Here is a 55,328-nt window from a genome sequence, read left to right as displayed (position 1 = left end):
GCTCGGGCGTCTTCGCCCGGGCGGCGGCCGCGGAGACGCCCGGCGTGGCGCGCTCGCCCCTCGATCTGGCCCAGGCCGTCGAGCGGCGTGCGGGCGCGACCGACTTCAAGGCCCTCGAGGTCTTTGGCTGGGAGGCGATGCGGCGCAACGACCGCGAGGGTCTCCAGCGCCTCTATCACGTCGCCTGGATATTCCTGAACCAGGGCGAGTTCGAAACGGCCAAGACCTGGAATGACCGCCTGATGGAGGGCGCGCGCCGACAGGGCGACCGTCGCTATGTGCAGATCGCTCGGCTGAACGCCCTGACCCTGCGCTACGACCAGGGCGAGACGGCCGCCGCCGACGAAATGCGCGCGCGCGCGGCCATGGAGCCCGACTGGTTCGCCAGGATCCACGCCATCCGCAACTGGGCCCTGGTCCTGATGGATCGGGATCAGATCGGAGAAGGTCTGAAACTGCTCGCCGACGCCGACGCCCTCATTCCGGGCGACGCCCCCTATGCGAAGATCGCACGGGCCGGCCTGTGGGAGATGACCGGCATCGGCCTGATGAAGCTGAACGACATCGACGGGGCCACGGCCGCCTTCGGCCGGTTCGAGATCGACCTCGCCAATCCCGCCTATCCCCGGCCCGACTTCGACGCCATCTACAATCTGTCTCGGCTTTCGACCCAGTTGGGCGACGTCGAACAGGCGAAGCGGCTTTACCAGACCCATCACAGGCTGGCGGTGCGCGCGAACCTGCCCAGTCTCGCCGTCTACGACGCCCGCCTGTGCGCCATGGTGGCCGATGCGGCCGATGCGCCGCGCGATGTGCTTGAGTGTCTGGAGCCGTTCGGTGAAGACTTGGGCGAGGCCTCGTTCCTGGCGGCGCAATTGCTGCCGGCCCGCGCCCTCGCCCGCGCCCGGACCGGGCAGATCGCCGCGGCCCAGCGCGACCTGGCGCAGATCCGCCGCCACGCCGCCGCCGACCGCTTCCGGGAGGAGGGACCGTCGGAGATCGTCCAGGTCGAGGCCGAGATCCTGTTCGCCGAGGGCCGGGCCTCGGAGGCCTATGCGAAGCTTCGCGAGTACAGTCGTGCGGAGACCGTCGCCGACGCCCGCCGCTTCAGCGCCGGCATCCGCCAGGTCACCGGCGACATGCAGCAGAAACTCGCGGAACGCCGTCTGCAGCTCGATACCGCCCGGTCGAACACCAAACTCCAGGGCGTGATCCTGACCATCGCGGTCATCTTCGTCCTGTCGGCCGTCGCCGCCCTGGTGTGGATGTGGAGCCAGGCCCGGAGTTTGCGCGCCGCGCGTCAGCGCGCCGAGGAGGCCAGCCGGTCCAAGTCAGAATTCCTCGCCAACATGAGCCACGAGATCCGCACGCCCCTGAATGGGGTCGTCGCCATGGCCGACGCCCTGTCCCGCGCCAGCCTGGCGGCGCGCGAGCGTGAGATGGTCGAGGTGATCCGGTCCTCGGCGGTGACCCTGGAACGGCTGCTGTCCGACATCCTGGATACGGCCAAGATCGAGGCGGGCCAGATCGTTCTGGAGCGCTCTGTCTTTGACCTGGGCGACACGGTGCGCGGCGCGGCGGCCCTGTACCGGCCGCGCGCCGACGAAAAAGGCCTGGCGCTTCGGGTCCAGGTCGACCCCGACTTGAGCGACGCCGTCGAGGGCGACGTGGTGCGGGTGCGTCAGGTCCTGTCGAACCTGATCTCGAACGCGCTGAAGTTCACCGACGCCGGCGCGGTCACGGTCGCCGTCGACACGGTCGGCGAGGATCGGGTGCGGTTCACCGTCAGCGACACCGGATGCGGCTTCGACGACGAACAGAAGTCGCGCATCTTCACCCGTTTCCAGCAGGCGGACGGCTCCATCACCCGTCGTTTCGGCGGCACGGGACTGGGTCTGGCCATTTCCCAGGATCTGGTCGCCCTGATGGGCGGCGTGCTGGACTGTGACGGCCGGCCGGGCGAGGGGGCCGACTTCTGGTTCGAAATCCCCCTGATCCGGGCCGCAAACCCCGCGCCTGTTCTTGGAGAAGACGCCGATGTCGAGGCGGAGGGGCCGGCCTTCCCCGCGCGCATCCTGCTGGCGGACGACCATCCGGCGAACCGCAAGGTCATCGAGATCATGCTGGCCGGCCTGACCGAACTAGTCGTAGTCGAGGACGGTCTTCAGGCGCTGGCGGCGTACCGCCAAGGCGGCTTCGACCTGGTGCTGATGGACATGCAGATGCCGGTCATGGACGGCCTGACCGCCACCGCCGCCATCCGCGCCCTGGAAGAGGAGGAGCACCGCGAACGCACTCCGCTCATCATGCTGACCGCCAACGCCCTGCCTGAACATGTCGAGGCCGGGCGAGCCGCGGGCGCGGACGGCCATCTGTCCAAGCCGATCACCCTGGCGGGATTGTTCGCCAGCGTGGCGGAGGCCGTGGCCACGGTCGAGCGGGCGAAGAGACCCGTCGCCGCCTGACGATCAGGCACGGAAGTCGGCTGGTCTCAGCCCGTGGCGCTGGAGCTTGTCGTAGAGGGTCTTGCGCGGAATCCGCATCTCTTCCAGCACGGCGACGATGTCGCCACGATGGGTCTGGAGGGCGCCGCGCAGCAGTTCGCCCTCGAAGCGGTGAAGCCGGTCGGGCAGGCTGAGATCGGCGGGGTCTGCGGCGTTCCCTTCCTCCAGGCCCAGCACGACCCGTTCGGCGAAATGGGCCAGTTCGCGGATATTGCCGGGCCAGTTCTCCTCCAGCAGGCGACGCCGGATCCCGTCATCGATCGACGGCGGCTCGACCCCGTGGCGGTCGGCGGCGCGGCGCAGGAAATGGGCGAACAGCAGCGGGACGTCCTCACGCCGTTCGCGCAGCGGCGGCACGCGCAGCCGCACCACGTTCAGCCGATAGAATAGGTCCTCGCGGAAATCGCCGCGCCGGGCCGCCTCGCCCAGATCGAGCTTGGCCGAGGCCAGGATGCGCAGGTCCAGCACGCGGGGCTCGTTGGCGCCGATCGGGTGGATCTCGCGCTCCTCAAGCACCCGCAACATCTTGACCTGCACGGCCAGGGGCATGCTCTCGACCTCGTCGAGGAACAGCGAGCCGTTGTGGGCGCGCTCCACATGCCCCACCCGCCGTCGCATGGCCCCGGCGAAGGCGCCCAGTTCGTGGCCGAACAGTTCGCTCTCGATCAGGCCGTCGGGCAGGGCGCCGCAGTTGACGGCGACGAAGGGCGCCAGCCGCCGACGGCCGCCGTTGTGCAGGGCGCGGGCGACGGCCTCCTTGCCGACCCCGGTCTCGCCTTCGATCAGCACGTCCATCCTTGCGTCGGCGATCTGGGCGATCGTCGCCCGAAGCGCCGTGATCGCGCGGGACGACCCCGCCAGAGGCAGTTCGTGTCCGCCCTCGGCGGCCAGAGCGCTCAGACGGCGGTTCTCCAGCACCAGGCCGCGCTTCTCCAGCGCCCGGTTCAGACTGTCCTGCAGCCGTTCGAACGGAAAGGGTTTGGCGACGAAATCATAGGCGCCGTCGTGCATGGCGGCGACGGCGTCGGCGATGTCGCCATGCCCCGTGATCATGATGACCGGCAGGCTGGGGTCTAGGGCCTGCAGCCGCGTCAGCAGTTGTCGCCCGTCCATCCCCGGCATCCGCAGATCGGTGACGACCACCCCGGCGAAGTCGGCGTCGAGCGCCTTCAGCGCCGGCTCGGCCGCCGTGAAGGCGCGGACCTCCAGGCCTTCGAGCGTCAATCGCTCCACCAGGGCCTGACGGAAGTCGGCGTCGTCCTCGACCAGGGCGACGGTCTGGGGCAGCGGCAGGGGCGTCATGCGGTCCTCAACGTGGCGACGAAGGTCGCGCCCTCGTCGCTGGCGACCAGATCCAGTTCGCCCCCGAAGCCGGCGACGATGTCGCGGCAGATGACCAGGCCCAGTCCCAGGCCGTTGGCCCGCGTGGTGACGAACGGGGTGAACAGCTGACGCGCCACCTCCGGCGCGACGCCCGGCCCGTTGTCGGCGAAAATCAGGCGGACGCGGTCGCCCTCGCGCGCCACGGTCAGGATCAGCCGGGCGTCGTCCTGATCCTCCATGGCCTCGGCGGCGTTCTTGATCAGATTGACGATCACCTGTTCCAGTCGGAACTGGTCGGCGCGGACCCGCACCTCGCCGTCGCCGCGTCGCTCCAGATCGACGCCGCGTTCTTCCAGCCGGCCGCGCGTCAGCTGCAGCGCGCCCTGGATGGCGTCCTCCAGCTGGATTTCGTCGATAACCGGCGGCGCCTTGCGCGAGAACAGGCGCAGGTCCTGGGTGATGGCGCCGATGCGGCCGGTCAGCTCGCCGATCCGGCGCAGCACCCCCTGGGCCTTGTCCGTCTGTCCCCGCTCCAGCAGCACGCCCGCCGTCTCGGCCTGGGTCTGGATGGCGGCGACCGGCTGATTGATCTCGTGAGCCACGCTGGCGACGATCTGGCCCAGGGCCGCCAGCTTGCTGGCCTGAACCAACTCGTCGCGCAGCAGTTCGCGCGCGGCCTCGGCGCGACGGCGTTCCTCGATCTGCCGGTTCAGGGCCAGATTGGCTTCGCGCAGCGCACGGGTGCGTTCGTCGATGCGGCGCTCCAGCTCGACCCGGCCCTCTTCCTCCGCACGGGCGCGGGCGCGGGCCTGACGACGTCGGCGCATCAGCAGGGCGGCGGCCAGGGCCAGCAGGCTGACGGCCAACAGGGTCAGACCCCGCGCGCCGTTGACGGCCGCCCCGACCACCCCTCTTTCCGGCGTCAGCAGATGCAGGGTCCAGCCGGGCGTGGCCGTGTCCGTCTCTGAATGCATCCAGGTCTGCGGACGGCCGTCGCCGACGGCGGTCCGCACCAGGCGCGGACGGTCGCCGTCCGGCGTCTGGAAGGGGAGGGGCGAAAGGGCGCCGGGGCTCAGGGTCAGGTCGGTCAGGCTCAGGCGACGCCGCCGGTCGTCCATCGGCGCGACGGCCCGGAACCGCCATTCCGGTACGCTGGTGACCAGGACGACGCCGCCGGGATCGGTCACCCAGGCGGGTTCGCCGGATGCCCGCCATTCGGCCTCCAGCGCGTCGAACTCGACCTTCAGCACCACCACGCCCAAGGGTTCGCCCCCGGAGGAATCCACCCGTCGCGACAGATAGAGACCCGGGCGGCCGCTGCGGGTGCCCAGGGCGTAGAACTCCCCCTCGGCGTCCCGCATCGCATTGCTGAAATAGGGCCGGAAGCCATAGCGGGCGCCGACGAAACTGGTCGAGGCCCGCCAGTTGCTGGACGCCAGCGTCAGACCCTCGGCGTCGAGGATGTAGATGACGGCCGCCCGGGTCTGGGTCGCCAGCCGCTCCAGCTTGCGATCCACGCGGTCGACCGCCGCTGCATCCGGCGCCGCCAGAAGCTCCGACACGTCGGGATCGCCGGCCAGAACGATGGGGATGGCGCGTTGCTTGTCCAGTTCGCTGCGCAGCACCGCCGCATGCAGGGCGGCGCCGGCGCGGGCCTGTCTTTCCAACTCGCCGACCGCGTCGCGTCGCGCGAACTCGCCCGCGATCCAGGCCAGGGCGACGCCGGCGATCAGCCAGCCCAACAGCAGGATCCATGGACCGCGAGTCAGACTCGACGATCTTTCGATAAATTTTCCGAGCGCGGCTCTGATCATGAACCCATTTGTGCGACATTTCGCACAGATAGGCCATGCCTGTGTGCGTTCTTCCGCACAAACTGCATCGTGTCTAACAGGAGTGGAAAGGCATTATCTTGTAAAAACAAGAGATTAAAATGTCCTTCGATGGAGTTTGGATGCGTTCGGAGACGGGCGGACATTAGGGGCTGGAGCCTCGACGCAAGCAGCGAGGCCCGTCGAGGAAAGCGGGATGGTCCCGCAGTGACAGGAGCCTTCCGTGATCGCGCTACCTTCCGCCGCCGAGCCGGCCGTCCGCCGCCCCTTCTACCGGCATCTCTATTTTCAGGTCCTCACCGCCATCGTCGCGGGCGCCTTCATCGGGCATTTCTGGCCGACGTTCGGCGAGGGCCTGAAGCCGCTGGGCGACGCCTTCATCAAACTGGTGAAGATGGTGATCGCTCCGGTCATCTTCCTGACCATCGTCACCGGCATCGCCGGAATGCGCGACATCGGCCGGGTCGGCCGGGTGGCGGCCAAGGCCTTCGCCTATTTCCTGACCTTCTCGACCCTGGCCCTGATCATCGGCCTGATCATCGCCAACCTGGTTCGGCCTGGACACGGTCTGAACATCGACCCGGCTTCCCTGGACGTCGGCGCGGTCGCCAAATATTCGGAACAGGCGCACGAGACGACGATCGTCGGCTTCCTGACCGGCGTCATTCCCGACACCATGGTCTCGGCCTTTGCCGACGGCAACATCCTGCAGGTCCTGTTCGTCTCGGTCCTGTTCGGCATCGCCCTGGCCATGGTCGGCGACGTCGGCAAGCCGGTGCTGAACTTCCTGGAATCGATCAGCCACGCCTTCTTCAAACTGGTGGCGATCCTGATGAAGGCCGCGCCCATCGGCGCCTTTGGCGCCTTCGCCTTCACCATCGGCAAATACGGCATCGGCTCGATCGCCAACCTGGCCGCCCTGGTCGCCACCTTCTACATCACCGCCATCGTCTTCGTGGTCGGCGTCCTGGGTCTGGTGGCCTGGGCCAACGGATTCAACATCCTGAAGCTGATCCGCTACCTGAAGGAAGAATTGCTGCTGGTCCTCGGCACCTCCTCGTCGGAGGCCGCCCTGCCGTCGCTGCTGAACAAGATGGAACGCGCCGGCGCCTCCAAGTCGGTGGTCGGCCTGGTCGTGCCGACCGGCTATTCGTTCAATCTGGACGGCACCAACATCTATATGACCATGGCGGCCCTGTTCATCGCCCAGGCACTGAACATCGAGCTGACGCTGCAACAGCAGATCCTGCTGCTGCTGGTCGCCATGTTGTCGTCCAAGGGGGCGGCCGGCATCACCGGGGCGGGCTTCATCACCCTGGCGGCGACCCTGTCTGTGGTCCCCACCGTTCCGGTCGCGGGCATGGCCCTGATCCTGGGTATCGACCGGTTCATGAGCGAATGCCGGGCCCTGACCAACTTCATCGGCAATGCGGTGGCCACCATCGTCGTCGCCCGCTGGGAGGGCGAACTGGATCGGGACGCGCTGCACGCGGCGCTCAACGGTCCGGCCCAGCCTATCGCCGCCCGGCCCGACCCGGCCGCCGGACCCGGTGACAAGGACCTCGTCACCGCCGACTGACTTCCTCCCCGGAAACAGGCGCCGTCGCGAAAGCGCGGCGCCTGCGCTGCATTCGAGGCCGCCTCAACCGCAGTACGCAGTTCTGCTTATTCGCGTTTGGGCGTTCGCTTAACGGTCAGGCTTTACGCCTGTTGTCCATAACCACCCACTGCCGATGAGCACCCCCATGATTACTTCCCGCGCCCTCGTGGCAGGTGTCGGCCTTGCTGCGCTCGCCACCTCCGCCTTCGCCCAAACCGCGCCCAGCGCCGATGAAATCGCCATTCTGCGTGCTCAGGTTCAAGCCCTGTCCGCCCGCCTCGAACAACTCGAAGCCCAATCTCAGACCCAGACCCCGGCGCAAGCCGCCGCAGCCGGGACCCCGGCCCCGGTCGCCGCCCCCGCGCCGCGTCCGGTCGCCCAGGCGGCGACCGCGACCACTTCGGTCGACTGGGCCACGGGCCTGCCCGAGCTGCGCAGCCCGGACGGCTTCACCTTCAAGCCGCGTATTCGCGTCACGGCCGACCTGTCGAACACCTTCGGCTCGGACTTCGACAGCCGCAATCTGACCACCACCGAACTGCGCGGCCTGCGCCTGGGCGCTCAGGGCAAGACCCCCGGCGGCTTCAGCTACTGGATCGAAGGCGACATCGCCGACAACTCGGTCAGCGTCGCCAACGCCTTCATGTCCTATAATCGCAAGCTGGGCGGCCGTGATCTGGAAGTCTCCGCCGGTCAACGCCTGAATGACCGCGGCGTCGAAGGCGGCACGGCCGAGGACATGGTCCCGTTCCTGGAGCGCAGCCTGATGGTCTCGACCGTCGGACCGGAACGCGGCGCCTATGGCGTCGGCCTGTCGTCCAAGCTGACGGGCAGCGTCTGGCACGCTTCGCTGTCTCTGACCGGCGACGCCATCAGCGGCGGCACGACCAACGACTCCGTCACTCTGATGGCCCGGACCCACTGGTCGCCGTTCAAGACCGACGCCGGCTTCCTGCACATCGGCGGCTGGGGCTTCGTCGAGGACCTGACCCCGAACGCTTCCGTCGCCTCCCGCAGCCTGGTCGTCTCGTCGCGAGGCAACGACAATCTGCGTCTGGCCGGCGGCGCCTATGTCGATCCCAAGGGCAGCAAGGGCCTGGGCCTGGAACTGGGCGGCGTGCATCGTTCGGGCTGGCTGATGGCCGAAGGCGGCAAGCGTGTCGTCGAAACCGCCGCGCGGGATTACGATCAGGACGCCTACAGCATCTCGGCCGGCTTCTTCATCACCGGCGAAAAGCCGCCGCTTTCGACCCGCACCGGCACCTGGTCGCGGCCCAAGGTTCTGAACCCCCTGGGAACCGACGGCTATGGCGCGGTCGAGGTCGTCGGTCGCTATGACACCGCCGACTACAGCGACAGTCCGACCGGCGGCGAGGGCGACACCTGGCTCCTGGGCGTCAACTGGTATCCCACGAACAACACCCGCGTCTCCGCTCACTGGAGCGCCTGGTCGGTGGATAATCGCACCGGAACCTTCGCCGGCGACGACAGCGGCAACACCGCCACCGTCCGCGTGCAGACCGCCTTCTAAACGACCAGCCTCCGCCCGGAACGGTTCGCCGTTCCGGGTTCCTTCACAGTGGCATGCCGAGAGATGATCGCATGAATCCGAAGAACATCCCGATGCAGCGCAAGCTGGCCATCGCCTTCGCAATCCTGCTGACCGTGGCGGCCGCCATGATCGGCGCGGTCTTCTCCCAACTGTCGGAGATGAAGACCGCCGCCGATCTGAACGCCGAAAGCAGGGCGATCGTTGAGCACACCCATGTGGCCGAGAAGGGCTTTATTCGCCTGAACTCGCAGATGCGCGGCGTGCTGCTGACCGGAAACGAGGATTATCTCGACGTCTACAGAAAGGGCTGGGAACAGTTCGAACAGTCCGTCGCCGCCCTGAAGGCCGCTCGTCTGACGCCGGAAGAGAGCGCGCTGGTCACGAAGGCCGAAGCGGACGCCGCCGCATGGCGCGCCGAGTTCGGGACGCCCCTGACCGAGGCGGCTCTGGATCCCGCCGCGATCGACGCCGCACGCCGCGTCGTGATCGATTCCGGCGATCGGGTGCGCGTCACCCACATCACAAAAGCGATCACCGAAGTACGGGACATCGAAGTCGAGCGGATGAACCTGCGCGACGCCCAGCATGCCTCGGCGATCACCGCCTCCTTCGTCGCCCTGGCGGTCGGGGGACTGATCCTGGTCGCGGCCGCCGTCTTCCTGGGCGTTCAACTGTCCATCATGATGGTCGCGCCCGTGCGCCGCATGACCGGCGCCATGTCGGTCATGGCCGAGGGCAAGCTGGACGTCGCCATCCCCGACACGGACCGCAAGGACGAGGTCGGCGCCATGGCGCGTGCCATGCAGGTCTTCCGCGACAACGGTCTGCGCGCCAAGACTCTGGAACTCGAAGCGGAAACGATGCGCGACGAGTCCGAGGTCGAACGCCGCCGTCGCGAAGCGGCCACGGCCCAGGAGGCGGCCGAGAACGCCGTCGTCATCGAAAACCTGGGCAAGGGTCTGTCGGCCCTGGCCGACGGGGATCTGGTCTATCGCATCGACGCGGCCTTCCCGGCGCGCAGCGAAGTCCTGAAGGCCGATTTCAACCGTTCCATCGCTCGTCTCGAAGAAGCGGTGACGGGGGTGCTCGGATCGGTCCACGGCATCGAGTCCGGCGCGGGTGAGATCAGCCAGGCCTCCGACGACCTTTCCCGCCGCACGGAACAGCAGGCCGCTAGCCTGGAGGAAACCGCCGCCGCCCTGGACGAGATCACGGTCACGGTCCGCAAGACCGCCGAAGGCGCGACCAAGGCCGCCACCGTCACCAGCGGCGCTCGCCAGAGCGCCGAAGCCTCGGGCGCCGTCGTCATGAACGCCGTCGAGGCCATGCAGAAGATCGAGGACGGATCGCGCCAGATCAGCCAGATCGTGGGCGTCATCGACGAGATCGCCTTCCAGACCAATCTTCTGGCCCTGAACGCCGGGGTCGAAGCGGCGCGCGCCGGCGAGTCCGGTCGTGGTTTCGCGGTGGTCGCTTCGGAAGTGCGGGCCCTGGCCCAGCGATCCGCCGAGGCCGCCAAGGAGATCAAGGGTCTGATCAACAGTTCTGGCGCCGAGGTCGAGGCCGGGGTTCGTCTGGTCAGCGACGCCGGGCAGGCCCTGCAGGCCATCGCCTCGCAGGTGAACGACATCAGCGCCCTGGTGGTCGAAATCGCCGCCTCCGCCAAGGAACAGGCGACGGGCCTGCACGAGATCAACGTCGCCGTGAACCAGATGGATCAGGTGACCCAGCAGAACGCCGCCATGGTCGAGCAGGCCACCGCAGCCAGCAACGCCCTGCGCCAGGAGACGGCCGAGCTGTCGTCCCAGGTGTCCTTCTTCCAGGTCTCGGGCGGTCGCGCGCCCCGCTCGGCGCCCGCCCGCGTCTCGGCCCACCCGACGCCTCGCCCGGCTTCCCGTCCAGCGCCGCGCGCCGCGCAGCGGGTGGTCAAGGTCGCCGGTGGCCGCGATGTCGTTCTGACCTCCGACGCCGACGGCTGGGAAGAGTTCTGATCAAGGCGAGGTCGAGCTGGAGCTGAAGCCCGCCTCGACCTCGCTTCTCGGCCAACATCTGAATGCGCGCCAACAGAGTTGAACGCGGCGAAAGTTGACTTCCGTCGCAACTTTTCGCCGATTGTGTAATCGCCGCAACGCTGTCTGAAATGTCATGGATTTAGCCGCTTTCCAGCCATGATTGTCACGTCCCAAGGAGGCTGACCTCTCCTCTCCGGAACGCTGTTTCATGACCCCGACCGCGCTCATGCTGATTGCGCTGGCCTCGACCGCCGAGCCCGCCGCTGTCCAACAATCGCAAGAGGCGGAACCGTCCGTGGTCCTGCCGGACGTCAATGTGACCGGCGTCAAGCGAGGGGTCGCCCTGGGCGGGCAGGAGCCGATCGTCTCGTACGACTCGGCCCAGATCCAGGCGTTCGGCGCGACCAATATCGGCGAACTCGTCACCCTTCTTGAGGCCCAGACCCGAAGCGCGCGCGGAGGATCGCCGATCTTCCTGGTGAACGGGCGCCGTATCTCCGGCTTCCGCGAGATCCGGGGCATTCCCCCCGAGGCGATCGAGCGTTTCGACGTTCTGCCGGAAGAAACCGCCCTGTCCTACGGCTACAGCGCCAACCAGCGCGTCGTGAACATCGTGCTTAAGGCCGACTTCCGCTCCCTGACCTCCTCGGTCAACGTCAGCCGCTCGGACCAGGGCGGCCGCACGACGACCCAGAGCGAAAACAATCTTCTGAAGATCGCCGGCGCCGACCGCTGGTCGCTGGACGTCAACGGCAATAGCAGCAACGCCTTGTACGAGTCCGAGCGGAGTATCGACCGCAGCGATACGGGCGTCCCGCTCGATTCGACCGGCGACACGGACCTGAACGCCTATCGCACCCTTCAGCCGCGTGCGGCCGAGGCGTCGGTTGCGGGAACTTACAAGCACGACCTGAACGACAAGGTCGGCATGACCCTGAGCGGCAGCCTGGAGGACAGCAGCAGCCGCAGCTATCTGGGCCTGCCCGGGGTGACCCTGAACTTGCCGGAGAACAATCCCTGGTCGCCAGGCGGCGACGCGGCGGATCTGTACCGCTATGTCGATCTGCCCGGCACCCTGACGCGCCAGACCAACACCCGCGCCGCCGAACTGGGCTCGGTCCTGGACGGCTATCTGGGCGACTGGCGCTGGACGGCCACGGGCGAATACAGCCGTACCGAGACGGACACCACTACCGGGCGCGGCGTCGACGCCGGCGCCCTGCAGGCGGCGATCGACGCCGGGGATACGACCGTGGACCCGTACGGCGACATCAGCGGCGCGGTCACCGTGGTCGCCCGCGACACCGCCAATTCGGTCTCCCAGACCGCCGAGGCCGAGTTCGTATTGAACGGCACGGCCTGGGAACTGCCCGCCGGCGGCGTCACCACGACCTTCAAGGTCGGGGGCGAACACCAGTCCCTGGATTCCGAGAGCGTGCGTTCGGGCGTGGCGACCGACCGGTCGCAATCGCGGGACCTGGGTAGCCTGCAGGCCAACTTCGACCTGCCGATCTCCAACGTGGATCGTGGCGTCCTGCCAAAGATCGGCGATCTGTCGGCCAATATGAACCTGGCCTATCAGGAACTGTCCGACTTCGGCGGCGTGGCGAGCCTGGGCGCCGGGCTGAACTGGTCGCCGGTTGAACGCCTGTCCCTGACCGCCAACTATTCCGACGAGGACAAGGCCCCCACGATCCAGCAACTGAATGATCCGACCGTGGCGACCCCGAACACCGCCGTCTTCGATTTCAACACCAACCAGACGGTCGAGATCACCCGGATCACCGGCGGCGATCCCAATCTGAAGGCCGAGAACCGTCGGATCCTGAAGCTGGGCGTCAACTGGCAGCCCCTTTCTGCAACCGATCTGCGCCTGAACCTGGCCTATACCCGCACCGAGGCCGAGAACGAGCTCTCCAGCTTCCCCGCCATCACTCCGGACCTCGAGGCCGCCCTGCCGGAGCGGTTCGTCCGCGACGCCGACGGAAACCTGCTGTCGATCGACGCGCGCCCGCTGAATTTCGCCAGCCGGGAACAGCAGGACGTGCAGTGGGGCTTCAACTTCTCCAAACCGTTCGGCAAGCCGAACCCGGCCCTGATGGGACAGCGACCCGGCGGCGGCATGATGATGGGCGGTCCGCCGCCCGGCGGCGGTCGTTCCGGCGGCGGGCCTGGCGGTCCGGGCGGCGGCGGCGGGCGCATGCGCGGGGCCAGCGGACCCGGCATGCAGCCGGGACAGGGGATGTTCAACTTCTCCCTGACCCACACATGGCGTGTTCAGGACGAGGTGGTGATCCGCGACGGTCTGGCGCCCTTGGACCTGCTGGACGGAGATTCGATCTCCGGTTCGGGCGGCCAGTCCCGCCACGAGGTCCAGGTGCAGACCGGGGTGTTCAAGAACGGCTTCGGGACCTTCGTCAACGCCAACTGGAAGTCGGGCACGACCGTCGAAGGCAATGGCGCGGGTTCGGCCGATCTTGATTTCTCGGATCGGATGACGGTGAACCTGTTCGCCTTCGCCGACCTGACCCAACGCACGTCCCTGGTCGAACGCATGCCCTTCCTGAAGGGCGCGCGCGTCGGCATCGGGGTGCAGAACATCTTCGACGACCGGATTTCAGTGACCAGCAGCGACGGCGCGACCCCGGTCAACTACCAGCGAGACTATCTGGATCCCCAGGGCCGGGTGTTCCGGATCAATCTGCGCAAGATCCTATACTGACGCCCAATCCCGCTCAGGGCCAGACGACGGCCAGGGCGATCAGGGCGGCGATGGCGGCCAGGGCCAGGGGATAGAAGAGACGGTCGGACATGGCGAAAGCCTAACCGGCCGTCCGGACCACGACAAGCCGGTCGGTCGGAGGGGGTGCGGCGCAATATTGCGTTGCGGCCCAAACCTTGACCCCTTCATGACGGCGGCCTACCCGGACTGAGCACCTTGAAGAGGACCGACCGAATGCCGCGCCTGATCCTGCTCCGCCATGGCCAGAGCCAATGGAACCTCGAGAACCGCTTCACCGGCTGGGTCGACGTCGATCTGACGGCGGAGGGCGAGGCCCAGGCGCGCCACGGCGGCGCGCTGATCGCCGAGGCGGGGTTCAAGCCCGCGGTCATGTTCACCTCGGTCCTGACGCGCGCCAAACGCACCGGCGCCCTGGCCCTGCAGGCGGCCGGACTGACCGATGTGCCGGTGATCGAGGACTGGCGTCTGAACGAGCGCCACTACGGCGGCCTGACGGGGCTCAACAAGGCCGAGACGGCCGAGAAGCACGGCGAGGATCAGGTCAAGATCTGGCGTCGCAGCTATGACGTGCCGCCTCCGCCGCTGGCTCCGGGCGGCGAGTTCGATTTCAACGCCGACCCCCGCTATGCGGGGCAGTCCATCCCGGACACCGAAAGCCTGAAGACCACCCTGGACCGCGTCAAACCTTATTGGGACGCCGAGATCGCGCCGCGGCTGAAGGCCGGCGAGGACGTGCTGATCGCCGCCCATGGCAATTCGCTGCGGGCCATCGTCAAACTGCTGTTCGCCGTGCCCGACGACAAGATCGTGGGCGTGGAGATTCCCACCGGCAATCCGCTGGAAATCGACCTGGACGAGGCGCTGAAGCCGACCGCCGCCCGCTATCTCGACGCCAGCCGCGCCGAAGAGCTGCCGACGATCGCATGAGCTGGACCGACGCCGATCGCGCCTTCATGGCCCAGGCCATCGAACTGGCGACCGGCCGCATGGGCGAGACCTGGCCCAATCCGGCGGTGGGCTGCGTCATCGTCAAGGACGGTCGGATCATCGCCCAGGCCGCCACGGCGCCCGGCGGACGTCCCCACGCCGAGGAACAGGCCGTGCCCGCCGCCGGCGACCAGATCGAGGGCGCGACCGTCTATGTCACGCTGGAACCCTGCGGCGCCCGGTCGTCGGGTCGGCAGTCCTGCGCCCATTTCCTGACCGAGGCCCAGGTGGCCCGGGTCGTCATCGCCTGCCTCGACCCCTCGCCCTTCGCCGCCGGCCGCGGCACCGAACGCCTGCGCGGCAAGGGACTTGTGGTCGAGACAGGCCTGATGTGCGACGAGGGCTCGGCTCTGTGCGAAGGCTTCCTGCACCGGCTCGAGACTGGGCGGCCTATGGTGCGGATCAGCAAGGACGGCGCCGGTTTCGACGGCCGGTTCGCCGCCTCGCCCAAGGCCGACCTGGTGACCGAACTGAAGCGGCTCGGAGAGGCGGGCTACACCCGTCTTTGGACCTCGCCCGGCGATCTCGCGGAGGCCCTGCGGGAGCAGGGTCTGTTGACGGACTGACAACCCCCTGTTGCTCAAGGCTTTCTTAAGCCGGCAGGGTTTATTCTGGTTCAATGGCCCAGGCCGCTGAACCCATTGTACGCAAGCGCCTGACCCAGGCGGAACTGGACGTAGTCTGCGCCCGGCACGACCGGCTGTTTCAGGCGCGCCCCGGCGGCGCCCGCGCGGTCTTCGCCTGGATGGACATCTCGGGCCTCAGCCTCAAGGGGCGGAACCTCGCCGACGCCGACTTCGCCGCCGCCTGTCTGGAGGGCTGCGATCTGACCGGCGCCAGGCTGGACAACGCCAACTTCTTCGGCGCGGACATGCAGGACGCGACCCTCGCCGAGGCCAGCCTGCGTCGCGCCGATCTTCGCGGCGCCTGTCTGCGCGGCGCGGACCTGTCGGGCGCCGACCTGTTCGAGGCCGATCTGCGCGAGGGCACCATCGCGGCGGCCGACTCCAAGCTGGGCTTCAAGGTCATCTCACCCCGTGCGCGCGAGGAGACCGAGGCCACGGGCGCCTGTCTCGCCGGCGCCAATCTGCAGCGATCCCGGATGTCCGGCGTCATCGCCGTCAAGGCCGACTTCTCCGGCGCCGTGATGAAGGACTGCAAGATGGTCCGCGCCAATCTGAAACAGGCCGACTTCCGCGGCGCAGACCTGGCCGGGGCCGATCTTTCCGGGGCCAACCTGTCCGGCGCGGACATGCGCGACGCCATCCTGGTCGGATGCACCATGACCATGTGGTGCGCCGACGGCGCCAATATGGAAGGCGCGCTGACGGACAAGCGCTCGGCGGGCGAATCCGTCGACCGGATGCCGGCCGCTGAAATGCTGCGCGAACACGCCCGCTGGTGCGAGACCGGCGGCGGCGAAGGCCAGCCGTCGGTGTTCGACGGCGTCGATCTGCGACCGCTGAAATCGATCACCGGCCTGAACCTGACCGCCCTGTCCGCCAAGGGCGCCGTCTTCTACGGCCTCGACATGGAGGGGGTGCAGCTTCAGGGCGCCCATCTCGAGAACGCCGACCTGCGCTCGGCCAAACTCTATCGGGCCGATCTGCGCGGGGCCCGACTGAAGAACGCCAAGCTGAACAGCGCGGATCTGCGCGAGGCCCAGCTGGGTCCGCTTCTGATTGGCGCGGACCGGCTCTTGCCCGCCGACCTGACCGGAGCGGTGCTGAGAGGGGCGGACCTGTCGGGAGCCGATCTGCGTCGCGCCGTCATGACGGGGGCGGACCTGGGGCGCGCCACTCTGCATGGCGCCCAGACCCGTCAGATCGATCTTACCGACGCGAACCTGACGGGCGTGCGCGGACTGATCATCGAAGACCAGGCCGCCTGACCTCTTAGGCCAGCGCCTTGAGCTGATCGACCAGATCGGTCTTTTCCCAGCTGAAACCGCCCTCCGCATCCGGCTCGCGGCCGAAATGGCCATAGGCGGTGGTGCGGGCGTAGATCGGCTTGTTCAGACCCAGGTGCTGACGGATGGCGCGCGGCGTGGCGCCGCCGATCAGGTCCAGGATCTTTTCCTCCAGAACCGTTTCCGAGATCCTGCCCGTGCCGTGCAGGTCGACGTGGATCGACTGGGGCTTGGCCACGCCGATGGCGTAGGAGATCTGGATGGTGCAGCGGTCGGCCAGACCGGCGGCGACCACGTTCTTGGCCAGGTAGCGGCAGGCGTAGGCGGCCGAACGGTCGACCTTGGTCGGGTCCTTGCCCGAGAAGGCGCCGCCGCCGTGGGGCGCCGCGCCGCCGTAGGTGTCGACGATGATCTTGCGGCCGGTCACGCCGGCGTCGCCGTCCGGCCCGCCGATCTCGAAGATGCCGGTCGGATTGATGTGCCAGACGGTGTTTTCGTCGGTGAAGCCTTCCGGCAGCACGTCCAGGATATGGGGTTTGACGATCTCGGCGACCTGGGCCGAGCTCAGTCCCTTGGCGTGCTGGGTCGACAGGACGATGGAGGTCGCGCGGACCGGCTTGCCGTCCTGATACTCGATCGTGACCTGGCTCTTGGCGTCGGGCTCCAGCTGCGAGCCGCCGGCGTGGCGAACCTCGGCGAGCCGCTTCAGGATGTTGTGGCTGTACTGCAGAGTGGCCGGCATCAGTTCCGGCGTCTCGTTCGAGGCGTAGCCGAACATGATCCCCTGATCGCCCGCGCCCTCGTCCTTCTCGTTGGTCGAGTCGACGCCGACGGCGATATCGGCCGACTGGGCGTGAAGGTAGCAGGCGTATTCGGCCGTCCGCCAGTCGAAGCCTTCCTGCTCATAGCCGATGTCCCTGACCGCGGCGCGGACCAGCGGCTCCAGGCTGTCGATGATGGTCTGGGTGAAGGCCTCGTTCTCTTCCTTGGTGTTGCCCGGCTGCGTGGCGCGCACCTCGCCCGCCAGGACGATCCGCTGCGTCGTCACCAGGGTCTCGCACGCCACCCGCGCTTCGGGGTCCTTCGACAGGAAGGCGTCGACGACCGTGTCCGAGATACGGTCCGCGACCTTGTCCGGGTGTCCCTCGGAAACGCTTTCCGAGGTGAAGAGGAAGGAGGAACGAGCGGCCAAGAGAGGCTCCTGTCAGTGAAAGCCCGTCAAACATATAAAGACATGCTTATATGTTCAAGTGATCATCCGGCCCTGGCCCCGTCGTACTCCGTATCTGGTTGCGACGGCGAAATCCGCTATGAGGATTGCGTGGGAGCGGATGAATGCCTGAAAGCCTGTCGCCAAGAGAAATCGAGTGCGTCCGCCTGGCGGGGCTGGGCCTCGAGGACAAGGAGATCGCCGCGCGCCTTGGCATTTCCCCCCGAACCGTCGGCAACCACCTCCATCGCGCCTATGCCAAGATGGGGGTTTCCGATCGCCGGCTGGCGGCGAAGCGGCTGAGTAGCGGTTACTCAGGGGCGCCGATACTCATTTCCGATCTGGGCGAACACGCGCTTGTTGATGCGGCGTCGGCCGAGCTTCCGGACGACGACGGTCCCGTCTCTGGGGCCGCCTGGTCCCTACCGCCTCCGCCTCGCGGCGTGGTCGGGCGACTGGCGGTCATCGTCGCGGGGGCCGCCGTCGCCCTGTTGCTCGCCATCGGGATCGTGACGGCAGGCATGGTGGTTCCCTCCCTGTTCGACCGGATCGCTCCCGAATGGGCCCGCTGACGCGGGGGCCATTTTTGGAGGACGGCAAATGAGAAGCATGCATATCGGGGTGAGGGTCGCTCGCCAGGTCAGAACCGCGGAACATGCGATCGACCAGGCGATGATCGAAGTCTGCAAGCTGATCCAGACCTCGCTTGAGGGACGGGTCGAGGCGCGTTTGGCGGCGGAGGTCGGTCAATCCGCTCTGGAGGACATCGTCACTGGCCTCAACCATCTGGCCAAGGTCCGTGCGACGGTGGCCTCGGGGCATGCGGGCCTGTTCGAGGTCGCGGAGGTCCACGATATCGGCTGGCGCATGGAGGGCATGGGTGAAACCAAGACCTCGGCATCGGCGGCGCCCGCTGTCTTCCCGATCGCCGCCTGACCGGCGTCGACGGAATGCCGTCACCCCTATGGATTTTCGGGACGGGCCTGACCATCGTCACCTTGGGGACGTTGGTCTGGAAGGGCGGGTGGCCCGAGCGGCAGGCGGCGGCGGGGCTTTTTCTCGCGCAGCTTTTGTCCGGCTGGGTCGACCATCTCGTCCTGGGGCAGTTCCGGTGGGCGGTGGCCTTGATCTCCCTCGGTCTCCTGGCGCTGCTCGTCCGGCTCAGCCTCCGCTATGACCGCTGGTGGCTGTTGTTCGCTGCCGGCGCCCAACTTCTGGCGCTCGGCACCCATGTCTCTTCCCTGGTCGGGCCCGACGCCCTGACCTGGTCGATCGTGACCACCCGTATGGTGGCCTGGGTCGAGATCATGGTGCTGGCGCTTTTCGGCGTCTGGGAAGCGAACACCGCCCCCTACGCAAAATCAGAACGCGCAAGAAACCGCGCATTTCATAACTACAAGGATATCCGATCGTGAACGCTCAAGCCCTCACGAACTTTCTGCCGCTCTTCCGGTCCTGGTTCGAAACCGCGCATCTGGCGGACAGACTGGGCCTGTCCGGGCTCGTGGCCAGCGAAGACAATTTGTTGGCCGAACTGGATCTCGGGCCGATGGTCGAGGCCGAGGCCCGGCTGTTGAACCATACGCCGTCCAATGCAACCGAAGCGGCCTGTCTGCTGGAGATCGTAAGGCAGAACATCGCCGACGCCGGCCGGTCGGACAGCCTGGACACCCTCGCGCTTGAATCGGTCCAGACATGGCTGGCCGATCTGACGATTGGTGGAGGCGAGGGGCCCGCCGTCGAACGGCTGCTGCAGCCTCGCCCCTGACCTCAGCCGCGCAGGCCCTTGGCCACGACCAGGAGGGCGTCGCGCTTCTCGGCGTCGCGGATGCCGCGGAAGGCAGACAGAAGTTCAGCCACGCCCGGCGAGGCCAGGACCAGTTCGTCGCCCTCGGCCACGTCCAGCTCGCCCAACAGGGCGGCGCCGGTGGATTTCAGCACGGCGGCGATCTGCAGCAGTCGGGCGGCCGAGACGCGGTTCACGCCGCGCTCGTACTTCTGAATCTGCTGAAAGGTCACGCCGGCGCCCGCGGCCAATTGGGCCTGGGTTATGCGGAGTTCTTCTCGACGGCTGCGAATGCGCGCGCCGATGGCGATGTCGATGGGATCTACTGTGTCGCTCATCTTGGCCTTCGGGGGAACGATAATCCCGTCGTCAGGCCCCAAATCGCCGAAGGCGTCAAGCTAAAGCTCGACTTTACAGGAAGTCTACGTACAAAAATTATGCCACTTCTCAACCGAGGCGGGAATTTTGTGGCTATATTTCTGTGGCGACATGATCTGGCTTGCGATTGTTGCCGCGCGCCTTGGTTCCAAGTCTGCCTGATCGCTGAAATACTGTATCGCAACGGGTTACAGTTTAATGAAGGCGCTTGGTTCGCTGCGCCACAGGCGCTGATCTGACCATGGCTCATGAAAATGGTGCCGCTTGCGTGACTCGAACACGCGACCCCCTCATTACGAATGAGGTGCTCTACCGGCTGAGCTAAAGCGGCCCGGTTGCGACGGACGAAGCAGCCCGCGCGAGAGGCGCTCTTTATACGGGCGTATCGCGCTTGCCAAGCGCCGCTTTCAGGGTCGCGAGCAATGTCGTGTCGTCGGGCGTCTCGGCCACGGTCGGGGTCAGGCCGATCCCGGCCAGGGGCGCGGCGGCGGCGGGTGAGATACAGGCGATGAGGGCGGGGGACAGGGCGGCCGCGCCGAATCCGGCGAGCGCCTCCGCCGCGCGGGGAGAATGGACCAGGATGGCGTCGAAGGCGGCCGGAATGCGGGCCGGGGCCTGCGCCGTACGATAGACGGCGACGGTCTGGAGGGACACCTCGCGGGCCTCGGCGACGGCGAGAGCGGCGGCCAGATCGCCCGCCGGGGTTTCCGCCTGGGGCACCAGCAGGGCGGCGTCGCTCAGCTCGACGGCGATCAGTCGAGCCAGGGCGTTCAGGTCGCCCCCGGCCGAGCGGACAGCGGCGAATCCGGCCTCGCGGGCGGCCTGGGCGGTTGCGTCCCCGACGGCGAAGACCGGGCGGTCGCGTCGCGGCGTCAGGGCGGCGAAGGCGGCGACGCCGTTGCGGCTGGTGAAGGCCAGGGCGGCGAATCGGTCGAGATCGGGAAGCGGAGGAGACAGGACCTCCACCGTCAGCAGGGGCTGGATCACCGGGTCAAGTCCCAGGTCGCGCAACCGGGCGGCGGTCCGGGACGCGCCCGGCTCGGCTCGGGTGATCCAGATGCGGGGACCCAGGGTGTTGGGGCGAGTAGAGGTCATCCGTCCAGGCTCTCCGGATCGACCTCCTGATCGCCGGCGGAGGCATGGACCTCGCCGCCCAGCCGTTCGCCCAGGGCGCAGGCGTCGGCTTGCGTGGGCTGGAACAGTTCGCCGACGCGGCGCCACCGGGCCGAGCCGTCGGGGCTCAGCATTTCGGTGGTCAGGCGCAGGACGCCGTTCTCGATCAGGGCATGGGCGCCGACGGCCGTGCGGCACGACCCTTCCAGCGCCGTCATGGCCCCGCGCTCGGCGGCGACGGCTACGGCGGTCTCGGCATGGTTCAGGGCGGCGACCCAGGGGGCGTCGATATCGGCCGCGCGGGTCTGGAGCGCCAGGGCGCCCTGGCCCGGCGCCGGCAGGAAGGCGTCCAGCGAAAGTTTCTCGCGGATATGGTCGGTCACGCCCAGCCGGGTCATGCCCGAGACGGCCAGCAGTATGGCGTCGAAATCCCCATCGGCCGCGCGTCGCAGCCGGGTGTCGATGTTTCCGCGCAGCATCTCGATCTTCAGGTCCGGCCGCAGGGCCAGAGCCTGGGCCTGACGCCGCAGGCTGGCGGTGCCCAGCCGGGCGCCGAAGGGCAGGGCGTCGAAACTGTCGAAGTCGCGGCTGATGAAGGCGTCGCGCGCGTCCTCGCGTTCAGGAATGGCGGCGATGCACAGGCCTTCGGGCTGTTCGGCCGGGACGTCCTTCATCGAATGGACGGCGATGTCGATCCGGCCGGCCAGCAGGGCCTCCTCGATCTCCTTGGTGAACAGCGCCTTGCCGCCCAGCTCCATCAGGCGGCGGTCCTGGATCCTGTCGCCGGTGGTGACGATCTCGACCAGGGGCACGGCGGCCTCGATCTCGTTCTCGGACACGCCGAGGGCGCGGCCGATGGCCCGCTGCATCATGCCCGACTGGGCCAGGGCCAGCTTGGACCGCCGGGTGCCGATGCGGAGAGGAAGGTTCATGATCGTTGCTTACCGGACGCCGGATCGCTACCTCGACCCGATGGAGAGTTCCGCCGACTATAGCAGCGCCGCCGCAGCGGCAACTGGACGGGATGTCCGGGCGCTGACGGTGCTGGGCCTCGAGACCAGCTGCGACGAGACCGCCGCCTCGGTCGTGCGGCTGCACCCTTCGGAACTGGGGGGCCGAGCCGAGGTCCTGTCTTCGGTCGTCCACAGCCAGATCGACGACCATGCGGCCTACGGCGGCGTGGTGCCCGAGATCGCCGCCCGCAGCCATGTGGAGATGATCGCCGAGGTCACGCGCCGCGCCATGGCCGAGGCCGATCTGGCCTATGACGATCTGGACGGCGTCGCCGCCACGGCCGGGCCGGGCCTGGTCGGCGGGGTCATGGTGGGGCTCAGCTTCGGCAAGGCGGCGGCCCTGGCGCGCGGTCTGCCCCTGGTGGCGGTCAATCACCTGGAAGGCCACGCGGTTTCGGCCCGGCTGGGGGCCGAGGTCGCCTATCCCTTCCTGCTGCTGCTGGTGTCCGGCGGCCACTGCCAGCTTCTGGAGGTGCGCGGCATCGGCGACATGAGCCGGATCGGCGCCACCATCGACGACGCGGCCGGCGAGGCCTTCGACAAGATCGCCAAGGCCCTGGGCCTCGGCTATCCCGGCGGACCGGCGCTGGAAAGGTTGGCCATGCAGGGCGACGGGTCGAAGATCGACCTGCCGCGCGCCCTTCTGGGCCGCAAGGACTGCGACTTCTCCTTCTCGGGTCTGAAGACCGCGGCCTTCCGTATCGCCCAGACCTGCGAGACCCAGCAGGACAAGGCCGATCTGGCCGATGCGGTCCAGAACGCCATCGCCCGGCAGCTGTCCGATCGATCAGAGCGGGCGCTCGCCGCCTATGCCGAAACCCATGATCACCGCCTGTTCGTGGTGGCGGGGGGCGTGGCGGCGAACAGGACGATCCGCGCGACGCTGGAGGCGACGGCGGCGAAACACGGTTTCGACTTCCTGGCCCCGCCAATGGCCTATTGCACCGACAATGCGGCGATGATCGCTCTGGCCGGGGCCGAACGACTGGCCCTGGGCCTGACCAGCGACATCGACGTGGTCGCCCGGCCGCGATGGCCGCTGGACGAAGCGCGCGCCCTGGCCGATCCTTCGCACAAGCCGGGCCGCAAGGGCGCCAAGGCGTGAATCTGAACAGAGCCTCAGGAGAGCCTATGGAATTCCGCACCGCAGGGGTCATCGGCGCCGGCGCCTGGGGCACGGCCCTGGCCCAGGTCTGCGTCCGCGCGGGGCTGGACACGACCTTGCAGGCGCGCGAGCCGCAGCTGGTCGAGACCCTGGCGACGACGCGGGCCAATGATCTGTACCTGCCGGGCGTGTCCCTGGCCGAGGAACTGAAGTTCACCGCCGATCTGGCGGACCTGGCCGATTGCGACCTGATCCTGGCCGTGCCTCCGGCCCAGCATATGCGGGCGACCCTGACGGCCTTCGCCCCCCATCACCGCGCCGGGGTTCCGGTGGTCCTGTGCTCCAAGGGCGTCGAGCGTGGCACGATGAAACTGATGACCGAGGTGCTGGCGGAGACCCTGCCGAACGCCCCGGCTGCCGTTCTGTCCGGCCCCAGTTTCGCCGGCGAGGTGGCCCGCGGCCTGCCGACGGCCGTCACCCTGGCCTGCGCCGACGCGGCCCTGGGTCAGGCTCTGCTGAACACCCTCTCGGCGCCGGGCTTCCGCCCCTATCTGGCCACCGATCTGGTCGGGGCCGAGGCGGGCGGGGCGTTGAAGAACGTCCTGGCCATCGCCTGCGGCGTCTCCGAAGGACGTCAGCTGGGCCGCAGCGCCCATGCCGCCCTGATCACCCGGGGCTTTGCGGAAATGACCCGGCTTGCGGTGGCCATGGGCGGTCAGGCCGAGACGGTGGCGGGCCTGTGCGGCCTGGGCGATCTGGTCCTGACCTGTTCCAGCCCCCAGTCGCGCAACATGAGCCTGGGCCTCGCCCTGGGCCAGGGCCAGACGATCGAACAGGCCCTGGCGGGCAAACGGTCGGTCGCCGAAGGCTATGAGAGCGCGCCAGCCGTGCGCGCCCTAGCCGCCCGCCTGGGCGTCGAAACCCCCATCGCCGAGGGCATAGCCGCCCTGCTGGCCGGAGAGATCACCGTCGACGGCCTGATCGACGGCCTGCTGTCGCGTCCGCTGAAGGCCGAGCGTGTCTGAAGCGGCGCCGACCGAGCGCCAACGGGTCTGGAAGACCCCGCCGGGCGTCGCCCTGTGCGCCGAGACCGATATCGCCGATCCCGGCTCGCGCGGCTTCGTGCTCCAGATCGGCGAGGCCTTCTTCCACGGCTTCGTGGTGCGCAAGGCCGGGGCGGTGGCCGGCTGGGTCGACCGTTGCCCGCACGCCGGATTTCCCATCGCGGTCGAGCTGGACCGCTATCTGACGCCGGACGGCGCCCTGATCCTGTGCGGCTGGCACGGGGCGGTGTTCGAACCCCTGACCGGCGAATGCCGCGGCGGCCCCTGCGCCGGCGCCCGGCTGACGCCCTGGCCCGTGACGGCGGCCGACGGGATCATCCGCACGGCGTGACGGCCACCGTCTCCTCCCCACTTCGTGGGGAGGTGGCGCGACGCCTCTTCAGCGTCGTGACGGAGGGGTTCTTCACCGCATCACCGATGTCCGTGGGACTTCCAGAGCCCCTCCACCCCCGCGCAAGAGGCGCGGCGGTCCCCCTCCCTGCAAGCGGGGAGAGACGGACGAGGTCTCAGTCCAGCGGCTGCGGCCGGGTCACGACCGGCGCGTCGGGATCGGTCTGGGCCGGACGTGCGGCGGTCGGAGCGGGCGGAACGATGACCAGAGGCGCGGTCTCGACGATCAGCGGCGCGGGCTGGGGCGTCGCCACGACCGGCGCCTGCGTCTGGTTCTGCGTCGGGGTCTGCGTCCGGGGCGCGGGCGTCGTGCGGGCCGGAGCCGTCGCGGCGTCTGGCGCCGGAGCGACGGGCGCGTCTGCTTCCGGCGTCGTTTCCACGGGTTCGGGTTCGACCGCCGGAACCGGCTGAGGCGTTTCGACGACAGGCGCGGCCACGGCGGGCGTGACCGTCTCGGTGGGAGGCGCGGAGGGCGTGACCGGCGTCGGGCTGGGACGCAGGGCGAACCACAGGCCGCCGCCCAGGACCAGGACGGCCAGAACGCCGGCCCCGACATAGAGCGGCAGGCGCGACGGACGCTTGGCCGGGGCGCGGGCGACGCTGGGTGCGACCGGCTCGACCAATGGCGCTTGGACCTGGGGCGCTTCAACCTGGGGCGTCTCGACGACCGGCGCCGTCGAGCGTTCGACGATCGGTTCCGGCGGGGTCGGCTCCGCGCCGGGCAGCGGACGCACCGTCAGGTCCGTCGCGGCGGGCGCCGGTTGCGGCGCGGGCTTGGGCGGGGTCGGCAGGGGCCCGGCGCCGGGCCGCGCCTGCGGGATCAGCGAGCCGCCGAGGATGCTGCCGCCGGGACGCGGGGCGGGCGGCGATCGCCGGGGCTGGAGACTGCCCTCGAGCGGGTTTTGACCCTGACCGAGACCCTGCCCCTGGCCTTGGCCCAGCGGCGTCTTCAGCGGCGGCCGGTTCGGAATCCGGTCAAGCGGATTGGGGGCGACCGGCACGGGGCCGACGTGGAAGGTCGTCGCCGGCATGCGGCCCCAGGTCACCTGTTTGCGCGCAAAGGGCTCGGGCGCCCCTTCAGGCTGGGCGTTCGGCTCGGTGGACGGAATCTTGGGGGCGTCGGACATGCAACTCTAATCGCTGGCGATCTGGCCGGTTTCGTGACGGTTCAGGTCTTGAGGCGATAGCCTGTCTTGAACATCCACATGACCACAGCGAGACAAACAGCGAAGAAACCGACCGTCGCCGCCACGCTGATGCCGATAGCGACGTCGCCCTGGCCGTAGAAGGTCCAGCGGAAGCCCGAGATCAGATAGACCACCGGGTTGAACAGGGCCACGGTGCGCCAGCCCTCGGGCAGCATGTCGATCGAATAGAAGGAACCGCCCAGGAAGGTCAGGGGCGTCACGACCAGCATCGGGATGAAGTTCAGCTGTTCGAAACTGCCGGCCCAGATGCCGATGATGAAGCCGAACAGGCTGAAGGTCACCGAGATCAGCACCAGCATGGCCAGCATGGCCACGGGGTGCAGCACCTGCAGCGGCACGAAAAAGGCCGCCGTGGCCAGGATGATCAGGCCCAGAACCGCCGACTTGGTCGCCGCCGCCCCCACATAGGCGAGCACCACCTCCAGCGCCGACACCGGCGCCGACAGGATCTCGTAGATGGTGCCGGTGAATTTGGGGAAATAGATGCCGAAGGAGGCGTTGAAGATCGACTGGGTGAACAGGCTCAGCATGATCAGGCCCGGCACGATGAAGGCGCCATAGGCGACCCCGTCCACCGCCTGCATCCGGCTGCCGATCGCGCCGCCGAAGACGACGAAATACAGGGCGGTGGTGATGACGGGCGTGACGATGCTCTGCCAGACGGTGCGCAGCGCCCGGGCCATCTCGAACTTGTAGATGGCCCAGACGCCATATCCGTTGAAACTCATCAGGCGGCTTCCCCATCGCGGTGGACCAGGCTGACGAAGATGTCTTCCAGCGAGCTCTGGCGGGTGTTCAGGTCCTTGAAGCCGATCTCCAGCCGGTCCAGCCGACGGATCAGCGAGGGCACGCCGGTGTCGTCGGCGTTGGCGTCGAAGCTGTATTCCAGTTCGCCCCCGTCGGGGCTCAGCGTCAGGTCCCACTCGGACAGGTCGGCCGGCAGTGCGGTCAAGGGCTCGACCAGGTTCAGCGTCAGGGTCTTCTTGCCCAGCTTCTTCATCAGGGCGGTCTTTTCCTCGACCAGGATCAGTTCGCCCTTCAGGATCACCCCCACCCGGTCGGCCATCTCCTCGGCCTCCTCGATATAGTGGGTGGTCAGTATGATGGTGACGCCGCGCTCGCGCAGCTTTCGCACCATGATCCACATGTCGCGGCGCAGTTCGACGTCCACGCCTGCCGTCGGCTCGTCCAGGAACAGGATGTCCGGCTCGTGGCTCAGGGCCTTGGCGATCATCACCCGGCGCTTCATACCGCCCGACAGGGTCATGATCTTGGCGTCCCGCTTGTCCCACAGCGACAGGTCTTTCAGGATCTGCTCGATCAGGGCCGGGTTCGGCGCCTTGCCGAACAGGCCCCGACTGAAGGTGACGGTGGCCAGGACGGTCTCGAAGGCGTCGGTGGTCAGTTCCTGCGGCACCAGACCGATCTTGGTCCGCGCGGCGCGGAAATCTTTCCTGATGTCGTGACCGTCGGCGACCACCGTCCCCGTCGTGGCGTTGACGATGCCGCATACAATGGAAATCAGGGTTGTCTTGCCGGCGCCGTTCGGTCCCAGCAGGGCGAAGATCTCGCCCTTTTCTATCGTCAGGTCGACGTGCTTCAACGCCTGAAGCCCCGACTTGTAGGTCTTGGTCAGGCCTTCGATCTCGATAACCGGCATCGGCGCTCCCTAGCCCAGGGGCGCGGATGCGCCAGGCGTCGTCGTGGCGGGAATATGGCGTGCCTTGTCCACGGCTCAAGGGGGCGCCGGCGTCGGAAATCTCGAGAAGCTGATGTTAACCTAAAACGCGGCACTCTGGCCGCTTCCATCGCCCGTCGTCGGGAGTGTCTCTTGTCCTCGCTGTCCGCAGCCCATCGCGCGGCCCTGCAAGCGGTCGTCCAGGCCGCGCCGGACGCCGTCCTGGCGCAGCTGGGCGTCGCCGCGCCGGCGCTGGGGGGAGGCAAGGCGGCGGAACTGGCGTCGCTGGTGGCCGAGGAGGTTCGCGACCGCGCCCGGCGCGACATGGCCTTCGGTCCTCTTGTGCCGTTGTTCCAGGCTCGCACCGACGGCATCCCGGCCCTGGTATTCCCCCACGCCGTCCTGACAAGGGTCTGGCGCGAGGCGAGGGCGGGGGAGGAGGCTTTTCTGGCATTGCTGGACGGAGCGGTTTCCGTCGACGGCGAATGGACCCTGGCGGCCGACCGTCTGTGCGCGCGCGCCGCGGCGGTGTTGCGGGACCGTCCGGAAGACGTCTGGCCCCGTCCCGCGTCCGTCGATCAGGCGCGGGGCGCCCCGGCCGCCACTCCGGCGGAACTGGCCGGCTGTTTCGACCTGGTCGCCCTGGCGCGGACCGCCGTGCCGCGCCTGCCGGTCTGGCTGGAACGGCCCGACGACAACCAGGCGGCGGGACTGCGGCTGCTGATCCAGGACTGTCTGGCGATTTCGCCGGACGGCGGGCGGCGGATGATCGACATTCTCTTCGCCCATGTCGCCGACGCCGAGCGGATGCTGCGGGTCGTGACGCGGACCAGCCGCCTGGCCGACGCCGAGTCCATCCTCAGTCATTCCGAAATGGGGGTCTTCGTCGAACGCCTGCTCGCCTCGGTCCAGACGCGCGTCCGGCGCATCGCCGCCGGCCTGTCGCCGCGGGATGGGGCTGACATGACGCCGGTGGTCGAGGACGCGGCCTGGTGCGCCGGCGTACTGGCGGAAATGGACATGTGTCTTCAGGTGCGGCCGGACTCGCCCTGGGGCAAGGCCGCGCGGATGGCGCGGGTCGAGGTCGCCGGACAGTTGTCGGGCCTGATGAAATCGACCTCGGCCGCGGTTCACGCCGCCCTGCCGATGAAACGCCAGGTGCTGGCGGGCCGCATGACGCGCCTTTGCCCCTGGCTGGAGGCGCCGGCCAAGGGCGAGCCGATCGAGGCGGCCGCCGCCCTGCTGTCGGCGGTCGCGGGGCTGCGCGGCGCGGCCGTCACCTTCGGGTGCGAGGCGGATCGCATGGCGCTGAAGACGGAACTGACCGACTATCTGTCGACCTGGGCCAACGAGGCTCTGGACAGTATCGCCGACGGCGATGTCGCCGATTCGGATACGGCCCTGCGTCTGGTGGGGACGGCGGCGCGCTTCCTGACCCTGATCGAGGCGCTTGAGGCGGCCCGGGCCGTACGCCGTCGCGCCGCCGCCGCCGAGGCCGCCCGCGCCATGTATCCCAAAGGCGACGGCTTTACGGGATCCGGCGTCACGGGGGCCTCGCCCGCCGCCGCCTGATGCGATAGACGGCGAGGATGATCGCCTTCTGGATAATGACCGGCCTGGCGGCGGCGATGGCCGCCCTGCTGGTGCTGGCCGGGGCGCGACGCGGCGCCGATCCCAGGGCGGGCGTCGAGGCGGATGTCGGCGGGCGCGAACTGGACGAACTGGACCGGCTGAAAACGCGCGGCCTGCTGGACGAGGCCGCCCACGTCGCCGCGCGGGCCGAGGCGGGACGGCGACTGCTGGCGGGCCGGGTCGCGGCGGCGCCGGTCGTCGGACACCATGATCGGCTCTGGGTGCTGAGCGGCATCGCGGCGACGGCTGCGGGCGCCCTTGTTCTCTATGTCCTGACCGGCTCGCCCGGCCTGCCGGACCAGGCCTATGAGCGGCGCGTCGACGACTGGGCGAACCGTCTGGACACGCTGGAGCCGGCCCAGCTGGCGGCCGTCACCGCGCGGGTGGTGGAACAGCGGCCCGGCGACCGTCAGGCCCTCGCCATGCTGGGCGCCGCCCGGTTCGCCGCCGACGATCCTCTTGGCGCCGCCTCGGCCTTCCGCCGCCTGATCGAACTGGATCCGACCGACGCCCAGGCCTGGGCGCGGCTGGGCGAGAGCCTGGTGCGGGCCAATGACGGCCAGATCGGCGGCGACGCCGAGGCCGCCTTCCGCGAGGCGGTGAAACATGATCCCGACCAGCTGGGCGCCCGTTTCTTCCTGGGCGAGGCGGCGCTGCGCCGGGGCGACGCGACGACGGCCCGGGCCATGTGGACGCCGCTGATCGCCGCCCTGGACCCGACCGACCCGCGCCGGATCGACCTGGAGCGGCGGTTGCCGGCGGGGACGCAATGACGCGTTGGTCCGGCGGGGCGGCGCCGGTATATGCGGTCGGTCTGTCCTCCGAGCCCGGATCGTCCGCCGCATGAGTTGGCTGCCCAAATCGCCAAAGGCGCGCCGTCGCCTGTGGGTCGTCGCGGCCGTGGCCCCGATCCTGGCCCTCGCGGTCGGCCTGTCGCTGTGGGCCATGCAGGACAGCGTGACCTTCTTCTATTCCCCGTCCGAGGCGACCGCCGACAAGGCGCCCCAGGGCCGCAACATCCGTCTGGGCGGCCTGGTCGAGACCGGCAGCGTGGAAAAGACCGGCGACGGCGTGGTGGCCTTCACCGTCACCGACAACGCCGCCACGACCCGCGTCGTCTATCACGGCGACCTGCCCGACCTGTTCCGCGAAGGCCAGGGCATCGTGGCCCAGGGGGCCTTCGGCCCTGACCGCGTCTTCCACGCCAGCCAGGTCCTGGCCAAGCACGACGAGAACTACATGCCCCGCGAGGTCGCCGACCGGATCAAGGCCAAGGGCGAGTGGCGGCCGGAGGCGGAGCGCTCAAGCAGGCCGCAGGCCGGTAGCGCGCAAGACATGCGCTCAAGCAGGCCGCAGGCCGGTAGCGCTACGGAACATCTATGATCGCGGAACTCGGGGCCTTCGCCCTGGCCCTGGCCCTGGCCCTGTCGATCCTCCAGACCGGCCTGTCCGCAGCCGGGCGCGCGCGCCGCAGTCCGGTTCTGGCGGGCGCAGCCCAGGGCGCGGCCCTGGCGGCGGCAGGCGCTGTAGCGCTGAGTTTCGCGGCCCTGATCCACGCCTTCGTCGTCTCCGACTTCTCGGTCTCCAATGTCGCGGCCAACAGCCACACCGACAAGCCGATGTTGTACAAGGTCGCCGGCGCCTGGGGCAGTCACGAGGGTTCGCTGCTGCTGTGGTGCCTGGTCCTGACCGTTTTCGGCGGCGCCTTGGCTCGGGCGCGCGGCCTGCCGTTCGGATTGAAGGCCTCGGCCGTGGCGGTGCAGGGGGCGCTGGGGGCGCTGTTCCTGGCCTTCGCCGTCTTCACCTCCAGCCCCTTTACGCGTCTGGACCCCGCGCCCTTGCAGGGAGCGTCGCTGAACCCCCTGCTGCAGGACCCGGCCCTGGCCGTGCATCCGCCGCTGCTCTACGCCGGCTATGTCGGCTTCTCGGTCTGTTTCTCCCTGGCCGTCGCGGCCCTGATCGAGGGGCGGGCCCAGACGGCCTTCTGGCCCGCCTGGGGGCGCTGGGTCCGGCCCTGGGCCCTGGCCAGCTGGGCCCTGCTGACGGTCGGCATCACCCTGGGCTCCTTCTGGGCCTATTACGAACTGGGCTGGGGCGGCTGGTGGTTCTGGGATCCGGTCGAGAACGCCTCCTTTATGCCCTGGCTGGCCGGCGCCGCCCTGTTGCACAGCGCCGTCGTCACCGAGCGGCGCGGGGCCCTGGCGGGCTGGACCGTCTTTCTGGCCCTGCTGGCCTTCACCTTCTCGATGCTGGGCGCCTTCCTGGTGCGGTCGGGCGTCCTGACCAGCGTCCACGCCTTCGCCGTCGATCCGCAGCGGGGCCTGATGCTGCTGGCCATCCTCGGGATCACCGCCGGCGCCGCCTTCGCCCTGTTCGCCTGGCGCGCGCCCCAGCTGAAGGGCGGCGGCCTGTTCGCCCCCGTCAGCCGCGAGGGCGCCCTTGTTCTGAACAACCTGTTCCTGACGGCCGCCGCCGCCACGGTCCTCTTGGGCACCCTCTATCCCCTGATCCTCGAGGCTGTCTCCGGCGCGACCATCTCGGTCGGCCCTCCCTATTTCGCCGCCACCTTCGTACCGCTGATGACGGTCGCCTTCCTCATTCTGCCCGCCGGGCCGCTGCTGGCGTGGAAGCGCGGCGACCTGACCGGGGCGATGCAGCGGCTGGCGGTCGCGGCGGGTCTCTCCGTCGCCTTCGCCCTACTGGCCTATGCGTTGTGGGAACCCCGTAAGGCCCTGGCCGCCGCCGGGATCGGTCTCGGCGCCTGGCTGATCCTCGGCGCCCTGGCCGAGGTCGCCGAAAGGGCGCGGCTGTTCCGCGTCTCCGGTCCCGAGACCCTGCGCCGCCTGAAGGGCCTGCCGCTCGGCGCCTGGGGCATGAGCCTGGCCCATCTTGGCCTTGGAGTCTTCATCCTGGGGGCGGTGGTCGAGACCGGCTCCAAGGCTGAGACGGCGCGCGCCCTGTCGATCGGCCAGAGCCTGTCCGCCGGCCCCTGGACCGTGACCCTGGACGATGTCCGCGTGATCGAGGGGCCGAACTATCTGGCCGAACAGGGCCGACTGACTGTGCGGGCGACCGACGGCCGGGGCCGGGCGACACCCGTCACGGCCGAGCGCCGCTTCTTCCCCGCCGGCGGCCAGACCACCACCGAGGTCGGGCTCGATTTCCGGGGGCTGGACGACGTCTATGTGGTGATCGGCGAACGGGCGGGAGCGCTGGACGCCCCGGCCTGGGTCGTGCGTCTGTACTGGAACCCCGGGGCGCGGCTGATCTTCCTGGGCCCGATGATCATGGCCCTGGGCGGCCTGTTGTCCCTGCTGGACCGCCGTCTGCGGCTCGGCGTCGGCGCGCGACGGAGCCGGTCGACATGAGGCGGCTTGCGATCCTCCTGGCCGCGCCGCTCCTGGCCCTGATGCTGACGGCCGCCGAACCGGCCGCCGCCCCCGACCGTCCGCTGACCGATCCGGCCCAGGAGGCCCGCGCCCAGGCCCTGTTCGAGGATGTCCGCTGCGTGGTCTGCCAGCACGAGGCCATCGCCGACAGTCCGGCGGGCGTGGCCGGCGACATGCGCCGCCTGATCCGCGAACAGATCGCCGCCGGCGCTTCCGACCAGGCGGTGCGTCGGGATCTGGTGCGCCGCTTCGGCGACTATGTCCTGTTCACCCCCCCGGTGCGGGTCGGAACCTGGCTGTTGTGGTTCGGTCCGCTGCTTCTGGTCGTGCTGGCAGGGGCGGTTCTGGGGCTGCGCGCGCGCCGCTCGACGACCGAGGTTGCGCCGCTTTCGCCGGAGGAGGAAGATCGGCTGGCGGACATTCTCCGAAATGAGAAGCTTCGCCGCGATCCTGACGCAACCTCGCCTCACGACGGGCGCTAGTCAGGACCATCCATCGAACGCCGGAATTGGCGCCAGGGCCGTTCGGCCTATATCAATCGCGAAGACGGGGCGGTTTCGCCCCGACAGAAGATCGCAAGGACCACGATGCTGAAGCGTAAAGAGTTCATTCTCGGGGCCGCGGCCGGCCTCACCCTCGCGGCGGCGGCGACCGCGGGCGGCGTCATCAGCTGGCCCGGCGCCCACGCCGAGCCCCAGGCGGTGAACCGGATCAGCCCGGTCCCCGCCAATGGCGACAGCTTCACCCCTCCGCCCGGCGCGCCCAACAGTTTCGCCAACATCTTCGATCAGGTCGCGCCGGCCGTCGTCCAGATCGACGTGACGGTCAAGGTCGACCAGCCCCAGGGCGGCGTCTTCCAGATCCCCGGCTTGCCGTTCCAGTTCGTGCCGCCCCAGGGGCGCGGCGGCCAGGGCGAGGACGTCGAACCCCAGACGACCCAGGGCGCCGGCTCGGGTTTCTTCATCTCCCAGGACGGCTTCATCGTCACCAACAATCACGTCGTCGCCGACGCCACCGAGATCAAGGTCAAGATGTCGGACGGCCGCGAACTGCCGGCCCGTCTGATCGGCCGCGACCCCGGCACCGACCTCGCCGTGATCAAGGTCGAGGGCGATGACTTCAAATACGTCAGCTTCGAAGAGACGGCCGAGCCGCGCGTCGGCGACTGGGTCATCGCCGTGGGCAATCCCTTCGGCCTGGGCGGCACCGCCACGGCCGGCATCGTCTCGGCCAAGGCCCGCGACATCGATCCGACCGGATACAACGAGTACATCCAGATCGACGCCGCCATCAATCGGGGCAACTCCGGCGGCCCGACCTTCGACATCCACGGCCGCGTGATCGGCGTGAACTCGGCCATCTATTCGCCGACCGGCTCCTCGGTCGGCATCGGCTTCGCCATCCCCGCCGAGGTCGCCAAGTCCGTCACGTCCCGCCTGATGCAGGGCCAGACGATCGAGCGCGGCTATGTCGGCGTCGCCATCCAGAATCTGCCGGATGGTGCGGCGGAAGCCCTAGGCCTGCCCGCCAGCATCAAGGGCGCCTATGTCGGAGAGGTGACTGCGGACGGCCCGGCCGAGCGGGCTGGTGTCCAGGTCGGAGACGTCGTCATTCAGGTGAACGGTCGCGATATCGACGGATCCTCGGAACTCCGTCGGATGGTGGCGGCCACCGATGTCGGTCAGACCGTTCGCTTCACCGTCTTCCGTGACGGTCGACGTCAGGAGATCGCGATCCGCGCCGTCAAGCGGCCGTCGGATGAAGAGCTGGATTCCTCGACGCGCGAGGGCGGTCCTTCCGCGACGCCGGGAGCGACAGCCAACTCGACGGTCGAGGGCATGAAGGTGGCGTCCCTGACGCCCGCCGTGCGCCAGCGTTACGGTCTGCCGACGGATGTCGAGGGCGTGGTTGTCGTCGAGACCGTCCCTGGCTCCAAGGCCGCGCAACTGGGCATTCCGGCCGGTGCGGTCATCCAGCGCGCCAACAACCAGGTCGTCAACTCCCCTGCCGATCTCGAGAGGGCCATCACCGCCGCACGTGGCGCGGGCCGCCCCGGCGTGCTGCTCATGGTCCGGACGCCGAACGGCGCGACCTCGGTCGTTCTCGAACTGCCGAAGAACTGATCGGCATTCTGACCAAGGCTTAACTCACTGAATCGCCGCCGATGGGATACCATCGGCGGCGGTTTTGATTCCGGGAGGGGTTTGATGCGGATTCTGGTGGTCGAGGACGACGCCGAGGCGGCGACGGCCATGGTGCGGGGCCTGTCCGAGGCCGGCCATGAGGTGACCCATGCGGTGGACGGCGCCTTCGGCCTGCTGGAGACCCAGAAGGGCGGCTATGACGTCTATGTCGTCGACCGGATGATGCCGCGCCTCGACGGCGTCGGCATGGTCGAGACCGTCCGTAAGGGCGGGGACCAGACCCCGGTCCTGTTCCTGTCCGCCCTGGGCGAGGTCGAGGACCGGGTCACGGGCCTGAAGGCCGGCGCCGACGACTATCTGGTCAAGCCCTACGCCTTCGCCGAACTGATCGCGCGGGTCGAGGCCCTGGCCCGCCGGCGCGAGACCGGCGGTGTCCAGACCGTGCTCAAGGTCGGGGACCTAGAGATGAACCTGATCGCCCGCACCGTGCATCGCGGGGCCACCGAGATCGACCTGCAACCGCGCGAGTTCCAGCTGCTGGAGTTCCTGATGCGCCACGCCGGCCAGTCGGTGACGCGCACCATGTTGCTGGAAAAGGTCTGGGAATATCATTTCGACCCCCAGACCAATGTCATCGACGTCCACATCAGCCGCCTCCGCTCCAAGATCGACAAGGGCTTCGACCGGGCCATGCTCCAGACCGTGCGCGGGGCGGGGTATCGGTTGGAGGCGTAAGGGCATTTATTCTCCCTCCCCCTCGGGGGAGGGTGGCCGCGCAGCGGCCGGGTGGGGAGGGCAGGGCGACATGGCGATCATTGCTCGAGCCCGCGCGATGCGGAAGACGATGACGCCCGCCGAAGCCCGTCTGTGGATCGCCCTACGCGCCCTTCGGTCGGAGGGGCTGCATTTCCGGCGGCAGGCGCCTCTTCGCGGCTACTATCTCGACTTTTTCTGCTGGGCTCGCGGCGTGATCGTGGAAGTGGACGGCGATTCTCATCTGGTCGAAGATCGAGCAAGACAGGATCGCGTTCGCGACGCTGTCTTCGCGAGAGAGGGGTTGGTGACGTTGCGCTATGACAACCTCATGGTCAGGGACCAGTTGGCGCGCATCGTCGAGGACGTGCGTGCGTCTTGCCTTGCCCGCCCCACCCGGTCGCCGCTGCGCGGCGACCACCCTCCCCCGCAGGGGGAGGGAGAACCCTCTTAACCATGCGCCTCCCCTCCCTCCTTCGCCGCACCCCCTTCCGGCTGACCCTGCTGTTCCTGGCCCTGTTCGTGGCGGCGGCGGGGGCGATCCTGGCCTATGTCTATTTCGCCTCGGCGTCCGAGGCCCAGGCCCGCGCCCGGACCGATGTGGAGACCGAGCTGGAGGCCCTGACGGCCATCCATCGGACGCGGGGAATCGACGCCCTGAACCAGGCCCTGGTCGAACGGACGATCCGGGGCGGTCCCTATCTGTATCTGCTGACCGGGCCGGACGGCCGGATCGTCACCGGCAATCTGTCGGTCATGCCTTTCGATCTGCAGGAGCAGCGCCGGATCGGGGCCGGCGAATGGAGCACCTTCCGCCTGACCAGCACCGATCCGGACGGTCGGGTCGAGAACCGCCGCTCCATCGGCGTGATCATGCCGCTGGCCGGCGGCGACACCCTGTTCGTCGGCGAGGATATCGGCGGGATCGAGGAATATCTGTCGCGCCTGACCCAGGCCCTGTGGGGCGCCATGGGCCTGGTCATGCTGCTGGGCCTGGCGGGCGGCCTCTACGTCAGCCGACGGGTCGAAAGCGCCATGGGCGGGCTGAACCGCGTGGTCCAGGCGGTGCAGGACGGCGACCTGAAACAGCGGGCGGTGATCCGCCACACCGGCGACGAACTGGACGAACTGGGCCAGGGGCTGAACACCATGCTGGATCGGCTGGAGGGATCGATGGCCTCGATCCGACACGCCGGCGACGCCATCGCCCACGATCTGCGCTCGCCCCTGACGCGGATGCGGGCCAAGCTGGAGGTGGCCCTGATCGACGCCGAGGCGGGCAAGATCGACGGGGTCGACGCCCTGGGCATCGCCCTGGACGAGGCCGACCATCTGCTGAAGACCTTCAACACCGTCCTGGCCATCGCCCGTCTGCAAGCCGGGGGCGCGCCGGATCCCAAGTTGATGGACGCCTCGGAACTGGCCGCCGACATGGCCGAGCTTTACGAACCGGCGGCCGAGGACAAGTCCATCGACTTCTCTGCCGAGGTCGAGACCGGCCTGATGATCGAGGGCAACCAGCCCTTCCTGGCCCAGGCCCTGGCCAATCTGATCGACAACGCCATCAAATACACCCCGGCCGGCGGGGCGGTGAAACTGCGGGCGCGGCGACGGTCGTCGGGCGAGATCGAATATTCGGTGACGGACACCGGGCCGGGCGTGCCGGAAGAGGACCGCGAACGGGTGGTCCAGCGGTTCGTGCGCTTGGACAACAGCCGCACCGAGCCGGGCTCTGGCCTGGGCCTGTCCCTGGTCACGGCGGTGGCCGAGGCCCACGGCGGCCGGGTGGTGCTGGACGAAGGCCCCGGCGCCTACGAAGGTTTCGGGCCGGGACTGCGCGTGGCCCTGGTCCTGCCGCCGGCGAGCCAGGGTTAGTTCTCTCCGTTCATCCCGGGGGCCCAGTGCTTTGGGCGCGCGGCCTTGTGATCCGTGTCAGGATCGTGGTCCAACGCTGTGGCGAGCGAAAGCACTGGGTCCCGGTTTTCGCCGGGATGAGCGGAAGAGTTGAATGCCCGATCCCAAGCCCCAACCCCTGTTCGAAATCCTGAGCCCCGCAGGCCCCGTCGCCAATTCCGCCGCCGCCGAACGCCTGCAGGAGACCCTGACCCAGGCCGCAGACGCCGACGGATGGCGCGCGACCCTCGACGCCGCCTGGCCGGCCCTGGCCCCGGTCGCTGGGGCCTCGCCCTATCTCGCCGGCCTGATGCGTCGCCGTCCGGCGAACCTGCGTCGGATACTGGAGACCGACCCCGCCGCCGGCCTGGCCCGGATACTGGCCGAGACCGACGCCCTGGACGACGAACCCGACGCGGTGCGGGCGCCGCTGCGGGTGCTGAAGGCCGACCTGCATCTGCTGACGGCCCTGGCCGATCTGGGCGGGGTCTGGGATCTGGATCAGGTCACTGGCGCGCTATCCACCTTCGCCGACGCCGTCTGTCGCGCCGCGCTGCGGGCTGTCGCCGCCGAGCAGCGGGCGCGGGGCCGACTGGTCTCGCCGCCCGACGATCCGCGCGGCCCCATTCCTGGCCTGTTCGGCCTGGCCATGGGCAAGCATGGCGCGGACGAGCTGAACTATTCGTCCGACATCGACATCTCCCTCTTCTTCGAGCCTCGCCTGATGGGCCTGGCCCTGCGCGAGGGCGAAGAGATGCAGGACTTCGCCAATCGCGTCGGCAAGGGGATCGCCGGCCTGCTGAGCGAGCGGACCGCCGACGGCTATGTTTTCCGCGTCGACCTGCGGCTGCGGCCCGACCCGTCCTCGACTCCGCCGGTGGTCGCCGCGCCGATGGCCCTGGCCTATTACGAGAGCGTCGGCCAGAACTGGGAGCGGGCGGCCTTCATCAAGGCTCGGCCGGTGCTGGGCGACCCGCGCGCCGCCGCCCGCTTCGTCAAGGCCCTGCGCCCCTTCATCTGGCGACGCAGCCTCGACTACGCCGCCGTGCTCGATATCCAGGCCATCAAGCGCCAGATCCACGTCCACAAGACCGGCGAGGGGCTGCAGGCCGCCGGCGCCAATCTGAAACTGGGCCGGGGCGGCATCCGCGAGATCGAATTCTACGCCCAGACCCAGCAGCTGATCCTGGGCGGCCGCGACCCCGCCCTGCGCCGCCAGCGCACGCTTGAGGCCCTGACCGCCCTGTCCGAGGCCGATCATGTTCCGGCCTCGGTCGCCCAGGCCCTGTCCGCCGCCTATGTCGAACTGCGCGGGCTGGAACACCGGGTCCAGATGCTGGACGACGAACAGACCCACCGCCTGCCGGAAGACCCCGAACGCCGCGCCGCCGTCGCCGCCCTGGCCGGATGGAGCGATCTCGCCGCCTTCGACGCCCATGTCGAGGCCCTGCTGGTTCAGGTGAACACCCGCTACGGCGAACTGTTCGAGGGCGGGGAGGAGCTGGACTCCGCCTATGGCAGCCTGGTCTTCACCGGCGTCGAGAACGATCCCGAGACCCTGGAGACCCTGCGCCGGATGGGCTTTTCCGAGGCCGCCTCCGTCGCCGACACCATCCGTTCCTGGCACCACGGCCGGATCCCGGCGACGCGCACCGCGAGGGGTCGCGAACTGTTCACCCGCCTGGCGCCCCGACTGCTGGAGGCCCTGGCCCGGTCGGGCGCGCCGGACGACGCCTTCCGCCGGTTCGCGGTCTTCTTCTCGGGCCTGGCGGCTGGGGTCCAGGTCCAGGCCCTGTTCCTGAACCAGCCGAGACTGTTCGAGATGGTGCTGGGCGTCATGGCCTTCGCCCCCCGTCTGGCCCGGACCCTGGGTCGTCAGCCGGCGGCGCTGGACGGGGTGCTGGACGCCCGCTTCCTGACCGACCTGTCCGACGACACCGGCCTGACCGAACAGATCCTGCGTGAGGCGGCCGAGACCGAGGATTTCGAAGGCGCCATGAACGCCGTGCGCCGCCTGCACCGCGAACAGATGTTCCGCATCGGCATCCACGCCCTGACCGGCCGCGCCGGACCGGAAACCGCCGGCCGCGCCTATGCGGCCCTTGCCGACGCCTGCATGCGCACCCTGTCCCCGGCCGCCCTGACCGAGGCCGAACGTCTGGGCGGCGCCTTCCCCGGCGCCGTCGCCGTCGTGGCCCTGGGCAAGGCCGGATCGCGCGAGATGACGGCCGGTTCCGACCTGGACCTGATGACCGTCTATGACGCCCCGGCCGAGGCGGCGTCCGAGATCAAGGGCTGGTCCGCTGACGTCTTCTACGCCCGCTTCACCCAGCGGCTGATCGCCGCCCTGTCGGCCCACACCGCCGAGGGTGGTCTGTACGAGGTCGACATGCGGCTGCGGCCGACCGGGTCCAAGGGGCCGGTCTCGGTGCGGCTGTCCCGGTTCGACGACTATTACGCCCACGAGGCCGAGACCTGGGAGTTCATGGTCCTGACCCGCGCCCGCGTGGTCTGGGCCAGCGACCCCGCCTTCGGGCTCAGGGTCTCGGCGGCGATCGAGGCCGCCCTGCGTCGGCCCCGCCCCGGCGTCGACGTCGCGGGCGACATCCGCCGGATGCGCGCACTGATGGACCGCGAGCGCCGTCCGCACGGCTTCTGGGACCTGAAACTATCGCCGGGCGGTCAGGTGGACGCCGAGTTCGCGGCCCAGTTCCGTCAGCTCCAGGCCGCCGTGGCGGGCCAGCCCCTGACCCTCTCGACGCTGGAGGCCCTGCACGACGACCCGGTTCTGGCCGAGGCCTGGCGGGTGCAGCAGCGTCTGGCCCATCTGCTGGCCGCCGCCTTCGAGGGCCGGGTCGATCCGGAGGCCGAGCCCGGCGTCTTCCAGCTGCGCCTGGCCGAGGCGGCCGGGGCGCCCGACTTCGAGACGCTGAAGACCGAACTGACCGAACTGCGGGCGCGGGCGCGAAAGGCCTTCGAACGGGCGGTGCCGGCGGGTCGCGACGGAGATCCGGAACCGCCGCGTTCAATCTCCTGACAGGGCAATGTCAAGGCCGCGTCCCAGCGGCCCGAGGAGATATCGAGATGAGAAAGACCTTTCTGACCGGCCTCAGCGCCGTCGCACTGGCCGCCGTCGCCGGGGTCGCCACGGCCCAGACGCCTGCGGCCCGCCCCGCCGGCGCCCCGGCCCCGCATCACCAGCGCGGCGACGCCGACCGTGACGGCCAGATCACCCGCGCGGAGTTCGTCGAGGCTCGCGTCGTCCGCCTGACGGCGCTCGACGCCGATCGCGACGGAACCGTCAGCGTCGCGGAACGCGAGACCGCCATGCAGGCCCGACGCGCCGAACGCGCCGACGCCCGGTTCGCCAAGCTGGACGCGAACAGCGACGGCGCCATCAGCCGCGCCGAGTTCGACGCCGCGCATGAAGCGCGCGGCGAGCGCGGCCCTCGCCCCGAACGGGCCGGTCATCGCGGCGGCCCCCGCCATGCGATGCGCGGCCCCGGCCGCCAGGCGGGCCCTGTGGTGATCTCCGACGTCGCCGCCAAACTGGGCGAACGGTTCGACAAGATGGACGCCGACCGCAACGGCGTCGTCACCGCCGAAGAACGTCGCGCCGCCATGCCGGCCCATCGCGGCGAACGCCGTCCGGGCCGGGCGCCGCAACAACCGGCTTCCCCGGCGCCGGCTTCGGAGTAAGAACAGTGTCGGGGTCGGGCTTCGCGTGCGAATCGGTCCCTTTCGTCAGCAGCGGAAGAGGCGGGTTTGGTCGCGATCGTCGACCCCGACGAGGATCTGGTGCGCCGCGTGGGTCAGGGCGATCCGGCGGCGGCCCAGACGCTTGTCGCGCGCAAGCTGCCGCGCATCCTGGCCCTGGCCCAACGGATGCTGGGCGACGCGGCCGAGGCCGAGGACGTGGCCCAGGAGGCGATGCTCAAGGCCTGGCGACAGGCCCCGAAATGGGTCCCCGGCAAGGCCCGGTTCGACACTTGGCTGCACCGGGTGGCGCTGAACCTCTGCTACGACCGGCTGCGGCGACGACGCGAGATCCCCACGGACACGCCGCCCGACCGGCCCGACGAGGGGCCGGCGCCGGATCGGGGCCTGTTGGCGGCCGAGACGGGGTTGCGGGTCGCGGCGGCGCTGAAACATCTGCCGGATCGGCAGCGCGAGGCCGTCGTCCTGTGTCATTATCAGGAGCTGTCCAATATCGAGGCGGCCGCTCTGATGGAGATCAGCGTCGAGGCGCTGGAGAGTTTGTTGTCGCGCGGACGCCGCGCATTGCGTCAGGCCCTTTCGGACATCGCTCCGGGGGCCGCTGAAGGAGACGGTCGATGAAGGCGGAACGGTTACAGGCCCTGGCGGACGCCTACGGCGCCGACCTGCGTCGGTGGCCCGCCTCCGAACGCGCCTTCGCCGAAAGCCTGCTGGCGGCCGATCCGTCGCTGAAGGCGGTGCTGGACCAGGCGGCGGCGCTGGACGTCCTGCTGGACGCCGCCCCGGCCCCGAAGCCGTCCGACGCCCTGACGGCGCGCATCCTGGCCGCCGCGCCCCAGTCCAGGCCACGGACCCGTCGCTTCCATCTGGACCGGATCGCCTGGTTCTTGGGCGCGGGCTGGGCGGCGGCGGCCTGCGCCGGCGTCGTCGCGGGCGTGGGCCTGACCACCCATGTCACCGCCGACGAACGGGCCGACGCGATCCTGTATCAGTCCACCCTGGTCGCAGTGGACGACACGGAGGTTCTGGGATGAGCGGTCGCAGTCTGAAGATCGCGCTGGCCGCATCGGTGGCGCTGAACCTGTTCGCCCTCGGCGCCGGGGCCGCCTTCTTCGTCAGTCGGGCGAAAATCGACGAGCGCGTCGCCGAACAACGCCGTCCGGGCCGCGAAGGCGGCTTCCCCCAGCTGGTGAGCCAGCTCAGCCCCGAGGTGCGTCGCGAGGTTCGCGCCTCTATGCGTTCGGTCGCCCTGTCGGCCCGCCCCGACTTCGAGGCGGCGCGCGAGGCGCGGCGTCAGGCCGTGGAGGCGGCGCGCGAACCTCGGATGGACGTGGCCCGCGTTCAGGCCCTGCTGGACGAGTCCCGGACGGCCGAAATGCGCGGCCGGGCCCGGCTGGAAGGCGGCGCCATCGCCATGCTGGAAAAGCTGGACCTCGAGGACCGCCAGGCCCTGGCCCAACTTCTGGCCCGCAAGGGGCCCGGCGTCCGCCACGTTCGCGTCGGAACGCCGCCGGTCGACGCCCCGCCGCCGGGACCGGAAGACCCCGACGGTCCGGGCTGAGCTCCGGTCAGCCCGCCTTCGACGCCCGGAAGGCGGCGACGGCGTCGACCGCCGCCCCCACCGAGGCCTCGATGGCGGCCCAGTCGCCCGACTTGACGGCGGCGTCCGTCACCAGTTTCGATCCCATGCCCGCCGCCACGATGCCGGCGCCGAACCATTTGGCGATCGAGGCCTCGTCCGGATCGACGCCGCCCGTCGGCATGATCTTGACCCAGGGCATCGGCCCCTTGACCGCCTTGACGAAGTCCGGCCCGCCGACCGACGCGCCGGGGAACAGCTTGACGATGTCGCAGCCCAGTTCGTGCGCCTCGCCGATGTCCGTCACCGAGCCGCAGCCGGGGAAATAGGCGACCATGCGCCGGTTGCATACACGGGCCACGTCCGGGACCAGGCAGGGGCTGACCACGAAGCGCGCGCCCCGGTTCAGGTAAAGCGCCGCCGTGCCATTATCGACCACCGAACCGATGCCCAGGACCACGTCCGGATCGGTCCTGATCAGTTCGCGATTGATCTCGCCGAACAGGTCGCAGGCGAAGTCCCCCCGATTGGTGAACTCCACCACCGGCGCCCCGCCGCGCGCGCAGGCGCGAATGACGTTCAGACTGACCTCGGGATCAGGATGATAGAAGACCGGGCAGACGCCCTGGGTCTCGAGCGCCTGAAGCACGCTGACGCGATCATGGGCCATGTCTGTCTCCTGTCCCGACGTCGCCGGGTGATGCTGCACGGACCGGTCCCCCGGCCCTGTCCCTGCTTATCCCAGCCGACCCGAAATGCGAAAGCGACGGCGGCGGCTTTCGGGCGCGAGACGGCGGAACTTATTGTTTCATCGGAGCGGCGGGACCTCTCTCTTTCGTCATTCCGGGCGAAGGGCCGCTTGGCCCGCAGACCCGGAACCCAGCGGCGCGCGAGAACGCGAACCTGTCGCGGATTCGATCTTCGGACATCGTGCGGCGGACGGATTTCGCCTTACGGCGCCGCTGGGTTCCGGGTCTTCGCTGCGCTTCGCCCGGAATGACGAAAGCAGGAATGCGCACCCAGAGCTCAGCCGTCCCAATTTCGAAGAGTTTTGCGCGCTAGATCAACCACCTGACCCTCAAACTTCTCGACTTTCCCGACGCTCTTCGGAACGCCCGTATAATGGCGGTCGTCAGTCACGTGGAGAGGAACGCTGAATACATGTCTTGCCTGCCCGCTGCGCGGCGCTCGTCCCCGCTACGCCGATTTCAGACTATTCAGACTATTCAGACCCATTTTTTTTCGATCTCGGGTCTGAAGCGATCAGGAAGCCGCCGGACCGCCTTCTCGCCCTTGGGGTGACGTCGCGCGGCCGCCTCGCTAAATGAACCGGATAGGGAGAACCACATGACGCGATCCAACGCGCCCGCCTATCTGACCGGCTTCGGCAATCATTTCGCCACCGAGGCGGCGCCCGGCGCCCTGCCGGTGGGCCAGAACTCGCCGCAGAAGACGCCGATGGGCCTGTATGCGGAACAGCTGTCGGGCACCGCCTTCACCGCCCCGCGCGCCGAGAACCGGCGCAGCTGGCTGTATCGGCTGCGCCCCTCGGCCCAGCACGGTCCCTATGTGGCCTTCGACCAGGGCCGCGTCCGCTCCGGCCCGTTCGACGAGACCCCGCCCAATCCCAACCGGATGCGCTGGGACCCTCTGCCCATCCCCGAGACCCCCACCGACTGGGTCGAAGGTCTGGTCACCTATGGCGGAAACGGCGAGCCCGACGGCGGGGCCGGGGCGGGGATCCACCTCTATGTCGCCAACCGGTCGATGACCGACCGGGTTTTCTACGACGCCGACGGCGAACTGCTGATCGTGCCGCAACAGGGCGCCCACCGGTTCGTCACCGAAATGGGTGTGATCGAGGCCCAGCCGGGCCATGTGGTCCTGATCCCGCGCGGCGTCCGCTTCCGGGTCGAGATCGAAGGGCCTGTCCGCGGCTATGTCTGCGAAAACTACGGCAGCCCGTTCCGCCTGCCCGACCTGGGGCCGATCGGCGCCAACGGTCTGGCCAATCCGCGCGACTTCGAGACCCCGGTCGCGGCGTTCGAGGACGTGGATCGCCCGACCCAGTGCGTCCAGAAATACGGCGGCCGCCTGTGGGCCACGACCTTCGATCACAGCCCGCTGGACGTAGTGGCCTGGCACGGCAATCTGGCGCCCTGCCGCTACGACACGGCGCGGTTCAACACGATCAACACCGTCAGTTTCGACCACCCCGATCCGTCGATCTTCACCGTCCTGACCAGCCCGTCCGAGACGCCGGGCACGGCCAATATCGACTTCGTCATCTTCCCGCCGCGCTGGATGGTGGCCGAGCACACCTTCCGGCCGCCCTGGTTCCACCGCAACGTGATGAGCGAGTTCATGGGCCTGGTCACCGGCGCCTATGACGCCAAGGCCGGCGGCTTCGCGCCCGGCGGCGCCAGCCTGCACAACCGGATGAGCGGCCACGGCCCGGATCAGGCCAGCTACGAAGGTGCGATCCAGGCGGAACTGAAGCCGCACAAGATCACTGACACCCTGGCCTTCATGTTCGAGACCCGGGCCCCGATCCGTGTCACGAAATGGGCGTCGGAATCACCGCAGATGCAGCTGGACTACGACGACGTCTGGTCGGGCTTCACCAAAGGACAGGTCTAATGATCCGCGCTTCCCTTATCGCCGCCGCCGCCCTGCTGGCCGCCGCCTGTTCGCCCCAGACTACGACGGGCGCCGGCTCCGACGCCCCGATGCAGAGCGCCGACGCCTCGGCCTGCGCCACGCGCGGCGGGACGATGAAACAGGTCGGCCGGATGCAGTCCTGGCAGTGCGTGATCCGCTACGCCGACGCCGGCAAGCCCTGCACCGACGGCGACCAGTGCCAGGGCGACTGCCGCCTGGAAGGCAACACCGGCCTAGCGCCCGGCGCGGCGACCGCCGGCGTCTGCCAGGCCGACAGCGACCGCTTCGGTTGCAACGCCGTGGTCGAGGACGGCAAGGCCGGCGCGACGCTCTGCATCGACTGAGGCGGGAAGGGGATCAGTCCCCGTGCCGGCCGTTGCTGGAAAACTCGGGCGGGGCGGCCTTGTGCACGAACTGTTCGGCGACCAGCCAGGCCTTGAACGGGCGCAGGCAGCCCAGGCACATGGCCACCAGGATCGGCAGGGTGACCACGGCATGGACCCAGATCGGCGGTTTGACGGTGAACTCGAACACCATCAGCAGGATCATGCCGACCACTCCGACGGCCGACATGACGAAGAAGGCCGGGCCGTCCGCCGGGTCGGCGAACCCATAGCTCAGCCCGCATTTCGGACAGGCCTCGCGCAGGGTCAGATACCCCTTGAACAGCGGTCCCTCGCCACAGCGGGGGCAGCGGCAGGCCAGGCCGGTCTTGAGGGTGCTCAGCTTGGGATAGTCGATCATGCCCCATCATGACCCCTTCGCCCCGATCTGTCGCGTGGACGAACGGTCCAAGTGGGTGAACGCGGTTAACCGCGATTAAAGAGCTTGTGAGGCAAGGCTCCACGGATATGTCCGGGACCTCGCACAGCAAGCGCTTCCTGAAGTCGTCCGTGGCCGCCGCCGCGGCCGGCGCGGTCGCCTTTGCGCCCCTGTCCGCTCCCGCTCAGGAAGGCGCCCGGTCCGGCGATCCGCTGTCGATCAGCATCGGCCAGTCCAGCCAGTTCACCCGGGTCGAGTTCGGCGGCGTCGTCGGCGTCCGCAGCCAGATCCGGCGCGAAGCGGACAAGGTCATCGTCCGCATGGGCGTCTCGGCGGCGCCCGATGTCTCGCGCCTGCGCGTCGATCCTCCGCAAGGGATCAAGGCCGTCGAAACCCGGATGGCGCGAGGCGGCGCCACCGACCTGGTCCTGACCCTGGCCGAGGGCGCCGACGCCCGCTACGGCGTCGCCGACGGCGCCGTCTGGCTGAACCTCTATGCGCCGGGCAAGGCGCCGGCGCCGACGGCCGAAGAGCGGGCCGCCGTCGTCAACTCCACCGTGCCCGTCCGCGCCGTCTCGACGCCGGACAAGACCGTCCTGACCTTCCAGTGGGGCGCGCCGGTCGGCGCCGCCGTCTTCCGCCGGGGCGAGGCCGTCTGGGTGGTGTTCGATACGGCCGCCAAGATGGACATGGCCGGGGCCAAGGCCCTGGGGCCTGCCAAGGACGCGCGCTGGGCCGCCGGTCCCGACTATACCGCCGTGCGCATCGCCGCGCCGGACGGCCTGCCGGTCTCGGCCGAGGGGCAGGGCGGAACCTGGACCGTGACCATCGGCGGGCCGCCCGCCGGCGCTTCGGGCGTCCAGGTCGACCGTTCCGACGACGGTTCGGCGACCCTGGTGGCGCGGATGGCCGGGGCGACCAAGACCGTCTGGCTGACCGATCCCCTGGTCGGCGACCGTTTCGCCGCCGTCACGGCCCTGGCGCCCGGCAAGGGGTTCTCGGGCGCGCGCAGCACCGTGGACCTCAGCCTGATCCCGACCGCCCAGGGTCTGGCGGTCGAGACGGCGACCGACGACCTGAAGATCGAGGCGGCGGGCGACCTGGTCACCCTCAGCCGTCCGGACGGCCTGACCCTGTCGCCGCCGTCGGCGACGCTGGAGACCGCCGGCGCGGGAGGCGACGCACCGAGGCGTGCGGCCCATCCGGCCCTGATCCTGGAGGACTGGGGCGCCGTGGGCGAGGACGGCTTCTCGGCCCGCTATCGCCGTCTGCAGGACGCCGCGGCCGAAGAGACCATAGCCGGAACCGACAATCCCCGCGCGCCGATCGCGGCCCGGATGGCCCTGGCCCGTTTCCTGGTGGGATCGGGGCTGAACTATGAGGCGATCGGCGTGCTGGACGCCCTGATCGCCAAGGCCCCCAACATGCAGGGCGAGCCCGAGGTGCGGGGCCTGCGCGGCGCCGCCCGCGTCGGCGTCGGTCGGCTGGAGGAGGCCCAGGTCGATTTCGCCGGGGCCTCGCTGTCGAACGATCCGGCCACGAAGGTCTGGCAGGGCTACCTGGCCGCGCAGCTGGGCGACTGGGCGGGCGCACGCAGGGCCTTCGCGGCCGGCGCCTCGGTCATCGACGACTTCCCCAAGGAATGGCGCGCCCGGTTCGGCGCCGCCCATGCCCTGGCGGCGATCGAGACCAACGACCTGCCCGCCGCCCGCCAGCTGCTGGCCTATGTCTTCAGCCAGAACGCCTCGGCCGCCGACCAGCTGACGGCGCGGGTGGTCCAGGCCCGCCTGTTTGACCTGACCGGCGACAAGGACCGCGCGCTGAAGGTCTACAAGGCCGTGGCCCGCGCCCCGCTGGACGGGATCGCCACCCCCGCCAAACTGGGCGCCATCAGCCTGGAGCTCGACAAGGGCGTCCTGACGCCCGACCAGGCGGCGCAGCAGCTGGAACAGCTCAAATGGCGTTGGCGCGGCGACGCCACCGAACTGGCGGTGATCCGCAAACTGGCCGACCTCTATCTGCAGCAGGGTCGCTACCGCGAGGCTCTGGACGCCCTGCGCGGCGCCGGCAAGCGGATGGCGGGCGTGCCGGGGGCCGCCGAGATCCAGGCCGATCAGTCCAACGCCTTCCGCGCCCTGTTTCTGGAAGGCGCCGCCGACGGCCTACAGCCGGTCCAGGCCCTGGCGCTGTTCTATGATTTCCGCGAACTGACCCCGATCGGGGCCGACGGCGACGAGATGGTTCGCCGCCTGTCGCGTCGCCTGATCGACGTCGATCTGCTGGACCAGGCCGCCGAACTGCTGAAGCATCAGGTGGACGAGCGGTTGGGCGGCGTGGCCAAGGCCCAGGTCGCCACCAATCTGGCCACCGTCTATCTGATGGACCGCCAGCCGGAGAAGGCGCTTCAGGCCCTGTGGGGCTCGCGCACCACCCTGTTGCCCAACGCCATGAACAGCGAGCGTCGCGCGCTGGAGGCCCGCGCCCTGATGGACCTGGGCCGTTATGATCATGCGCTGGAGGTGCTGGATCGCGACCAGTCCGACCCGGCCCGCGAGGTGCGCGGCGACATCTTCTGGAAACAGCAGAAATGGGCGGAGGCGGCGCCGCTCTACGAGGCCCGCCTGGGCGACCGCTACAAGCAGGCGACGACCCCGCTGACGCCGGTCGAGGAAAGCTGGCTGATCCGCGCCGGCGTCGGCTATTCGCTGAGCGGAAACCGGGGCGCATTGGACCGTCTGCACGGCCAGTACACGCCCTTCATCGCCAAGGCGCGTTCGGCCAATGCGATCCGCGTGGCGCTCGACGACAATCTGTCGGGCGTGGCGGGGGCGGGGGATTTCGCCGGTCTCGCGTCCACCGCTGACACCTTCGTCGGCTGGGTCAATGCGGCCAAACAGGACTTCAGAAGTGAAACGGGCGAGAATCGCCCCGCGACCCCCGCCCGTTAAATCGGCTGATCGGTCCCCGTGGGGACCGAGAAACCTTAGCCGTTGACGGCGTCCTTAAGGGGCTTGGACACGCGGAAGCGGACGGCCTTGGAGGCGGCGATCTTGATGGTCGCGCCTGTGGCCGGGTTGCGGCCTTCACGCTCGGCGCGGGCGGCGGTGTCGAAGACGCCCAGGTTCGAGATGCGCACGTCGCCGCCGGCCTTCAGGCTGGCGTGGATGTTTTCGACGATCGCCGTCAGCACCTTGCCGGCGTCGGCCTGCGAGACACCGGCGTCCTTGGCGACGGCGGCGATCAGTTCGGCTTGAGTGGTCATAAGAAGCGTTTCCAGTGTTAGTCGCCTGATTCATGGCGAGGACTGAGGGATCAACACGGATTTCGTCCGGTATTGCAAGCGTGTAAAAGGCGCAAAGCCTTATGGGGCGGGGATTATCCGGTTCCGGACGCCCGCTGGAAGCTCTCGACCAGGCTTCCGGCGACCAGCCGCCAACCGTCGACCAGCACGAAGAAGATCAGCTTGAACGGCAGGGACACCACCACCGGAGGAAGCATCATCATACCCATGGACATCAGCACGCTGGCGACCACCAGGTCGATCACAAGGAACGGAACGAAAAGGAGAAATCCGATTTCGAACGCCTTCTTCAGCTCGCTGATCATGAAGGCCGGCGTGACCACGCGCAGGGGCAGGTCCTGCATGTTGGTCGGGGCCTCGACACGGCTCAATCGGGTGAACAGAGCCAGGTCCGAACGGTCCACCTGGGCCAGCATGAAGGTTTTCACAGGTTCCGCCGCCGCGTCGAACGCCTGGGGCAATTCCATCTGCTCATCCAGCAGCGGACGGACGCCCGAATCATAGGCGTCCTGCCAGGTCGGGGCCATGACGATGGCGCTCAGGAACAGGGCCAGGGACACCAGGACGGCGTTCGGCGGCGACTGCTGCATGCCCAGGGCGGTGCGCAGCAGCGACAGGACCACGACGATCCGCACGAAGCTGGTGGTCATGATGACGATCGACGGCGCCAGCGACAGGACGGTCATCAGACCGATCAGCTGCACCACCCGCTGGGTCAGGCCGGCGCCGGTGCCCAGGTCGATGTTCAGCGCCGATCCGCTGCTTGCCGCGTCCTGAGCGAAGGCGGCTAAAGGCCAGGCCAGGCAGACCAGGGTGGTGAACAGCGACAGCAGGGCCGCGCGTTTCAGCTCGGACGCGGCGGGAACCGCAAACACCTTCTCCCTCCCCCTGTGGGGGAGGGGGGCGGAGCGCAGCGGAGCCGGGTGGGCCGGGCAGGGCGATCCATCGACAGTCCCTGCGGCCTCGCCTTGCCGCCCCCGCCCCGTCGCTTCGCGACGCCCCTCCCCCGGAGGGGGAGGGAGAATCCTTGAACCCCTCACTTGAAGATCTCCGGCTGGCGCGGCTCGATCAGTTCGCGCCCTTCGCCCAGCAGGATCAGCCGTTCCTCCTCGTCGATCCGCACCAGGACCAGGCGACGGGCGGGGTCCAGCACCAGGGTCTCCACCACCTGCATCCGTCGTTCGCCGCGCTGGGCGTTCAGCTTGGCCATCAGTTGTGGCGCATAGCGACGCGCCGCATAGGCGGCGAGACCGATCAGGCCGAGGGTGAAGGCCAGGCCGAAGACGGCGCGGGCGAGATCGAGGAAATTCATACGCTTGAGGCCCCGCGCTGTCGGCGCTGTTGCCTGGAGTCTTAACCACCACGGTTAACGACCGGTTTAGATAACGGCCTGTTAACCATGGAGCCGGCATTTTCTGCCCATCGGCGCATCCGCGTCGCACGGGAGACCGCCATGGGCGTCGCCGACATTCCGCTGCTGGGGCAGATCAAGGGCCGGCTGGGCTGGCTGGACGAGCGTCAGCGCGTCATCGCCGAGAACGTGGCCAACGCCGACACCCCGGGCTTCGTCGGCCGCGATCTGAAACAGCCGACCGACTTCGCCGCCGCCCTGCGCAGGGGCGGGGGGCTGCAGATGGTCCGCACCAACGTCGCCCATATCGCCCCGGCCGTCAGCCCGCCGCGGTTCGATGCGTCCAAGTCGCCCGATTCCGAGACCACGCTCGACGGCAACTCGGTGGTGGTCGAGGAGCAGATGCTGAAGATGGCCGAGAGCCGCATGGCCTATGACGCCGCCATCGGCTTCTACCAGAAATCCATGTCCATGATCCGCATGGCCGCCAAGAAGCCCGGCGCAGGCTGAGAAGGACTGATTCATGCCCGACCCCGTTCCGCCCTCGAACAGCGCCATGGCCGTCGCCGCCTCGGCCCTAAAGGCCCAGCAGTCGCGGATGCGCGTCATCGCCGAGAACATCGCCAACGCCCAGTCCACCGCGCGCACGCCGGGCGGCGAGCCCTATCGCCGTCAGGTGCCGGTCTTTCAGGCGCGCGAGGTCGATGGCGCCACCGGCGTCGCCTTAGCCGAGGTGCGGCCGGACGACAGCGAGTTCAAGATGGACTACGACCCGTCCCATCCGGCGGCGAACGCCGAGGGCTATGTAATGCGGCCGAACGTCGACACCCTGGTCGAGGCCATGGACATGCGTGAGGCCCAACGCGCCTACGAAGCCAATCTGAACGTCATCGAGACGGCGCGGTCGATGGACAGCCGCACACTCGACATCATCAAACGCTGAGGGCTAGGCCATGAACCCGATGATGGCCGCCAAGGCCTATGCCGCCATCCAGGGCGGCGCCATGCCGGTCGCGGCCCAGCCGCCGGCCGCCGGCGACAACGGCTTCGCCGACCTGGTCAAGAACGCCATGACCGACATGACGCAGCAGTCGCGCGCGGCCGAGACCCAGATGTCCAGCTCGATTCAGGGCCAGGGCAATCTGATCGACGTCGTCACCGCCCTGAGTTCGGCCGAAGCTTCGTTGGAGACCGTGATCTCCGTCCGGGACCAGGTGATTTCCGCCTACAAGGAAATCATGGCCATGCCGATCTGACGACGGCCGGAACCTTATCGCCGTTCCCTCCGCTCCGCCTTCAGCAGAAGGAGAGCGACCATGCTGAAGGACCGGGATTCATCCGCCATCGTCGCCGTCAGCGACATCGACCGCGCCCGAAGCTTCTATCGGGACACCTTGGGCCTGACGGTGGAAGGCGACGGCGGTCCGGACATGGACGGGGTGCTGAGCTTCCGCACCGGCGCGACGCGGCTGACCGTCTATGCGTCCGAATACGCCGGGACCAACAAGGCCAACGCCGTCACCTTCGCCATGCAGGGCGACCTGTTGGAGACGGTCCAGGCGCTGAGGGCGCGAGGCGTCGTGTTCGAACACTATGACTTGCCCGGCCTCAGCCTGAACGGCGACATCCACGAGGCCGGACCGGTCAAGCTGGCATGGTTCAAGGACCCCGACGGCAATCTGATCCACCTGATCGAGGGGATGTAGGCCTCAGAGCGGGCGGCGGCTAAGGGTGACCTGGCTGCCGACGACCGCCGTCTGCATCAGCTGGCGGTCTTCGCCCTCCAGCCGCAGGGCGGTCAGCACCCCCGTTGCATAGGCGCCGGTGTCCAGGCCGATGCGCCGATCGTCGGCATGGACGGCTTCGGCCGGGGTGTGGCCGTGGATGACGACCCGCTCGAAGGGGTCGGGATGGTGCAGGAAGGCCTGGCGCACCCACATCAGCTGTTGGGGATCCTGCCGGTCCAGCGGAACGCCCGGCTGGGCGCCGGCATGGGCGAAGAAATAATCGCCCAGCGAGAAACTGTATTCCTGGGCGGCGAGGAAGGCGCGCTGGCGGTCGTCGACGGCGGCGTTCAGCGTGGCGCAGGCGGCGGCCCAGCCGTCGGCGTCGGTCTTGTCGAACGGCGGAGCGACGCCATACGACTGAAGCGCCTCGCGGCCGCCGTAGTCGCACCAGCCGGGTCCCAGCTGGGGATCGGTCAGAAAAGCTTCCATCCGATCCTCGTGATTGCCGCGCAGGAAGTGGAGCTCGAACATGCCCCGGCTCCGCAGACCCGCCAGCAGGTCGATCACGCCCTTCGAATCCGGTCCCCGGTCGATGTAGTCGCCCAGGAACACCAGGATCTTGCGACGCGCGGTCGTGGCTTCCAGGTCCGCGATCATGGCGTCGACCAGCGGCGACAGCAGGTCCAGCCGGCCATGGATGTCGCCCACCGCCCAAGCCGCCGTATCCTCGGGCGTCGAGGTCCTGCGGCGAAGACGGGCCACGGGACGGCGGTTGAACAGTTTGGCGAACATCCCCTCTAAATCAGCACTGATACGACGCTTGGCAAGCGTTCAAGTTCAGAAGAAGCGTTCGCCGATGCGAATGGTGTCGCCGGGCGCCACCTGGGTGGCGGTGGTCAGGGGATAAGCCTGTTCGCTGGTTCCGTCGGCCCGCTTGATGAAGACCTGGCGGGTATTGGCCCGATAGCTGAAGCCCTCTGCGGTGGCCACGGCGTTCAGGACGGTCAGATTGTTGGTGTAGGGGTATTCACCCGGCTTGTTGACCTCGCCCAGGATGTAGAAGGGGCGGTAGTTCAGAACTTCGGCGGAAACGCGCGGCTCGTTGATGAAACCCTTTTTCAGCGCTTCGGCGATTTCGGTCTGGAACTCGGAGATGGTCAGGCCGGCGGCCTGGACTTCGCCGATCAGCGGCATGGAGATGCGGCCGCTGCCGCCGACGATGAACTCGCCGGTCAGGGCTTCTTCGCCGAAGACGTTCACGCGCACCTTATCGGCGGCGCCGAGGCGATATTCCGGGACGGTGCGAACCGCGGCGGCGTCAATCGTGTCGTCGACCAGACCCGACGCGGTCAGGGGGTTCGTTCCGCAAGCGGCGACGCCAAACGTCAGTGTCAGGGCCAGCAGGCCTGCGCGCAACAAATTCAGCATGATCATTTCCCTCGCTCTTCTTTCAACATAGCCCAAGGCGGGCCGTGTTTCCAAGACGATGTATGCGGCGCCGCAGCAAAGATCGCGCCAGTGGCGAAAATGCGCTTAACGCCGCCTAAACCACTCTTCTAAAGCGGCTTTAAACCGTACTTCTAAGGTTCGTATTGATACGGCTCAGGCAGGATGATCCCATGGAACAGGGATCGCCCATGTCGATTGTATCGCCTCGCCGCAACGGCGTGCTCGGCGCCGTCGTCTTCATCGTCGCGGTCGCCGGCTCAAGCGCCGCCTTCGCCGGCGCGCAATCCTCCGGTCCGGCCTCCGGTCCGGCGCGCATGCCGACCGGAGCAACGGCGGCCCCGCCCAGCGGCTTTCTCGATTTTTGCGAACGCTCGCCGCGCGACTGTGTCGCCCCCGGCGAGCAAGCCAATTTCGCCGAAATCCGCGCCCGCGCCAATTCGCTGTACTGGGCCGACGTTTTCGGACGACCCCGGCCGGTCGCCGCCAGCCGTCCGGCGGCGACCATGGCGTCGAACGGCTTCGACTGGAGCCGCGTTTTCCCCCAGCGCGCCGCCGCCCTCAGCGCGGTTCCGGATCCCCTGCGTGACGGCGCCGCCGTCGCCATGGAGGATGTCGCCGCGCCGGCCGTCGATGTGATCGCCGTCCAGACCGGCGCAACCGGCGACCAGACCGCGCCGTCCGCCGAGGATTTCGGCCGCAATGTTTCCGCGCGCATACGCGATCTGCCGCGGCCCCGAATGTCGGACCCGATCAAGGCCGCGCCCGTCATTACCGTTTCTGACACCGACTGGAAGGCGATCGCCGACATCAACCGCAACGTCAATCGTCAGATCCGCAGCGGGTCGGACGCGCGCGTCTATGGCGTCGGCGACTACTGGACCGTGCCTCAGGGCGACCGCGCGCGGGGCGACTGCGAGGATTTCGTCCTGGCCAAGCGTCGCGCCCTGGTCCGCGCCGGCTATCCGGTCGGCGCCCTGTCCATCGCCATCGTCGAGACACGCTGGGGCGAAGTCCACGCCGTTCTTCTGGTGGCGACAGACCGGGGCGACTATGTTCTGGACAATCTGACCGGCCGGATCGTGCGGTGGGACCAGGTCAGCTATCGCTGGCGTGAGCGGCAGGCCCCCGGCAAGACGTTCGAATGGGTCCGCATGGCGGCCTAGTCCCATTTCGGGAAGATTTTCGACCTCTTTTCTGATAATTGAACGCCACGCTCTGGGTCGAATGACGCAGTGCGACGTGGCGTAGTTCAACTTGAGGCGACGTCGCCATTGCGGCGCCGCACTTGCTGTGTGGTGTCGGCAAGCACCCGCTTGGCCTGCCTTTCTGCTGGAGCAAGAATGACCGTAGACCGCGACACGCCCCAGCCGTCGCCCCGGCAGTCACCCCAGCCGTCGCCCCGGCCCTTCGCGGGGCCCCAAGCGATCTTTCGCCCGCGCCGCCGGTTTGGACGGGTTCAGATGCTCGGCGTGGCCGGTTCGGTGCTTGCGATCATGGCGGTCGCGGGCGTGTTGTTGATCGGACCTCGGCTCGGCGCCGCACGCGGGGCGCCTCAGAGGGTCC

54 protein-coding genes and 1 tRNA gene (2 of these 55 only partly in view) are annotated in these 55,328 nt (G+C 68.9%); 38 read left to right on the top strand and 17 right to left on the bottom strand.

The window, feature by feature from the left end; genetic code table 11:
- On the top strand, positions 1-2,465 hold the 3' portion of the coding sequence (locus tag H2037_RS10530; RefSeq protein ID WP_292121346.1) for an ATP-binding protein. The gene continues 40 nt to the left of window position 1, outside the view; only the last 2,465 of its 2,505 coding nucleotides appear in the window; the start codon falls outside the window, past its left edge; its stop codon occupies positions 2,463-2,465.
- 3 nt (positions 2,466-2,468) lie between these two features.
- Here H2037_RS10530 and H2037_RS10525 read toward each other — a convergent pair whose 3' ends face one another.
- Both H2037_RS10525 and H2037_RS10520 read right to left on the bottom strand, forming a co-directional pair.
- A complete protein-coding gene (locus tag H2037_RS10525) occupies positions 2,469-3,806 on the bottom strand; it encodes a sigma-54 dependent transcriptional regulator (protein ID WP_292121343.1) in 1,338 nt (445 codons plus the stop codon).
- Entirely contained in the window at positions 3,803-5,569 is a 1,767-nt protein-coding gene (locus H2037_RS10520; protein WP_292121339.1) for an ATP-binding protein, read from the bottom strand. Before H2037_RS10520 ends, H2037_RS10525 begins: the two co-directional genes overlap by 4 nt.
- A gap of 313 nt (positions 5,570-5,882) precedes the next feature.
- Between H2037_RS10520 and H2037_RS10515 the strand changes: the two genes are divergently transcribed.
- The 7 genes from H2037_RS10515 (at position 5,883) to H2037_RS10485 (ending at position 16,444) form a co-directional block, all read left to right on the top strand.
- Entirely contained in the window at positions 5,883-7,238 is a 1,356-nt protein-coding gene (locus tag H2037_RS10515) for a dicarboxylate/amino acid:cation symporter (protein WP_292121336.1), read from the top strand.
- 166 nt (positions 7,239-7,404) lie between these two features.
- A complete protein-coding gene (locus H2037_RS10510; protein WP_292121333.1) occupies positions 7,405-8,790 on the top strand; it encodes a porin in 1,386 nt (461 codons plus the stop codon).
- A gap of 71 nt (positions 8,791-8,861) precedes the next feature.
- Complete coding sequence (locus H2037_RS10505; protein ID WP_292121330.1) at positions 8,862-10,802, top strand: methyl-accepting chemotaxis protein; 1,941 nt, start codon at positions 8,862-8,864, stop codon at positions 10,800-10,802.
- Between the two features lie 229 nt (positions 10,803-11,031).
- Positions 11,032-13,545, top strand: a complete 2,514-nt coding sequence (locus tag H2037_RS10500) for a TonB-dependent receptor (RefSeq protein WP_292121327.1) — start codon at positions 11,032-11,034, stop codon at positions 13,543-13,545.
- 234 nt (positions 13,546-13,779) lie between these two features.
- Entirely contained in the window at positions 13,780-14,493 is a 714-nt protein-coding gene (gpmA, locus tag H2037_RS10495; RefSeq protein ID WP_292121324.1) for a 2,3-diphosphoglycerate-dependent phosphoglycerate mutase, read from the top strand.
- A complete protein-coding gene (locus tag H2037_RS10490) occupies positions 14,490-15,119 on the top strand; it encodes a bifunctional diaminohydroxyphosphoribosylaminopyrimidine deaminase/5-amino-6-(5-phosphoribosylamino)uracil reductase RibD (RefSeq protein ID WP_292121322.1) in 630 nt (209 codons plus the stop codon). Before gpmA ends, H2037_RS10490 begins: the two co-directional genes overlap by 4 nt.
- A 53-nt stretch (positions 15,120-15,172) precedes the next feature.
- Positions 15,173-16,444 (top strand): pentapeptide repeat-containing protein, encoded by a 1,272-nt coding sequence (locus H2037_RS10485; RefSeq protein ID WP_292121320.1) that lies wholly within the window; start codon positions 15,173-15,175, stop codon positions 16,442-16,444.
- A gap of 4 nt (positions 16,445-16,448) precedes the next feature.
- Here H2037_RS10485 and metK read toward each other — a convergent pair whose 3' ends face one another.
- Positions 16,449-17,654, bottom strand: coding sequence for a methionine adenosyltransferase (metK, locus tag H2037_RS10480; RefSeq protein WP_292121318.1), 1,206 nt, complete (start codon positions 17,652-17,654; stop codon positions 16,449-16,451).
- Between the two features lie 143 nt (positions 17,655-17,797).
- On the opposite strand from metK, the gene H2037_RS10475 reads away from it, so the two are divergent.
- The 4 genes from H2037_RS10475 to H2037_RS10460 all read left to right on the top strand — a co-directional run bounded on the left by H2037_RS10475 (position 17,798) and on the right by H2037_RS10460 (position 19,440).
- Positions 17,798-18,244, top strand: coding sequence for a helix-turn-helix transcriptional regulator (locus H2037_RS10475; protein ID WP_292121316.1), 447 nt, complete (start codon positions 17,798-17,800; stop codon positions 18,242-18,244).
- 28 nt (positions 18,245-18,272) lie between these two features.
- A complete protein-coding gene (locus H2037_RS10470; RefSeq protein WP_292121314.1) occupies positions 18,273-18,608 on the top strand; it encodes a hypothetical protein in 336 nt (111 codons plus the stop codon).
- A 71-nt stretch (positions 18,609-18,679) separates the two neighbouring features.
- The gene (locus H2037_RS10465; RefSeq protein WP_292121310.1) at positions 18,680-19,087 is read left to right on the top strand and encodes a hypothetical protein; all 408 of its coding nucleotides are present in this window, start codon (positions 18,680-18,682) and stop codon (positions 19,085-19,087) included.
- Positions 19,084-19,440 carry a hypothetical protein gene (locus tag H2037_RS10460; protein ID WP_292121307.1) on the top strand — a complete coding sequence of 119 codons (357 nt, stop codon included), beginning with the start codon at positions 19,084-19,086 and terminating at the stop codon, positions 19,438-19,440. Before H2037_RS10465 ends, H2037_RS10460 begins: the two co-directional genes overlap by 4 nt.
- 2 nt (positions 19,441-19,442) lie before the next feature.
- Here the strand turns inward: H2037_RS10460 and H2037_RS10455 are convergent, their stop codons facing one another.
- From H2037_RS10455 to hemC, 4 genes are all read right to left on the bottom strand, one after another.
- Positions 19,443-19,796: a helix-turn-helix domain-containing protein gene (locus tag H2037_RS10455; RefSeq protein WP_292121304.1), complete on the bottom strand. Its 354-nt coding sequence runs from the start codon at positions 19,794-19,796 to the stop codon at positions 19,443-19,445.
- A 295-nt stretch (positions 19,797-20,091) separates the two neighbouring features.
- Positions 20,092-20,167, bottom strand: a tRNA-Thr gene (locus H2037_RS10450).
- A gap of 41 nt (positions 20,168-20,208) precedes the next feature.
- On the bottom strand, positions 20,209-20,931 hold the full coding sequence (locus H2037_RS10445) for a uroporphyrinogen-III synthase (protein WP_292121302.1): 723 nt from the start codon (positions 20,929-20,931) through the stop codon (positions 20,209-20,211).
- Positions 20,928-21,881 (bottom strand): hydroxymethylbilane synthase, encoded by a 954-nt coding sequence (gene hemC, locus H2037_RS10440; protein WP_292121299.1) that lies wholly within the window; start codon positions 21,879-21,881, stop codon positions 20,928-20,930. The genes H2037_RS10445 and hemC overlap by 4 nt, the downstream gene beginning before the upstream one ends.
- On the opposite strand from hemC, the gene tsaD reads away from it, so the two are divergent.
- From tsaD to H2037_RS10425, 3 genes are read left to right on the top strand one after another with little or no spacing between them, the layout of a single operon-like run.
- Positions 21,880-23,067, top strand: a complete 1,188-nt coding sequence (gene tsaD / locus H2037_RS10435) for a tRNA (adenosine(37)-N6)-threonylcarbamoyltransferase complex transferase subunit TsaD (protein WP_292121298.1) — start codon at positions 21,880-21,882, stop codon at positions 23,065-23,067. The genes hemC and tsaD overlap by 2 nt on opposite strands.
- Positions 23,068-23,093: 26 nt before the next feature.
- Positions 23,094-24,092: an NAD(P)H-dependent glycerol-3-phosphate dehydrogenase gene (locus H2037_RS10430; RefSeq protein ID WP_292121296.1), complete on the top strand. Its 999-nt coding sequence runs from the start codon at positions 23,094-23,096 to the stop codon at positions 24,090-24,092.
- Entirely contained in the window at positions 24,085-24,462 is a 378-nt protein-coding gene (locus H2037_RS10425) for a Rieske (2Fe-2S) protein (protein WP_292121294.1), read from the top strand. Before H2037_RS10430 ends, H2037_RS10425 begins: the two co-directional genes overlap by 8 nt.
- A gap of 175 nt (positions 24,463-24,637) precedes the next feature.
- Here the strand turns inward: H2037_RS10425 and H2037_RS10420 are convergent, their stop codons facing one another.
- From H2037_RS10420 to H2037_RS10410, 3 genes are read right to left on the bottom strand one after another with little or no spacing between them, the layout of a single operon-like run.
- Entirely contained in the window at positions 24,638-25,648 is a 1,011-nt protein-coding gene (locus tag H2037_RS10420) for a hypothetical protein (RefSeq protein ID WP_292121291.1), read from the bottom strand.
- Positions 25,649-25,689: 41 nt separating this feature from the next.
- Positions 25,690-26,457, bottom strand: coding sequence for an ABC transporter permease (locus H2037_RS10415; RefSeq protein WP_292121289.1), 768 nt, complete (start codon positions 26,455-26,457; stop codon positions 25,690-25,692).
- On the bottom strand, positions 26,457-27,389 hold the full coding sequence (locus H2037_RS10410; RefSeq protein ID WP_292121287.1) for an ABC transporter ATP-binding protein: 933 nt from the start codon (positions 27,387-27,389) through the stop codon (positions 26,457-26,459). Before H2037_RS10410 ends, H2037_RS10415 begins: the two co-directional genes overlap by 1 nt.
- 171 nt (positions 27,390-27,560) lie before the next feature.
- On the opposite strand from H2037_RS10410, the gene H2037_RS10405 reads away from it, so the two are divergent.
- From H2037_RS10405 to H2037_RS10340, 14 genes are all read left to right on the top strand, one after another.
- Positions 27,561-28,979 carry a hypothetical protein gene (locus H2037_RS10405; protein WP_292121284.1) on the top strand — a complete coding sequence of 473 codons (1,419 nt, stop codon included), beginning with the start codon at positions 27,561-27,563 and terminating at the stop codon, positions 28,977-28,979.
- A 17-nt stretch (positions 28,980-28,996) separates the two neighbouring features.
- A complete protein-coding gene (ccmI, locus tag H2037_RS10400; protein WP_292121281.1) occupies positions 28,997-29,812 on the top strand; it encodes a c-type cytochrome biogenesis protein CcmI in 816 nt (271 codons plus the stop codon).
- Between the two features lie 70 nt (positions 29,813-29,882).
- A complete protein-coding gene (gene ccmE / locus H2037_RS10395; RefSeq protein ID WP_292121278.1) occupies positions 29,883-30,422 on the top strand; it encodes a cytochrome c maturation protein CcmE in 540 nt (179 codons plus the stop codon).
- Positions 30,419-32,407: a heme lyase CcmF/NrfE family subunit gene (locus tag H2037_RS10390; protein ID WP_292121276.1), complete on the top strand. Its 1,989-nt coding sequence runs from the start codon at positions 30,419-30,421 to the stop codon at positions 32,405-32,407. Before ccmE ends, H2037_RS10390 begins: the two co-directional genes overlap by 4 nt.
- Positions 32,404-32,910, top strand: coding sequence for a cytochrome c-type biogenesis protein (locus H2037_RS10385; RefSeq protein WP_292121273.1), 507 nt, complete (start codon positions 32,404-32,406; stop codon positions 32,908-32,910). Before H2037_RS10390 ends, H2037_RS10385 begins: the two co-directional genes overlap by 4 nt.
- A gap of 105 nt (positions 32,911-33,015) precedes the next feature.
- Entirely contained in the window at positions 33,016-34,551 is a 1,536-nt protein-coding gene (locus H2037_RS10380) for a Do family serine endopeptidase (protein WP_292121268.1), read from the top strand.
- Between the two features lie 84 nt (positions 34,552-34,635).
- Complete coding sequence (locus H2037_RS10375; protein WP_292121265.1) at positions 34,636-35,307, top strand: response regulator transcription factor; 672 nt, start codon at positions 34,636-34,638, stop codon at positions 35,305-35,307.
- A 70-nt stretch (positions 35,308-35,377) separates the two neighbouring features.
- Positions 35,378-35,779, top strand: a complete 402-nt coding sequence (locus tag H2037_RS10370; RefSeq protein WP_292121262.1) for a DUF559 domain-containing protein — start codon at positions 35,378-35,380, stop codon at positions 35,777-35,779.
- 2 nt (positions 35,780-35,781) lie between these two features.
- Positions 35,782-37,200, top strand: a complete 1,419-nt coding sequence (locus H2037_RS10365) for an ATP-binding protein (protein WP_292121259.1) — start codon at positions 35,782-35,784, stop codon at positions 37,198-37,200.
- A 133-nt stretch (positions 37,201-37,333) separates the two neighbouring features.
- Complete coding sequence (locus H2037_RS10360) at positions 37,334-40,255, top strand: bifunctional [glutamine synthetase] adenylyltransferase/[glutamine synthetase]-adenylyl-L-tyrosine phosphorylase (protein ID WP_292121257.1); 2,922 nt, start codon at positions 37,334-37,336, stop codon at positions 40,253-40,255.
- A gap of 47 nt (positions 40,256-40,302) precedes the next feature.
- A complete protein-coding gene (locus H2037_RS10355; RefSeq protein ID WP_292121254.1) occupies positions 40,303-40,917 on the top strand; it encodes an EF-hand domain-containing protein in 615 nt (204 codons plus the stop codon).
- Positions 40,918-40,983: 66 nt separating this feature from the next.
- Positions 40,984-41,556: an RNA polymerase sigma factor gene (locus tag H2037_RS10350; RefSeq protein ID WP_292121252.1), complete on the top strand. Its 573-nt coding sequence runs from the start codon at positions 40,984-40,986 to the stop codon at positions 41,554-41,556.
- Positions 41,553-41,969: a hypothetical protein gene (locus tag H2037_RS10345; RefSeq protein WP_292121249.1), complete on the top strand. Its 417-nt coding sequence runs from the start codon at positions 41,553-41,555 to the stop codon at positions 41,967-41,969. Before H2037_RS10350 ends, H2037_RS10345 begins: the two co-directional genes overlap by 4 nt.
- Positions 41,966-42,496, top strand: a complete 531-nt coding sequence (locus tag H2037_RS10340; RefSeq protein ID WP_292121245.1) for a periplasmic heavy metal sensor — start codon at positions 41,966-41,968, stop codon at positions 42,494-42,496. Before H2037_RS10345 ends, H2037_RS10340 begins: the two co-directional genes overlap by 4 nt.
- A gap of 7 nt (positions 42,497-42,503) precedes the next feature.
- On the opposite strand, the gene H2037_RS10335 is transcribed toward H2037_RS10340, so the two are convergent.
- A complete protein-coding gene (locus H2037_RS10335) occupies positions 42,504-43,184 on the bottom strand; it encodes a bifunctional 4-hydroxy-2-oxoglutarate aldolase/2-dehydro-3-deoxy-phosphogluconate aldolase (RefSeq protein ID WP_292121243.1) in 681 nt (226 codons plus the stop codon).
- A 677-nt stretch (positions 43,185-43,861) separates the two neighbouring features.
- Here H2037_RS10335 and hmgA point away from each other — a divergent pair.
- Both hmgA and H2037_RS10325 read left to right on the top strand, forming a co-directional pair.
- Positions 43,862-45,154 (top strand): homogentisate 1,2-dioxygenase, encoded by a 1,293-nt coding sequence (gene hmgA / locus H2037_RS10330; RefSeq protein ID WP_292121241.1) that lies wholly within the window; start codon positions 43,862-43,864, stop codon positions 45,152-45,154.
- A complete protein-coding gene (locus tag H2037_RS10325; RefSeq protein WP_292121238.1) occupies positions 45,154-45,519 on the top strand; it encodes a hypothetical protein in 366 nt (121 codons plus the stop codon). Before hmgA ends, H2037_RS10325 begins: the two co-directional genes overlap by 1 nt.
- 13 nt (positions 45,520-45,532) lie before the next feature.
- On the opposite strand, the gene H2037_RS10320 is transcribed toward H2037_RS10325, so the two are convergent.
- Positions 45,533-45,919, bottom strand: a complete 387-nt coding sequence (locus tag H2037_RS10320; protein WP_292121235.1) for a DUF983 domain-containing protein — start codon at positions 45,917-45,919, stop codon at positions 45,533-45,535.
- Positions 45,920-46,026: 107 nt separating this feature from the next.
- Between H2037_RS10320 and H2037_RS10315 the strand changes: the two genes are divergently transcribed.
- Positions 46,027-48,885: a hypothetical protein gene (locus H2037_RS10315; protein ID WP_292121233.1), complete on the top strand. Its 2,859-nt coding sequence runs from the start codon at positions 46,027-46,029 to the stop codon at positions 48,883-48,885.
- A gap of 35 nt (positions 48,886-48,920) precedes the next feature.
- On the opposite strand, the gene H2037_RS10310 is transcribed toward H2037_RS10315, so the two are convergent.
- The 3 genes from H2037_RS10310 to H2037_RS10300 form a co-directional block, all read right to left on the bottom strand.
- Entirely contained in the window at positions 48,921-49,199 is a 279-nt protein-coding gene (locus H2037_RS10310) for an HU family DNA-binding protein (RefSeq protein ID WP_008263548.1), read from the bottom strand.
- A 113-nt stretch (positions 49,200-49,312) separates the two neighbouring features.
- Positions 49,313-50,113: a flagellar type III secretion system pore protein FliP gene (gene fliP, locus H2037_RS10305; RefSeq protein ID WP_292121231.1), complete on the bottom strand. Its 801-nt coding sequence runs from the start codon at positions 50,111-50,113 to the stop codon at positions 49,313-49,315.
- Between the two features lie 161 nt (positions 50,114-50,274).
- On the bottom strand, positions 50,275-50,550 hold the full coding sequence (locus tag H2037_RS10300; RefSeq protein WP_292121228.1) for a flagellar biosynthetic protein FliO: 276 nt from the start codon (positions 50,548-50,550) through the stop codon (positions 50,275-50,277).
- Positions 50,551-50,691: 141 nt separating this feature from the next.
- Here H2037_RS10300 and flgB point away from each other — a divergent pair, with 141 nt between their 5' ends.
- The 4 genes from flgB to H2037_RS10280 are packed head-to-tail and all read left to right on the top strand — an operon-like array spanning position 50,692 to position 52,295.
- Entirely contained in the window at positions 50,692-51,099 is a 408-nt protein-coding gene (gene flgB / locus H2037_RS10295; RefSeq protein ID WP_292121225.1) for a flagellar basal body rod protein FlgB, read from the top strand.
- Positions 51,100-51,145: 46 nt separating this feature from the next.
- Positions 51,146-51,532 carry a flagellar basal body rod protein FlgC gene (gene flgC / locus H2037_RS10290; protein WP_292121420.1) on the top strand — a complete coding sequence of 129 codons (387 nt, stop codon included), beginning with the start codon at positions 51,146-51,148 and terminating at the stop codon, positions 51,530-51,532.
- A 10-nt stretch (positions 51,533-51,542) separates the two neighbouring features.
- Positions 51,543-51,845: a flagellar hook-basal body complex protein FliE gene (gene fliE / locus H2037_RS10285; RefSeq protein WP_292121222.1), complete on the top strand. Its 303-nt coding sequence runs from the start codon at positions 51,543-51,545 to the stop codon at positions 51,843-51,845.
- A gap of 60 nt (positions 51,846-51,905) precedes the next feature.
- Positions 51,906-52,295 carry a VOC family protein gene (locus H2037_RS10280; protein WP_292121219.1) on the top strand — a complete coding sequence of 130 codons (390 nt, stop codon included), beginning with the start codon at positions 51,906-51,908 and terminating at the stop codon, positions 52,293-52,295.
- Between the two features lie 3 nt (positions 52,296-52,298).
- On the opposite strand, the gene H2037_RS10275 is transcribed toward H2037_RS10280, so the two are convergent.
- Both H2037_RS10275 and H2037_RS10270 read right to left on the bottom strand, forming a co-directional pair.
- Positions 52,299-53,108, bottom strand: a complete 810-nt coding sequence (locus H2037_RS10275) for a metallophosphoesterase family protein (RefSeq protein ID WP_292121216.1) — start codon at positions 53,106-53,108, stop codon at positions 52,299-52,301.
- 45 nt (positions 53,109-53,153) lie between these two features.
- The gene (locus H2037_RS10270; RefSeq protein WP_292121213.1) at positions 53,154-53,750 is read right to left on the bottom strand and encodes a polysaccharide biosynthesis/export family protein; all 597 of its coding nucleotides are present in this window, start codon (positions 53,748-53,750) and stop codon (positions 53,154-53,156) included.
- A 203-nt stretch (positions 53,751-53,953) separates the two neighbouring features.
- On the opposite strand from H2037_RS10270, the gene H2037_RS10265 reads away from it, so the two are divergent.
- Both H2037_RS10265 and H2037_RS10260 read left to right on the top strand, forming a co-directional pair.
- Entirely contained in the window at positions 53,954-54,928 is a 975-nt protein-coding gene (locus H2037_RS10265) for a transglutaminase-like cysteine peptidase (protein WP_292121212.1), read from the top strand.
- A 177-nt stretch (positions 54,929-55,105) separates the two neighbouring features.
- A protein-coding gene (locus tag H2037_RS10260) for a cell wall hydrolase (RefSeq protein WP_292121210.1) crosses the window boundary here: on the top strand, positions 55,106-55,328 show its 5' end (the start). It continues 932 nt past the right edge of the window; 223 of the gene's 1,155 nt are visible here — the first part of the coding sequence; the start codon lies at positions 55,106-55,108; its stop codon lies off the right edge, out of view.

Source organism: Brevundimonas sp., assembly GCF_013912065.1.
GTDB lineage: Bacteria > Pseudomonadota > Alphaproteobacteria > Caulobacterales > Caulobacteraceae > Brevundimonas.
Note: the sequence above shows the minus strand (reverse complement) of the source record. Positions and strands in the feature narration are given on the sequence as shown.

What these genes read in the sequence shown, in the direction of transcription:
- H2037_RS10265 (WP_292121212.1), top strand. Translation starts at nt 53,954, where the DNA reads ATGTCGATTGTATCGCCTCGCCGCAACGGCGTGCTCGGCGCCGTCGTC.
- H2037_RS10270 (WP_292121213.1), bottom strand. Translation starts at nt 53,750, where the DNA reads ATGATCATGCTGAATTTGTTGCGCGCAGGCCTGCTGGCCCTGACACTG.
- hmgA (WP_292121241.1), top strand. Translation starts at nt 43,862, where the DNA reads ATGACGCGATCCAACGCGCCCGCCTATCTGACCGGCTTCGGCAATCAT.
- H2037_RS10345 (WP_292121249.1), top strand. Translation starts at nt 41,553, where the DNA reads ATGAAGGCGGAACGGTTACAGGCCCTGGCGGACGCCTACGGCGCCGAC.
- H2037_RS10340 (WP_292121245.1), top strand. Translation starts at nt 41,966, where the DNA reads ATGAGCGGTCGCAGTCTGAAGATCGCGCTGGCCGCATCGGTGGCGCTG.
- H2037_RS10525 (WP_292121343.1), bottom strand. Translation starts at nt 3,806, where the DNA reads ATGACGCCCCTGCCGCTGCCCCAGACCGTCGCCCTGGTCGAGGACGAC.
- H2037_RS10510 (WP_292121333.1), top strand. Translation starts at nt 7,405, where the DNA reads ATGATTACTTCCCGCGCCCTCGTGGCAGGTGTCGGCCTTGCTGCGCTC.
- H2037_RS10325 (WP_292121238.1), top strand. Translation starts at nt 45,154, where the DNA reads ATGATCCGCGCTTCCCTTATCGCCGCCGCCGCCCTGCTGGCCGCCGCC.
- H2037_RS10455 (WP_292121304.1), bottom strand. Translation starts at nt 19,796, where the DNA reads ATGAGCGACACAGTAGATCCCATCGACATCGCCATCGGCGCGCGCATT.
- flgC (WP_292121420.1), top strand. Translation starts at nt 51,146, where the DNA reads ATGGCCGTCGCCGCCTCGGCCCTAAAGGCCCAGCAGTCGCGGATGCGC.
- H2037_RS10365 (WP_292121259.1), top strand. Translation starts at nt 35,782, where the DNA reads ATGCGCCTCCCCTCCCTCCTTCGCCGCACCCCCTTCCGGCTGACCCTG.
- ccmE (WP_292121278.1), top strand. Translation starts at nt 29,883, where the DNA reads ATGAGTTGGCTGCCCAAATCGCCAAAGGCGCGCCGTCGCCTGTGGGTC.
- H2037_RS10360 (WP_292121257.1), top strand. Translation starts at nt 37,334, where the DNA reads ATGCCCGATCCCAAGCCCCAACCCCTGTTCGAAATCCTGAGCCCCGCA.
- ccmI (WP_292121281.1), top strand. Translation starts at nt 28,997, where the DNA reads ATGATCGCCTTCTGGATAATGACCGGCCTGGCGGCGGCGATGGCCGCC.
- H2037_RS10500 (WP_292121327.1), top strand. Translation starts at nt 11,032, where the DNA reads ATGACCCCGACCGCGCTCATGCTGATTGCGCTGGCCTCGACCGCCGAG.
- H2037_RS10315 (WP_292121233.1), top strand. Translation starts at nt 46,027, where the DNA reads ATGTCCGGGACCTCGCACAGCAAGCGCTTCCTGAAGTCGTCCGTGGCC.
- H2037_RS10375 (WP_292121265.1), top strand. Translation starts at nt 34,636, where the DNA reads ATGCGGATTCTGGTGGTCGAGGACGACGCCGAGGCGGCGACGGCCATG.
- H2037_RS10320 (WP_292121235.1), bottom strand. Translation starts at nt 45,919, where the DNA reads ATGATCGACTATCCCAAGCTGAGCACCCTCAAGACCGGCCTGGCCTGC.
- H2037_RS10475 (WP_292121316.1), top strand. Translation starts at nt 17,798, where the DNA reads ATGCCTGAAAGCCTGTCGCCAAGAGAAATCGAGTGCGTCCGCCTGGCG.
- H2037_RS10430 (WP_292121296.1), top strand. Translation starts at nt 23,094, where the DNA reads ATGGAATTCCGCACCGCAGGGGTCATCGGCGCCGGCGCCTGGGGCACG.
- H2037_RS10415 (WP_292121289.1), bottom strand. Translation starts at nt 26,457, where the DNA reads ATGAGTTTCAACGGATATGGCGTCTGGGCCATCTACAAGTTCGAGATG.
- H2037_RS10310 (WP_008263548.1), bottom strand. Translation starts at nt 49,199, where the DNA reads ATGACCACTCAAGCCGAACTGATCGCCGCCGTCGCCAAGGACGCCGGT.
- H2037_RS10485 (WP_292121320.1), top strand. Translation starts at nt 15,173, where the DNA reads ATGGCCCAGGCCGCTGAACCCATTGTACGCAAGCGCCTGACCCAGGCG.
- H2037_RS10280 (WP_292121219.1), top strand. Translation starts at nt 51,906, where the DNA reads ATGCTGAAGGACCGGGATTCATCCGCCATCGTCGCCGTCAGCGACATC.
- flgB (WP_292121225.1), top strand. Translation starts at nt 50,692, where the DNA reads ATGGGCGTCGCCGACATTCCGCTGCTGGGGCAGATCAAGGGCCGGCTG.
- H2037_RS10420 (WP_292121291.1), bottom strand. Translation starts at nt 25,648, where the DNA reads ATGTCCGACGCCCCCAAGATTCCGTCCACCGAGCCGAACGCCCAGCCT.
- H2037_RS10410 (WP_292121287.1), bottom strand. Translation starts at nt 27,389, where the DNA reads ATGCCGGTTATCGAGATCGAAGGCCTGACCAAGACCTACAAGTCGGGG.
- H2037_RS10490 (WP_292121322.1), top strand. Translation starts at nt 14,490, where the DNA reads ATGAGCTGGACCGACGCCGATCGCGCCTTCATGGCCCAGGCCATCGAA.
- H2037_RS10380 (WP_292121268.1), top strand. Translation starts at nt 33,016, where the DNA reads ATGCTGAAGCGTAAAGAGTTCATTCTCGGGGCCGCGGCCGGCCTCACC.
- H2037_RS10385 (WP_292121273.1), top strand. Translation starts at nt 32,404, where the DNA reads ATGAGGCGGCTTGCGATCCTCCTGGCCGCGCCGCTCCTGGCCCTGATG.
- H2037_RS10275 (WP_292121216.1), bottom strand. Translation starts at nt 53,108, where the DNA reads ATGTTCGCCAAACTGTTCAACCGCCGTCCCGTGGCCCGTCTTCGCCGC.
- hemC (WP_292121299.1), bottom strand. Translation starts at nt 21,881, where the DNA reads ATGAACCTTCCTCTCCGCATCGGCACCCGGCGGTCCAAGCTGGCCCTG.
- fliE (WP_292121222.1), top strand. Translation starts at nt 51,543, where the DNA reads ATGAACCCGATGATGGCCGCCAAGGCCTATGCCGCCATCCAGGGCGGC.
- H2037_RS10505 (WP_292121330.1), top strand. Translation starts at nt 8,862, where the DNA reads ATGAATCCGAAGAACATCCCGATGCAGCGCAAGCTGGCCATCGCCTTC.
- H2037_RS10390 (WP_292121276.1), top strand. Translation starts at nt 30,419, where the DNA reads ATGATCGCGGAACTCGGGGCCTTCGCCCTGGCCCTGGCCCTGGCCCTG.
- H2037_RS10335 (WP_292121243.1), bottom strand. Translation starts at nt 43,184, where the DNA reads ATGGCCCATGATCGCGTCAGCGTGCTTCAGGCGCTCGAGACCCAGGGC.
- H2037_RS10470 (WP_292121314.1), top strand. Translation starts at nt 18,273, where the DNA reads ATGAGAAGCATGCATATCGGGGTGAGGGTCGCTCGCCAGGTCAGAACC.
- H2037_RS10370 (WP_292121262.1), top strand. Translation starts at nt 35,378, where the DNA reads ATGGCGATCATTGCTCGAGCCCGCGCGATGCGGAAGACGATGACGCCC.
- H2037_RS10355 (WP_292121254.1), top strand. Translation starts at nt 40,303, where the DNA reads ATGAGAAAGACCTTTCTGACCGGCCTCAGCGCCGTCGCACTGGCCGCC.
- H2037_RS10300 (WP_292121228.1), bottom strand. Translation starts at nt 50,550, where the DNA reads ATGAATTTCCTCGATCTCGCCCGCGCCGTCTTCGGCCTGGCCTTCACC.
- tsaD (WP_292121298.1), top strand. Translation starts at nt 21,880, where the DNA reads ATGATCGTTGCTTACCGGACGCCGGATCGCTACCTCGACCCGATGGAG.
- gpmA (WP_292121324.1), top strand. Translation starts at nt 13,780, where the DNA reads ATGCCGCGCCTGATCCTGCTCCGCCATGGCCAGAGCCAATGGAACCTC.
- H2037_RS10445 (WP_292121302.1), bottom strand. Translation starts at nt 20,931, where the DNA reads ATGACCTCTACTCGCCCCAACACCCTGGGTCCCCGCATCTGGATCACC.